Source organism: Flavobacterium sp. (genome assembly GCF_021151785.1).
Classification (GTDB): domain Bacteria; phylum Bacteroidota; class Bacteroidia; order Flavobacteriales; family Flavobacteriaceae; genus Flavobacterium.
Genome location: NZ_JAGKWP010000001.1, coordinates 1 through 57671, shown reverse-complemented (window position 1 = coordinate 57671; position 57671 = coordinate 1). Strand labels below are relative to the sequence as shown.

Genomic DNA, 57671 nt, shown 5'->3' with positions numbered 1-57671 from the left:
AATAACAATTAAAGCTCCTTCAATTAAGTTCTTCTCAACAGTACCTATGGCATTATTTACCATTTTGGTTCGATCTAAAAAGGGCTCAATAACCACGCCCTCTGGTAAGGTTTTTTGAATCTGCTCAATACGCTCTTTTACATTTTTAATTACTTCACTACTATTGGCGCCCTTTAACATCATTACAATTGCTCCTGTTACCTCTCCTTCATTATTATAACACATCGCACCATAACGGGTGGCAAATCCATTTTTAACTTCAGCAACATCTTTAATATATAAAGGTACACCTCCTTTTGTTGTGATTGGAGTGTTTTCAATCGCTTCCAGATTCTGAATCAAGCCTTCACTGCGAATGAATAAAACAGAAGCCTCTTTTTCAATGTAAGCCCCTCCAGTATTTTGGTTGTTTTTTTCTAAGGCATCAAATACATCGGTAATAGTAATCCCATTAGCATTTAATTTATTGGGCTGAATACTAATTTCAACCTGACGCAATTTTCCGCCAAAACTACTGACTTCAGCGACGCCTTTCACACCTGCTAATTGACGCTTAACAACCCAATCTTGTATTGTACGTAATGCAGTTTCATCATACTTTTGTTCATACCCTTTTTTAGCACGAACTACATATTGATAAATTTCACCTAGTCCAGTAGAAATTGGGCCCAATGCTGGCGTACCCATCCCTTGAGGTAATTGGCTTTGAACCTCTTGTAATCGCTCAGCCACCTGCTGACGAGCCCAGTACACATCTACTTGGTCTTCAAATACTATAGTTACTAAAGATAAACCAAAACGAGAAAAACTTCTTATCTCTTTTAAACCAGCAATATTAGCATTGGCTTGTTCGATAGGAAAAGTAACTAATCGCTCTATATCTGTGGCTCCAAACGAAGGCGCTACCGTAATAACTTGTACCTGATTATTGGTAATATCGGGCACAGCATCGATAGGTAATTTTTGCACATTATATACCCCAAATCCTATTAAAACAAGGGTGAACAAGGCTACAAGGAGTTTATTCTTTACAGAAAACTCTATAATTTTATTTAACATGAATAAGGAACTTTAATTAATGAATACAGAAAGTCATTCATCCTTGAAAAGGACGAAAATAAAAACATTAATTAAGCTATTTTAGGCGGTTGCCAAATTGAAGTCAAAAAATTGGAAATAAATATTTGATGCTCATTAAAATTAAGCACCATAACATCTTGAGGAAATACATACGGAGGGATAAATTCTACCGATTCTGGTAAAGCTAAAACAACATTAGGATGATTGTCTTGAAAATTTTTAAAGGGCAACTGCATGTCTTTATCATGATCTGAATCAAGATGTTGACCATTCAAATAATGCATTTCAAAAAAACTCAACAAAGACAATTGTTTGTTTTCTTGTTTGTGTTCTAAGTAATGCTCAACCAATAAAGGCATCTTCAATAACTGATGAACTTCAGTCATTGAAAACAAATACACACATAAAAAGGCTAGCGTTATATACTTTTTCACTATACAAAGGTAACAAGAAAATATTTTCTATATATTAATTTTTTCATAAATAAATTTAAGGTTAATTTTACCAAAAAAGAAGCTATGCAACACTATAATTACATATTCACAGGAGGCGGACTAGCTGCTCTGCTCACTCTTTACCATTTTCTTGAAGACCCGTTTTTTAAAGATTCCTCAATCCTTATCTTAGATCAAGAAATAAAAAACTCCAACGACCGCACCTGGTGTTTTTGGGACTCTTCTTCTTTATTTGACAAACAATCAGAGAAGATTTGGCTAAAAGCATGGTTTAAAGACAATACACATACACAACAAATGTTGCTTCATCCTTACCGTTATAAAAAACTGAGAAGCAGCACTTTTTACCAATTCATCTACAATCTAGCTAAACAACATCCAAACGTTCACTTTGCCCATCAAAAAGTAATTGATGTGACAGAACTTGGTACCCATTGCACGGTAAAAACTAATATACAACTCTACACTTGTAATCGCGTTTTTAATAGCATCTACAACCCCGATTGGGTAGCTTCACAAACTAAATTCCCCTTAGTTCAACAACATTTTATAGGATGGGTAGTGCAAACGAAAGAAGCGGTATTCACAGAAAATTGTCCAACCTTTATGGATTTTTCTATTAAGCAAAAAGGTAATACCCGATTCATGTATGTTTTACCTAACACCAAAAATGAAGCACTTATTGAATATACCTTGTTTTCTAAAGACCTTCTGCCTAAAGAGGAATATGAGCAAGCCATTACACATTACCTAAATGACTTAGGTGTACAACATTTCGAAATACTTGAGAAAGAACAAGGCAATATCCCAATGACTTGTTATCCTTTTTGGAAACACAACACAGCAAATATCATTCATATTGGCTCAGCAGGAGGATGGACTAAAGCAAGCACGGGTTACACCTTTAAAAATGCCTATAAAAAAGCAAAAAAGCTTAGCACATTTAGCAAAAGCAATAGCGATTTTAGACAGTTTCATACCAAAAATAAATTCTGGTTCTATGATTTATTACTTATTGATATTTTACACCAAAACAATAAAGTTGGAAACCAAATTTTTAGCGCCTTGTTTCATGACGGAAAAGTAGCACTCATTTTCAAATTTCTTGATGAAGAAACTTCTCTTTGGGAAGACCTACAAGTTATTAATAAATGCCCAAAAGGTATTTTCATTAAAGCCTTGTGGAATAGAATTTTTAAAAGTTTTTAGGTTATGAAAACAAAACGTCCAGAGTAGCCTTAATTATAGCAAACTACCTTGTAATGCAAAAAGCAGGACAAAAAATCTTTGAAAAATAATGTATGCTCCTAGAATTTATTCAATACGTCTAAACAATTCTATTTGAGTAGAGAAATTAGTCTTTTTGGTGAATGTTACACCTTCTTTATTGTATCTGTTAAAAACAAAATCACGCAATTTTTCTTCAATTGACAAAGAAACTAAAGCCATTTTCTTTTTAACTATTGCAAAAGTCATAGCTACTTTCTCGCGCTGGTAAATCCAACTTGAAGTAAAGGTGTGATACTTTCCTACACTCTGATCACTAGTGTAATAAAACGGATATGGTGCTTGAACTTCGTATGATAGAGAAAGTAAATTGTAATTTCTATCTACTACAAATTGACCTTTATAAAAATTAGCAGATTGAAATGAAATTAGTAAATCTTCATCATTAATCCATTCGACTTTATAGGCATAACCTCTAGTGGTTCGAATAAAATCTAAGTCTGTTATCGTAATATTTTTTCGGACAGGAAAACCAGAAATCCAACCTATTGGAGACTCTTTTGCCGAATAATCTTTAAACGTTTCTTTAATCTTAGTGAACCAATTGTCTTTGTTTTCAATCTCATTTTTTTTAGAAAATTGACCAGCAAAATCAGTAAACTTCAAAAGTTGTTTTTCATTTCTAGAAATAATGGTATCTGTGTTTTCAAAATTGAGTTGATTTAATTGATAAACATAAGTTGTAGTATCGACATTTTTCAACAATTGTTTATTTAACCGTTTTAAAACAGTAGCTATTTTAGGGGCTTTTTTTACCACAACAACCTCTATTTCTTTTTCATTTTGTGCTTGAACTAAAAAAGTAAAAAATAAAAAAAACAACCAATTTTTCATATGTATATTTTTAGCAAAGATATTAGGTTCTTTTGGCAATAAGAAGTTTCTATAAAAACAATAACAAATCTTTATGATTTTGTATTGGGTCTACACTAAAATTCTTTGTAAATTTGTACATCATTAATGTTGAAATCAAATTAGTATGTATCCAGAAGAATTAGTAAAACCAATGCGTGCTGAATTATCAGAAGCAGGTTTCCAAGAATTATATAATGCACAAGAAGTTGAACAAGCGTTAGCTAAAGAAGGCACTACTCTAGTGGTGGTTAATTCCGTTTGTGGATGTGCCGCAAGAAACGCGCGCCCAGGCGCAAAAATGAGTTTAGACAATACTAAAGTACCTACACAATTAGTAACTGTTTTTGCAGGAGTAGACAAAGAAGCGGTAGATAAAGCGAGAGAACATATGTTCCCTTTCCCTCCTTCTTCTCCTTGTATGGCTTTATTCAAAAACGGTGAATTAGTTCACATGCTTGAAAGACATCACATCGAAGGTAGACCAGCCGACTTAATTGCGGAAAACTTAAAAGATGCTTATAACGAATTTTGCTAATAAATGAGCAATTGAACAATAAAAACCATCCTTTTTGATGGTTTTTATTGTTTTAAGGAATATCTTTGACAAAAAAATACCATGCAAAAAATACTTTCTTATCCTTTATCGGTTATTTTTTATTTTGTTTTTGGCCTTTGTTTAGTGATTTTTCATCCGATTCAATGGATTTGTTTCAATCTTTTTGGTTACAATGCTCACCGAATTAGTGTAGCCGTGCTCAACTGGTTTTTAGTTCGTTCTACACATATTTTAGGTACCACATATAGAATAACTGGATTTGAAAATGTTCCTAACAATGTTCCAGTAATTATAGTTTCTAACCATCAAAGTTTGTATGACATTCCGCCTTTTATTTGGTTTTTAAGAAAATTGCATCCTAAATTCATCAGCAAAAAAGAATTAGGAAAAGGCATACCTAGTGTTTCTTATAATTTACGCCATGGCGGTTCTGCACTAATTGACAGAAAAGACCCAAAACAAGCCTTGCCTGCTATTAAAAAAGTGGCCGAATACATCAACGAAAATAATTATTCAGTAGTTATTTTTCCTGAAGGTACAAGAAGTAAAAATGGCAAACCAAAAGAATTTTCAGTCAATGGTTTAAAAATGTTATATAAATTTGCCCCTGATGCTTATTTTCTTCCAGTCACTATAAATAATTCTTGGAAAATGACACGATATGGACAATTTCCATTAGGTCTAGGTAATCGTTTAGAGTTTATGATTCATCCAGCTTTGAAAGGAGCCGACTATAGTTTTGAGGAACTAATTGAAAAAACAGAAAAAATAATAACCCAAAATATAAAATAATAAAACATGTCATTAAAAAATGTAAGGTTGGAAGTTATGCAACTGCTAGAAAAAAAGATCGATTCTTTCATGAACGATTTTTTAATTCCAGTGGAAAAAATTTGGCAACCAACCGATTTGTTACCTCACTCTGAAAGCGAAACTTTTTTAGACGATGTAACAGAATTAAGAGAAATTGCAAAAGATTTACCTTATGATTTTTGGGTAGTCCTTGTAGGAGATACTATTACTGAAGAGGCACTACCAACTTATGAATCATGGTTAATGGAAGTAGAAGGCGTAGACAATGAAAGCCGTAACGGATGGAGCAAATGGGTTCGTCACTGGACCGGAGAAGAAAACCGCCACGGAGACGTATTAAACAAGTACTTGTATCTTTCAGGTAGAGTAAACATGAAAGAGGTTGAACAAACAACACACCACTTGATTAACGATGGTTTTGATATTGGTACTGGTAAAGATCCTTATAAAAATTTTGTTTATACAAGTTTTCAAGAATTAGCTACTTACATCTCACATAATCGTGTAGCACAAATTGCTAAAAAATTTGGAGATAAAAAATTACACAAAATGTGTAATTTAATTGCTGGAGATGAAATGCGCCATCACTTAGCCTATAGTGAATTTGTAAATCAAATTTTTAAAGTAGATCCAAGTGAAATGATGCTGGCTTTCCAACACATGATGAAGTTAAAAATCACCATGCCAGCCCACTTCTTAAGGGAGTCAGGGGAAAAAATAAGTACCGCTTTTGAGCAGTTCTCTACTTCAGCTCAAAAACTAGGAGTATATACCGCTATGGATTATGTTGAAATCATGCAAAAACTTATTGATAAATGGGAGATTGATAAAATCAACGGTCTTACAGATGAAGCAGAAAAAGCCAGAGATTTCATTATGAGATTACCAGACAGAATGAAAAAAATTTCAGAGCGACTAGTACTTCCAGATCAAACTCATATTTTCAAATGGGTACAACCCGCTTTAATTAAATAACAAATAACAATCCTTTCAAAAACGAAAGGATTTTTTTTCCTATGAGTAGCATTGATAACACAATAGTATTTGTAAAAAATAAATTAAAAGAGGCTGAAGGCGGTCATGACTGGTTTCACATTGAACGTGTGTATAAAAATGCGCTTCTAATTGCACAAACCGAAATCTGCAACCTCACCGTTATTAAATTAGGGGCGCTCTTACACGATATTGCGGATAGCAAATTTCATGATGGAAATGAACAGATTGGACCAAAAATAGCCAGACAATTTCTAGAGCAAGAACAACTTGATAAAACCACAATTGATCATGTGATAGCTATCATCGAAAATCTATCATTTAAAGGAGGAAACTTCAAGTCAAAATTTCACTCTAAAGAATTAGAAATTGTTCAAGATGCTGATCGTCTAGATGCCATCGGTGCGATAGGTATAGCTCGTACGTTTAACTATGGTGGTTTTAAAAATAGAAGTCTCTACGATCCTTCAATCTCTCCTAAAATGAATATGACTAAAGAGGAATACAAAAATTCAACTGCGCCTACCATAAATCATTTTTACGAAAAATTATTATTACTCAAAGACAAAATGAATACAGAAACCGCAAAAAAAATAGCGGCTAATAGGCATGCTTTCATGGAACGCTTTTTAGCACAATTCTATGCAGAATGGGAAGGCGAAGCTTAATAACAAGAAACAAAAAAAGCAGTTTTCCATGGAAAACTGCTTTACTTTTATATAACAATTTGTAATTATACTACCCCTTGTCCTAACATGGCATCAGCTACTTTTACGAAACCAGCTACGTTAGCACCCTTCACATAATCAACAAAACCATTTGCATCTTTACCGTACGTTACACAAGATTCGTGAATATCACTCATAATTCTATGTAATCTTTGATCTACTTCTTCTCTAGTCCAAGATAAACGTAACGAGTTTTGAGACATTTCTAATCCAGAAGTAGCTACTCCACCAGCATTAGAAGCTTTTCCTGGTGCAAATAAAATTTTAGCTTCTAAGAATGCTTCAACAGCTTCTGGAGTTGAAGGCATGTTAGCTCCTTCAGAAACGCAAATACATCCATTAGCAATTAATACTTTTGCTTCCTCACCATTTAATTCGTTTTGTGTTGCACATGGCAAAGCAATATCACATTTAACTTCCCATGGACGTTTACCTTCAACAAATTGAGCATTTGGATATTTAGCTACATACTCATTGATTCTTCCATATCTTACATTTTTAATTTCCATGATGTAAGCTAATTTCTCAGCATCAATACCATCAGCATCATAAATATAACCAGATGAATCAGAAGCTGTAACTACTTTACCTCCTAATTGAGTAGCCTTTTCGATAGCATATTGTGCTACGTTTCCTGAACCAGAAACCACAACTGTTTTACCTTCAAAACTTTCTCCTTTAGTAGCTAGCATATTTTGTGCAAAATATACATTCCCGTAACCCGTAGCTTCAGGACGAATTAAGGAACCTCCAAAAGTAATTCCTTTTCCAGTTAATACCCCTGTAAATTCATTTCTTAATTTTTTATATTGGCCAAACATATAACCTACTTCTCTTCCTCCTACACCAATATCTCCAGCAGGTACATCAGTATCAGCACCAATATGTCTTTGTAATTCTGTCATGAATGCTTGACAAAAACGCATAATTTCATTGTCAGATTTTCCTTTTGGATCAAAATCAGAACCTCCTTTTCCACCACCCATTGGTAATGTTGTCAATGAGTTTTTGAATACTTGTTCAAAAGCTAAGAATTTTAAAATACTTAAGTTTACTGAAGGATGGAAACGAATTCCTCCTTTGTAAGGTCCGATAGCAGAATTCATCTGTATTCTGTATCCTCTGTTTACTTGTGTATTACCTGCATCATCAATCCAAGCAATTCTAAACATGATTACTCTTTCTGGCTCTACCATTCGTTCCAATAACATTTTCCCTTGGTATTTAGGATTTTGCTCAATGAAAGGAATTACAGTTTCTGCAACTTCTTTTACCGCTTGCATAAACTCAGGCTCGTTTGCATTTCTCTTAGCAACTGCTTCTAAAAATGCATTAACACTTTGACTCATAATATATTTTAATTTATAAAATTATCTAGTGGCAAATATACATTTTAAAACACAACTCACGAAGAATATAACAAAATTTTAAACCTTAATTTGCCAATCATTGATAATTCAAAGTTCATGTTGTTTAATTTTTAAGAAATTAGCAATTTTGGAACAAAAGATATGTTTCATTATTTTAAAAAAAAGAATCTTGACAAGTTGTCATTTTTTCTAAATTGGCTCAAAAATTGCTATAGCTTTTGAAATCAAAAATTAGAAAAATATGTTTGGATATTATATCTTAATAGCGGGAATTGCTTTAGTAAGTTGGCTGGTTAGTAACCGTTTACAAAGTAAGTTTGATTATTATTCTAAAGTTCATTTAAGAAATGGTATGAGTGGAGCTGAAATTGCAGAACAAATGCTTCACGATCATGGGATTTATGATGTTAAGGTTATTTCAAAACCCGGACGTTTAACTGACCATTACAACCCAGTAGACAAAACGGTTAATTTATCTGAAGCGGTATACAATCAAAGAAATGCTGCTGCTGCTGCTGTAGCTGCACACGAATGTGGTCATGCGGTTCAACATGCTACAGCTTACAGTTGGCTAACAATGCGTTCTCAAATGGTGCCAATAGTTAACGTTTCTTCTTCTTTATCACAATGGTTAATTGTAGGGGGATTAATCTTAGGAATCGCTTCTAAAGGTTTGTCGATTGGATACATTGTTGCGATTGTTGGATTGATATTAATGGGAATTGCAACTGCATTTTCATTAATTACCTTACCTGTTGAATATGATGCTAGTAATCGAGCATTAGCTTGGTTGAAAAATAAAAACATGGTTTCTCAACAAGAATATGCTGGTGCTGAAGATTCCTTAAAATGGGCCGCTCGTACTTATTTAGTAGCTGCAATTGGAGCCGTAGCATCTATGTTATATTGGGCTTTACAAGTTTTTGGCAGAAGAGAATAATTTCTCATTTTTAAAAACATTCAACAATCCAAATATTTAAAAGTATTTGGATTGTTTTTCTTTAAATCTAATGTTTTTAGAGCTGAATTTGTCTTTCTATTTGCTGTTCTAATGAAATAAATGTTTCTGTCCTTGAGACACCTTTTATTATTTGAATTTTTTTATTCAATAAATTCATCAAATGCTCATTATCTTGACAAATAATTTTAGTTAGAATGCTCCAATTACCCGTAGTATAATGTGCTTCCAATACTTCAGGGATTTTTTTTAATTCTTTTACAACTTCAGGATTACTTGAAGCTTTTTCTAAATAAATCCCAACAAAAGCCATAGTTTTATATCCTAATACTTTGCTGTCTACCACATACTTAGACCCAGAAATTACACCTGCTTGCTCTAATTTTTTTAGCCTTTGATGAATAGCTGCTCCTGAAATACCTATCTTATTTGCAATTTGTAAAATAGGCTTCCTAGCATCTTCCATCAAATCTCGCAGAATTTCTTTATCTATTCCGTCAATTTCAATTTGTAAATGATTTAACTTCATGTTAACAATTTTTAATTAAAGATATAAAATTAGTTACAATTAGAAGCAAAAAAATCCTTTTCAATTGTTTTAGAAAAGGATTCAAGAGCAAAAGCTTTATCTTAATTAGTAATGTTTAGATGGTTGTAACCTAAATAAGGCACCTCTATTTCTTTAAAAATAACACCATAGTCTTCTAATTCTTTCAAAATAGGTTCATAAACTTCTTTTGAAATTGGAAGTTGAACTCCTGGAGTTGTTATTTCACCTTTTAATATTTTTAATGCAGCAATAGCAACAGGTAGACCTACAGTTTTAGCCATTGCTGTATAGGTTTGATCATCTCCAATACAAACCATGGTTGAATCTATTTGTTTTTTCTCTCCATTCAGAATATAACCGAACTTATGATACATTACAATCATATCTTTATCTTGGGGTTGCAAAGCCCATTTTTCTGCTAATATTTTTTCTAAAATTTGAGCAGGAGTAGCCTCTTTTAAACCTACTTTTTTTGTTCCATCAAACAAATCCAATTCCACTAATTTATCCCAAATAACATCATCTTGATCTATTTTTTGCGCATGTCTTAATTTAATTTCAACCGTGTCTGTTGGATGATAAGGCAAAAAAGAATTGGTAAATTCTCTGTAAGTCATGTTTTCAGAATTTTCCATTATATAAGTATCATCAGTCATTCCCAACTGCACTAAAATATCCCAAGCTCTTGAATAACCCACTCTTCTAATGGTTCCTCGATAACATGTTAAAGCATCGTCAAGACCATATATACTCCTGTATTTTAACGAATCTCTATTGGCATAGGCTTCAAATCTACCATAACCCTCTACTTCCAAAAACTCGGTTCTTCTAAATAATTTGTTATATGGAATGTATTTGTATTTTCCTTCTTGAATAAATTTAGCAGCACCTCCTTGACCAGCTAAAACCACATTTCTTGGATTCCATGAAAATTTATAATTCCATAAATTAGTATCGCTTTCTGGTGCTACTAAACCACCACAAAAAGATTCAAATAAAATAATTTGTCCTCCTTTTGCTCTAATCTCATCCATTACTTTCATAGCACTCATATGATCAATACCAGGATCTAAGCCGATTTCATTCATCAAAATCAGATTATTTGCTTTGGCCACTTCATCTAATTCTTGCATTGCTGGACTAATGTAAGAAGCTGTAACCATGTGCTTTTTATAAGCGATACAATCTTTAGCAACTTCAATATGTAAATGAGCAGGCAACATGGAAATTACTAAATCTGCTTGCTGAATTTCTTCTTTTCTTTGCACTTCATTGAATACGTCGAAAGCTATAGGTCGGGCATTTAAATGATTATTGGTCTTTTTTCTAGCTAATTCTTCTGATAAATCTCCAATTGTTATGTGTAAATTTTCGGAAGTTGATTTTTCAATTAAGTATTTTATCAAGGACGATGCCGAACGACCTGCACCAATAATTAGTATTTTTTTCATTCTGTTGTTTTGGTTTGTTTAATAGAATTATAACACGAAGGTAATAAAATGTTATATTTTTAAAAAGTTAAAATGCATTTTATTGATAAAGTTTTAGTATACTTTCATATATTTGTCCGAAATTTAGAAAGAAATGGAAAAAAAGATCTTGGTAGTTGCTGCCGTTTTTGGTTTTTTTGCTATCATTTTAGGTGCTTTTGGTGCCCATGCTTTAAAAAAGGTATTAACCCTTGACCAACTTACTTCTTTTGAGACAGGAGTAAAATACCAAATGTATCATGCCTTATTCTTATTATTTGTTGGCACAACCAGCTTACTAACTATGAAAGACAAAGAGTTCATCTTTTATTTCACTTTAATTGGTGTTTTATTTTTTTCTGGATCTATTTATTTATTGACAACTTCTAGTATTACTGGCATTAAGTCTAAAATTTTAGGTCCCATAACCCCTATTGGTGGGCTATTTTTAATAGCTGATTGGGGAATGCTTATATATAAACTTCTAACAAAAAAATAGCTAATATCACCTTATATCTAAAATTTAATTTTTATTTTCGCATTTTAATATAAAGCAACATAACTTATTATTTATGAATACACATGCTCAATTTACGAAAACGATTTCGTTAGAAAAATATGGTATTAAAGACGTTCAGGAAATCATTTATAACCCTTCATATGACTTACTATATAATGAAGAATTAAATGATCATTTACAAGGTTTTGAAAGAGGGCAATTAACAGAACTTGGCGCTGTTAATGTAATGACAGGTGAATTTACAGGGCGTTCCCCAAAAGACAAATACATTGTTAAAGATAGTGTTACAGAAAACACCATTTGGTGGAACTCTGACAAAGCAGCAAATGACAACAAACCTATTTCAACAGAAACTTGGAATGCCTTAAAAGAAACTTCTGTTAATCAATTATCTGGAAAAAAATTATTTGTAGTAGATGCTTTTTGTGGTGCTAATGAGAATACACGATTAAAAGTTCGCTTCATCATGGAAGTGGCATGGCAAGCTCATTTTGTTACAAATATGTTCATTCGTCCTTCAGCTGAAGAATTAGCAAATTTTGGTGAGCCAGACTTTATTGTAATGAATGCGTCTAAAACTTCTTTTAAAGACTACAAAGCGCATGGATTAAATTCTGAAGTTTATGTAGCTTTCAATTTAACTGAGAAAATTCAATTAATAGGTGGAACTTGGTATGGTGGAGAAATGAAAAAAGGATTGTTCTCCATGATGAATTATTACTTACCTCTACAAGGAATTGCTTCCATGCATTGTTCTGCTAACAAAGGTAAAGATGGTGATGTTGCAGTTTTCTTTGGTTTATCTGGAACAGGAAAAACGACATTATCAACTGACCCAAAACGTGAGTTAATTGGTGATGACGAGCATGGTTGGGATAACGACGGGGTATTTAACTTCGAAGGTGGTTGTTATGCAAAAACAATCGATTTAAGTAAAGAAAACGAACCAGATATCTATGGAGCAATTAAAAAAGATGCATTGCTAGAAAACGTAACAGTTGATGCTAATGGAAAAATTGATTTCAAAGATGGTTCTGTTACACAAAACACGCGTGTTTCTTATCCAATTTATCATATTGAGAATATTGTTAAACCTGTTTCTAAAGCAGGTCATGCAACTAAAGTAATCTTCTTAACTGCAGATGCTTTTGGTGTAATGCCTCCTGTTTCAAAATTAACTCCAGAACAAACTAAATACTATTTCTTATCTGGATTTACAGCAAAATTAGCTGGTACAGAAAGAGGAGTTACACAACCTGAGCCTACTTTTTCGGCTTGTTTTGGAAAAGCATTTTTATCACTTCACCCTACAAAATATGGAGAAGAATTAGTGAAAAAAATGGAAAAACATAATGCAACCGCTTATATGGTAAATACAGGATGGAATGGAACAGGAAAACGTATTTCTATTAAAGATACTCGCGCTATTATTGACGCAATCTTAGATGGTTCTATTGAAAAAGCAGAAACCAAAGTAATTCCAGTTTTTAACTTTACGGTGCCAACTGCATTACCTAATGTAGACGCAAACATTTTAGATCCTAGAAACACTTATGCTGATGCTTCTGAATGGAGTACAAAAGCTGAAGACTTAGCAGGTAGATTTATTAAGAATTTCGTTCAATATACAGACAACGAAGAAGGGGCTACATTGGTAAAAGCTGGTCCACAATTAAGTTAATTTTACAAACTAACTACTACTATATTTAAAAAAGCATCAATTGTAATTGATGCTTTTTTTTGTAATATATTATATTATTAAATCTTCCAAAGATAAAAAAATACACTTTTTTTTAATTATGGCACAAAGATTGATTTATTTTTTTATATCTTTACAAAACAAATGGTTCGCATGAAGAAAAATTACATTTATTTTTTATTGTTATTCTTTTTTTCTTTCTCTGCTAGTGTAGTTGCACAAGACAGCAGAAGTTCTGTGAACAAAACTCAAGACCCCACTATTGAAGGGCTAAATGTATACCCCAACCCTAATAACACCGGAAAAGTTTTCATAACATCTAAATTGAACCTAGATAAAAAAGTTGAAATTTTTGATGTTCTTGGTAAAAAAGTGATTGATGTAACTCTTTACAGCAAAGAATTGAATATTACTAATTTGAATCCTGGTGTTTACATCATTAAAATCAAAGAAGGCGATGCTTCGTCAACTAGAAAACTTATTATCAACTAATTAAGCAGTTGTTAAAATTAGAAATTTAATCTAAATTTTACATAAAATACTAGTTGCTTAACTAGATTGTTTATATCTTTGTAGAAAATTTTAATATTTAGAAAATGAAAAAACTTTACTCAATTTTTATTGGTTTAATTTCATTTGCTTCATTTGGTCAGTTATTATCTGATGATTTCAATTATGCAGATGGAGCACTTTTAACAGCTAATGGATGGACCGCACATAGTGGGGCTGGTTCGCAGGCTATTGACGTAGGTACTTCTAATGGCTTAACCTATTCAGGCTATTCAGGTCTTACTGGATTTACTGCTGCTGCGGTTGGAAATGCAGTTCGTCTTGACAATAATGGAGAAGATATAAATAAAGCATTTGCAACCCCTTCTACATCTGGAGATTTATATGTTTCTTTTTTGATTAATGTAACAACAGCTGTTGACGGTTATTTCCTAAGTTTAGGAACAGGTACAACAACTTTTTTTGCTAGATTGTATGCCAAACCATCAACTACTGCAGGAAAAATTAATTTTGGTATCGGCAACTCAGCTGCTGTTTATTCTGCTACTGATTTTGATCCAAATACGACTTATTTAGCAGTTATAAAATATAACGTTTCGACTACTGGATCAACAAGTCTTTGGATTATTCCTTCAGGTATTCCTGCTACAGAAGCTGCTGCTGGAACACCAACTGCTACAGCTTCAGGATCAGGTACCGCAACTGTTGCTGGAGTGTATTTAAGACAATATAATACAGGTCAAAATATAACTATTGATGGCTTGAGAGTTTACACAACTTGGTTTAACACAACAAGTTGCGCATTAAACCTTGGAACCGAAACCACAGCATGTAATACAGTAACCTCAGCTATTGACACTTACAGCATAACTGTCCCTTTCACTGGCGGAAATACAGGTTCTTATACTTTATCAACTACAAGCGGAACTATTTCTGGAGATAACCCTTCTACTACAGCATCAGGAAATATTGTTATTAGTGGTATAAACGAGGGAACTAATGTGACTTTAACAATTAATGGCGCATGTACAATCTCTAAAAACATTTCAGCTCCAGAATGTAAACCAATCAATACAATACCATTCAACGAACCATTCCCTTACACTGTAGGCAATTCTTTAAATGGAGAACAAAAATGGTCAATAGTTAATACAGGGGACAATATATTGGTTACTGCTGGCAACTTAAATTATACAGGTATTAACTCTACGGGTAACTCAGTTTCTTTCAGTGGAACTGGAGCTGAATCTAGAACATTATTTACTAGTACTACTAGTGGTTCAATTTATGCTTCAATGCTTTTTAACTCCTCAGATTATTCAAATGTAACTACTGATCTAACAAGTGCATACTTTGCTTTATTTACTGACAATACAGGCGCAACTACAAATGCTAGAATTTGGATAAGAAAAAATGGAACGCAATATCAATTTGGTTTAGGCACTGGAGCAACAGCTACAGATTGGGATGCTAATTTATACAATGTTGGAACGACACAATACTTAGTTTTGGGTTATGACTTTACAGCTAACTCTCTAAGACTATTTGTTAATCCAACAATAGGAGGCACAGCATCTCCTACAGTTGCTGTAACACCAACTTCAGCTTTTGCTAATTTAGGCGGATTTATGCTAAGACAAGATACAGCAACAAATACTCCTACAATTATCATTGATGAAATAACTATTGATACTACACCTAACTTTACGTTATCATCAGCATCATTCTCTCAAATTAATGGTTTAAAAATGTATCCAAACCCTGTTAAAGAAGGAAACTTACACATTGAAACTGCTTTAAATGGAGACATTAATGTAGCTATTTTTGATTTAGTTGGAAAAGAAGTAGTAAATACTAAAGTGGTAAACAATACAATTAATGTAGCTAACCTTACTCGTGGTATTTATGTAGTTAAAATAACAGAAGAAGATAAAACTTCTACTCAAAAATTAGTTATTGATTAATTTCATACACTATTATATTAAAAAAGCACCAATATGAATTGGTGCTTTTTTTATGTCTTTATTAAATGTTATTTTTGCATAAAATTGTTGCACATTGATTTCAACCTCAGATATATTTTCGATAGCGTCTAAAAAGGAATTTGAAAAAATAACCTTGAAAGTGTTTAGACACCAATATGAACACAACGCTGTGTATCGTCAGTTTTGTACGTTATTGAAAAAGAACCCGTCAAACGTAAAACGAATAATAGACATCCCTTTTTTACCTATACAATTTTTTAAATCAAATCGTATTGTTTCTAATACAAACTCAGATGAAAAGATATTTACAAGTAGTGGAACAACAGGAATGATCACAAGTAAACATCACGTTACCGACTTAAAAGTATATGAAACGAGTTTTAGGCAAGCATTTTCCTTATTTTATGGCAACATGGAGGACTACTGTATATTAGCATTATTACCTTCCTATTTAGAACGCGAAGGCTCTTCATTAATCTACATGGCACAAGATTTAATAGAAGGTAGTCAACACCCTGATAGTGGTTTTTATTTAAATGAATACAAACAATTGATTAAAAAAATCATTGAATTAGATGAAGCTGGGCAAAATGTCTTATTACTAGGAGTTACTTATGCTTTATTAGACTTAATTGAAATGCATTCATTCAGCTTGAAAAACACTCTTATTATGGAAACAGGCGGCATGAAGGGCAAACGAAAAGAAATGATTCGAGAAGAATTGCATGCACTACTTTGTAAAGGATTTGGAGTAAAGGCAATACATTCTGAATATGGTATGACAGAATTATTATCACAAGCCTATTCTCTTGGAAATGGTATTTTTGAATGTCCCCCATGGATGGATATTTTGATTCGAGATACGGAAGACGCACTAAGCCCTATTGGTTATAATAGAACTGGTGGCATCAATGTTATTGATTTGGCTAATGTCAATTCTTGCTCCTTTATAGCGACACAAGATTTAGGCAAAAAATATGAAAACCAAACTTTTGAAGTCTTGGGTAGATTTGACAATAGTGACATAAGAGGTTGCAATTTAATGGTGCAATAAAAAACAAAAGTAATCAATAGACTCGATAAGAGCTAATCATCGAATGCTGCGGACAACGAGAAAAAATGTAAATTGAAAAACAATATATTTCCTCTAAAAATGATACTAACCGATACACACAGCCATTTATATGCTGAAGAATTTGATTTAGACAGAAAAGAAATGATACAGCGAGCCTTTGAAAAAAATACAACTCGGTTATTCGTTCCTTCAATTGACAGTAGTTATACACAAAAAATGTATGAATTAGAAAAAGAATATCCTAATCAAGTTTTTCTAATGATTGGTCTACACCCATGTTATGTAAAAGAGAATTATCTTGAAGAATTACAACATGTTGAAAATGAACTAAAAAAAAGAAAATTTGCCGCTATTGGTGAAATTGGACTAGATTTATATTGGGATAAAACCTATTTAAAAGAACAGCAAGAAGCTTTTATACATCAAATTAAGTTAGCCAAAAAATATGAATTACCAATAAATATTCATTGTAGAGACGCTTTTAATGAAATTTTCGAATTATTAGAACAAGAGAAAGAAAAAAAACTTTTTGGAATCTTCCATTGCTTTACAGGAGACTACCAACAAGCCTTACAAGCTATTGATTGTGGTTTAAAACTAGGTATTGGGGGCGTAGCTACTTTTAAAAATGGGAAAATAGATCAATTCTTAAAACAAATTCCACTGGAACACATTGTTTTAGAAACAGATGCCCCTTATTTAGCTCCTGTGCCCTATCGTGGTAAAAGAAACGAAAGTAGTTATGTATATCTAGTTGCTGAAAAATTAGCCCAAATATATGGTACTACAGTTGAAGAAATTGCACAAATTACCACTGATAATTCAAAAAATGTATTTGGATTTTAAGATGAATTTTAACTTTAATTCCCATTTTTTTTGTTTTTTTGTACCATAGAAATTAGCCATGTCAAAATTCGATAAAATTCGTCCTTATTATGACTCCGAAGTAAACCATGCTTTGAGAGAATTGGCACATCATCCCATGATGAAAGCGATGATGAATTTTGCGTATCCGAATGTGGAAGATTCTGTTTGGAAAGAACATTTATTACGCACATATTCAATTCGTGATTTCCAAATTAATTTTGCGTATCAAGCCATTAAGAAAATTTTAGAAAAAACATCTGACGGCTTAACCACTTCAGGTTTTGAAAAATTAGAACCTCACACGGCTTATTTCTTCATCTCCAATCATCGTGACATCATTTTAGACACATCGCTTTTAAATGTATGCTTGTTTGATCATGATTTAATTATGACCGCATCGGCAATTGGTGATAATTTAGTCAAAAAAGATTTTTTATTGAAGTTATCAAAATTAAATCGTAATTTTTTAGTACAACGTGGATTACCTCCTAGAGAATTGTTGCAAAGTTCTAAATTATTATCTGAATACATGTATCATTTGGTATCTAGAGAAAATAGATCTGTTTGGATAGCACAACGTGAAGGCAGAACGAAAGATGGTAATGATGCTACCCACCAAGGCGTATTAAAAATGATTGCCATGGCAAATGATGAAGCTGATGTAATGGACTTTTTTAAGAAAATTAAATTAGTTCCCGTATCAATATCCTATGAATATGACCCTACAGATGCTTTAAAAATGCCTCAATTAATGGCCGAAGCCAATGATGAAATTTACATAAAAGATAAGAATGAAGATTTTATAACACTTTTAAGTGGAATTATTGGCCAAAAAAAACGTATCCATATTCATGTAGGCGATGTTTTAAATCATGAAATAGACCAAATAAAAGCAACAAACGATAATAACAATAAACAAATACAGGCCTTAGCTCAAGCAATAGATGATTCTATTTTGCAATCTTACCAACTATGGCCGACCAATTTTATTGCCTACGATTTATTACACCAAACATCTACTTATAGTTGTAAGTATACAGAAAAAGAAAAACAACTTTTTGAACGAAGATTGGAATTACGCATCAATGCTGACGACATAAAACAAAAAGAAAGCTTTTTAGCCATGTATGCCAATCCCGTTATTAATAAATTAAAATACCAAACTATTGAAACCAATTAACAAACCGAACATCTTATTGATTTACACGGGTGGTACCATTGGTATGGTTAAAGATGCCGATACTGGAGCGTTGAAAGCTTTTAACTTTAAAAAATTAATAAAAGGAATTCCTGAATTAAAGCTCTTGGATTGCACCATTCAATCTATCTCTTTTGATCAACCTATAGATTCTTCAAATATGGAAGTTCAAAATTGGGTTCAAATGGCTAATATTATTGAACAACATTACCATAACTACGATGGTTTTGTAGTGCTTCATGGATCAGACACTATGTCATATAGTGCTTCAGCTCTAAGTTTTATGCTTGAAAACTTAACTAAACCAGTAATTTTTACAGGATCACAATTGCCTATTGGAGATTTGAGAACTGATGCAAAAGAAAATTTAATTACTGCAATTCAAATTGCTGCTTTACAGCAAAAAGGAAAACCAGTTGTACAAGAAGTCTGCTTATATTTTGAATATAAATTATACAGAGGAAATCGAACTACTAAAATTAGTGCTGAACATTTTAATGCTTTTATATCTCCCAATTTTCCAGAATTAGTAGAATCTGGTGTTCACTTAAATATAAACTATGATGCTTTATTTTCATCTCCAAAAAATAAAACATTAATTGTAAATAAAAATTTTGACACTAATGTTTTAGTTATTAAATTGTTCCCTGGTATTACAAGAGCGGTTTTAGCTTCATTATTAGCCATACCAAACTTAAAAGGAGTCGTTCTAGAAACTTATGGTGCTGGAAATGCTCCTATGCATAATTGGTTTATTGAAGAATTAGAACTCGCTACAAAAAAAGGTTTACATATTATTAATGTAACTCAATGCAGTGGTGGAAGTGTAATGATGGGGACCTATGAAACAAGTACTAAATTAAAAGAATTAGGTTTAATTTCAGGAAAAGATATTACCACAGAAGCGGCGATTACTAAACTAATGTATTTATTAGGACAAAATGTGGCCCCAACTGTATTTAAAACCATATTTGAAACGTCCTTAAGGGGTGAAATGAATGAATAAAAAGAGAGGTGGCCGAGTGGTCGAAGGCGCACGCCTGGAAAGTGTGTATGCCCCAAAAGGGCATCGAGGGTTCGAATCCCTTCCTCTCTGCTAAAAAAAATTATATGTATAGAATTGTTTTTCTTTTGCTAACACCCTTTTTTTTGTGGTCGCAAAACTCTATAGAAGAACCTAGACAAGAAATCGACTCATTATATAGAGAAGATCAATTCTACTTTTCATTAAGTTATAACTTAGTCCAAAATCGACCTACAGGTTTCAAACAATTCTCTTTCTCACCAGGGATTAGTGTTGGCTTCTTACGTGATATGCCATTCACTAAAAATAGACATTGGGCTATTGCCTCAGGTATGGGTTACTCATATAATAACATTAAACAATTTATTAATTCTGAGGAGTTATTAGGTGTAGGAGCCATTACACCTTCTGAAAATATCAGAACTACCATCATTGCCCATGGATTAGAATTTCCATTAGAAATTAGATGGCGCAATTCAACACCTTTGAGCCACAAGTTTTGGAGAATTTATACCGGCTTCAAAGCAACTTATATTCTTGATGCTCGATTAAATTTAGAAACTTCTTTTGGAAAAGATAAACAATCTATAACAAATGAAGTCAATCGTTGGCAATTTGGAGCCTATATTACTGCAGGATTCAACACTTGGAATCCCTATATTTACTATGGAATAAATCCTATCTTTAAAGACGGTTCTAAAATAAGCAACCTCAACATTGGGTTTCAATTTTATATTTTATAAATCCAAACCAAATACTGAGGAATTACACCAATTAATAAACCCACAACCAATTCTACAGGCGTGTGTGCTTTCATAAATAAACGCGAAGAAGCCACGAAACCCATACATAGTAATAAAGTAACTAGAGTATTGATAGCTGGTATGTGTAAATAGCTAATTAATAAAAGTGTAAAAACAAATAAAGACGTTACTCCAATCATGTGCAAACTAGCTTTGAACCCAAATGATACAGAAATAAGTACAATAAATGAACTAATAAAACCTCCTTCAAAAAAATGACTTAATGCTGGATCAGACTCTTGTAGACCACCATACCTCAACAAAACATACATGAGTGCCATCTGAATGAAAATGGGTATTTTACGCTCTTCTAAAGTAGCTTCTGTAAAAGAGGAAACCAAATTTAAAATACGCAGTAACAAATAAAAGCATAAAGGTAAGACAACTGTTAAAAGAAGTATCTGAAAAAAAGTAAAATACGTATGAATATCAGAAATGACATTCCCTTCAAAAGTAAAATACAATAGAGTTCCATATAAAGAAACAAAAATAGGATGAAATATATAAGAAAAGGGAACTAATAAATATTTGGTCTGCATCAGATTTTCTTTCTTAATCGGGCTACTGGTATATCTAACTGTTCTCTATACTTGGCCACAGTTCTACGGGCAATAGGATAGCCCCGTTCTTTCAAAATAACAGCCAAATCTTCATCAGGCAAAGGCTTGCTCTTGTCTTCCTCGGCAATTACTTGTTCCAAAATCTTTTTAATCTCAATCGTAGACACATCCTCACCTTCCGTGTTCTTCATCGCTTCACTGAAAAATTCTTTAATCAGCTTGGTCCCATAAGGAGTATCAACATACTTACTGTTAGCTACTCGTGAAACAGTAGAAATATCTAAGCCTACCATATCCGCAATATCTTTTAGAATCATAGGCTTTAATTTTGTCTCTTCTCCCTCTAAAAAATATTCGTATTGAAAATGCATAATGGCATTCATAGTAACCAATAAAGTTTCTTGTCGTTGCTTAATTGCATCAATAAACCACTTGGCCGAATCCAATTTTTGTTTGATGAACTGAACAGCATCTTTCTGAGCTGCAGATTTCTCACTTGAAACTTTATACGTTTGCAACATCTCTTGATAGTCCTTTGAAACATGCAACTCTGGTGCATTTCTAGAATTCAAGGTCAATTCAAGTTCTCCATCCACCACCCGAATGGTAAAATCAGGCACAACATGTTCTATCACACGACTACTACTGTCATAACTCCCTCCTGGTTTTGGATTTAATTTCTCAATTTCATCTATCGCTTTTTTCAATTGCTCCTTAGTTACATCAAACTTTTGAAGTAATTTATCATAATGTTTTTTAGTAAAAGCTTCAAACTGCTTATCTATGATATCTATCGCTAAATTTACCGATTCCGTAGGTGTTTTATGTTTTAATTGAATAAGCAAACATTCTTGCAAATCACGAGCCCCCACACCTGAAGGTTCTAGTTGTTGAACAACAGTCAACACTCGCTCAACAGTCTTCTCATCTGTATAAATCCCCTGAGTAAAGGCCATATCATCCACGATATCTTGAATTGTCCTTCTTATATAACCAGAATCCTCAATACTACCCACTAAAAACTCGGCAATTTCACGGTCTTCATCTGACAAAATAAAAGTGTTCAACTGATTAATTAAATCTTGATGAAAACTCATTTGGGCAGCAATAGGCAACGATTTATCTTCGTCATCATCACTATAATTATTCGTTTGATACTTATAATCCGGTGTTTCATCATTACTTAAATATTCGTCGATATTCAAATCACCAGTATCAATATGCTCGTTATCGTAATCGTCATAATCGTCATTTGAATTATCAAATGAATCTTCATAAGAATCTAAAGAAGCGTCCACATCACCTTCTAAAGCTGGATTTTCAACCATTTCTTCTTGCAAACGCTGTTCAAAAGCTTGCGTAGGCAATTGAATCAGTTTCATCAACTGAATTTGCTGAGGCGAAAGTTTCTGTGAAAGTTTTAAATGTAGATTCTGTTTAAGCATATTTTCAAGTCAAAAATTAAAAGTCAAAAGTTTCAAACTAAACAATAGCATGAAACTTTAAACTTGAAACAACTGTTTTTTAAAATTCTGCGTTTTGTGGTGTTCTTGGGAAAGGAATAACGTCTCTAATGTTTGTCATACCTGTAACGAATAATACCAAACGCTCAAATCCTAACCCGAAACCAGAGTGTACGGCTGATCCAAATCGTCTCGTATCTAAATACCACCACAACTCTTCTTCATCGATTCCTAACGCTTGCATTTTTTCTACCAATACCTCATAACGTTCTTCTCGTTGAGAACCTCCTACAATTTCGCCGATACCAGGGAATAAAATATCCATGGCTCTTACCGTTTTTCCATCTTCATTTAAACGCATGTAAAACGCTTTAATTTTTGCTGGATAATCAAATAAAATAACCGGACATTTGAAGTGTTTTTCAACTAAGAAACGTTCGTGTTCCGATTGTAAATCTGCGCCCCATTCTTCAATTAAATATTGGAATTTCTTTTTCTTGTTAGGTGTAGAATCTTTCAGAATATCAATTGCCTCTGTATACGAAACACGCTTAAAATTATTTTCTAAAACAAAATTTAATTTTTCTAACAAAGTCATTTCGCTGCGATCTGCCTGCGGTTTTTGTTTTTCTTCTTGAGCAAAACGTTCATCTAAGAACTTTAAATCATCTGCACAATGATCCACAGCATATTTTATTACATATTTAATAAAATCTTCGGCCAAATCCATATTGTCTGCTAAATCATTGAATGCCACTTCAGGTTCAATCATCCAAAATTCAGCTAAGTGACGTGATGTATTTGAATTTTCTGCACGGAATGTAGGTCCGAAAGTATAAATCTGACCTAAAGCCATAGCAAATGTTTCTCCTTCTAACTGACCAGAAACGGTTAAGTTTGTTTGTTTTCCGAAGAAATCCTCTTTATAATTAATACTTCCATCTTCATTTCTCGGTGCCGAACCATCTAAAGGTAACGCGGTTACTTGAAACATTTCGCCTGCACCTTCTGCATCCGATCCTGTAATAATGGGTGTATTTACATATACGAATCCTTTTTGTTGGAAGTATTGATGCACTGCAAACGACAAAGCTGAACGCACACGCATAATGGCACCAAAAACATTAGTTCTTACACGTAAATGGGCATTTTCACGTAAAAATTCAAGCGAATGGCGTTTGGGTTGCATTGGAAATTTTTCCGCATCCGAATCACCTAAAATTTCTAATGAAGCTACTTGAATTTCAACATTTTGACCAGCACCTTGACTTTCAACCAACGTACCTTTTACACAAATGGCAGCACCAGTAGTAATTCTTTTTAATGTTTCTTCAGGGGTGTTTTCAAAATCAACAACACACTGAATATTATGAATAGTTGAACCGTCGTTCAACGCAATAAATTGGTTATTTCTAAATGTACGTACCCATCCTTTAGCGGTTACTTCTTGTAACGTTTTGGTGTTGTTTAATAAATCAACAATCTTAGTATGTTTCATTTCCTATCTTTTCATTAAAAGTGCAAATATAGTGCGAAAAAATGAGTTAATAAAATGTTGATACGCACATTCAAAGCATTTTATAAAACGACATTAAACCGCTTTTTTATTGCTTGATTAGGGCATTTTCCCTATTTTTACCTCATGATTTTAATTACAGGCGCTACCGGTTTAGTTGGGTTTCATTTGATGCAATTGTTGTCGAAAGAAGCTACACCTATTCGCGCACTGTACCGATTGGAAGCAAAAAAAGACCATATTAAAAACTTATTTAAGGCGCAAAATCAACTTCATATTTTTAAACAAATTGATTGGTTTCAAGCTGATTTACTAGACATCCCCTCACTTGAATTAGCTTTTCAAGACATAACACAGGTCTACCATTGTGCTGCTTTGGTTTCTTTTGAACCCAAAGATCATATAGCTCTTTACAAAAACAATATTGTTGGCACGGCTAATGTAGTTAATCTATGTTTGGCTTTTGGAGTAGAAAAGCTGTGTCATGTGAGTTCAATTGCAGCTTTAGGTAACGGAACCGAGCACCAACTTTGCATTACTGAAGAAACTGAACGAAACAATGAACTCCATTATAGCGATTATTCCATTTCTAAATACGGAGCCGAGTTAGAAGTTTGGCGAGGATATCAAGAAGGATTACCAATTGTAATTGTCAATCCAGGTGTAATTTTTGGCTCTGGATTCAAAAATTCAGGCAGTAGTTTATTCTTTACTAAAATCAAAAAGGGTTTACCTTTTTACACCAAAGGCAAAATAGGAATAGTGGCTGTAGAAGATGTTGTTCAAACTATGTACTTGCTTATGAATAGCCCTATATCTGGAGAGCGTTTTATTCTTGTAGCAGAAAACCCAACTTACCATCAATTGTTCTGCATTTTAGCTAAAGCTTTCAACGTTCATCCTCCAAAATGGCATGCTTCAAAAGTATTAACCGCTGTTATTTGGCGTTTGGATTGGATTTTTTCGACCTTATTTTTTACTCGAAGAAAATTAACAAAAGCAGCAGCACAATCCTTACACAACGAAGAATTCTATAGTTCACAAAAAATAAAAAGTACTATACCGTTTGAATTTTCCCCTATGGAATCCTATCTAACAAAATTAGCCCAAGACTTTAAATAAAAAATCACGCATAAAGCGTGATTTTTTATTTATTTATGATTTTGAATACGCTCTAGTACGCGTTTATACATAAACTTATAGTTTCTAACATCAGCTGCATAATACCTATTGTTCTGATGAAAAGTAGCACTATCAATCTTGTACTTTTTGTATATGTATTCTTTAGAATTGATGTTATTTTGAATTAATTGTTCAGGGGCACTTGCTGTCGCACCTTGTAAAATCACCACATCATACATAATGTTTTCCATGGTTTCTTCATCAAGCAAACGATCGGGCTTTGGAACTGGATTTCTTGAACAAGAAACAACTAAAACTAAACCTATAAAAAATACTGTTTTTTTCATACGTAAAATTACTCTCGATCAAAAGTTAAACGCTGACCTGCTAATACTTCTTTTACCTTTCCGTTTTGATATACCAATTTACCATTTACAAAAGTATGTGTTACTCTAGATTTTAAGTTCATCCCTTCTATCGGAGACCAACCACATTTATACAATAGATTTTCCTTCTTAACATTCCATGGTAAATGTGGATTTACAATAACTAGATCTGCAAAGTATCCTTCCCTAACAAACCCTCTTTTCTCTATTTTAAAAATCCTAGCCGGATTGTGACACATTTTTTCCACAATTTTCTCCACAGAAATTTTCCCTTTCGCATAAGCCTCCATCATTAAAACTAATGAGTGTTGTACTAAAGGTCCTCCAGAAGGCGAACTCGTGTAAGGATTGTTTTTCTCTTCTAATGTATGTGGAGCGTGATCAGTAGCAATAACATCTATTCGATCATCTAAAAGGGCTTTCCATAAAGCATCTTGATCATCTTGAGTTTTTACGGCAGGATTCCACTTAATCAGCGAACCTTTGGTTTCATAATCTTTATCTGTAAACCACAAATGATGTACACAAACCTCAGCGGTAATTTGCTTTTCTTCTAATGGAATTTTATTCGTAAACAACTCCATTTCCTTTGCTGTAGACAAATGGAAAACATGCAATCTTGCTCCTGTCTTTTTTGCTAATTCAATAGCTCTAGAAGAAGATAAATAACAAGCATCCGTGCTACGAATTAAATGATGGAACTTTACAGGAATATTTTCACCATACTCCGCTTTGTACTGTTCTAAATTAGCTTTGATTGTACCTTCGTCTTCACAATGTACTGCAATTAACATTTTAGTAGACGAAAAAATTTTCTCTAATGCCTCTTGGTCATCCACTAACATGTTCCCCGTTGATGAACCCAAAAACAATTTAATTCCAGCTACATTTTTTGGATTGGTTTTAAGCAACTCATCTAAATTTGTATTAGTACCACCCATCATAAAAGAATAATTTGCATAAGAAGACTGACGCGCAATCTCATATTTCTGCTCTAATAATTCTTGTGTAATGGCATTTGGAACAGTATTAGGCTGCTCAATAAAAGATGTAGTTCCACCAGCTACTGCCGCCTTACTTTCGGTTGCTATTGTTCCTTTGTGAGTTAATCCTGGTTCTCTAAAATGTACTTGATCATCAATTACACCTGGTAATAAGAAAGACCCCTCCGCATCTACAATAGTATAATTTGGTTTAGCGCTTATACTTTCTCCTATTTGGCTAATTATTTCATTTTCAATTAACACATCCCCTTCAAAAAGAGAGCCTTCATTTACAATCTTAGCATTTTTAATTAAAAATGTACTCATTTTTTTATATTAAAGTCTATTAAATATTTTTCTGATTCGAAGCATGATTACACCAAAAACGGCTTCTCTTATAATTGCTCCACTCATTTTTGATTCACCTAAAGTACGATCTGTAAAAATGATAGGCACTTCTTCTATTTTAAATTTTTTCACGAAAGCTCGATACTTCATTTCAATTTGAAACGCATAACCTACAAATTTTATTTTATCAAGATTAATCGTTTCGAGCACATTGCGTCTGTAACAAATAAAACCAGCCGTGGCGTCATGAATTTTCATACCCGTAATCATCTTTACATAAACAGAAGCAAAATAAGACATCAAAACTCGGTTTAAGGGCCAATTCACCACATTAACCCCTTTTGAATATCTAGACCCAATGGCTAAATCAGCCCCATTTTTACAAGCTTCATACAATTTTTCTAAATCATTAGGATTGTGAGAAAAATCAGCATCCATTTCATAAATGTATTCATAATTATGACTTAGCGCCCATTTGAAACCGTGAACATAAGCTGTTCCTAATCCAGATTTTTTTTGTCGAACCTCAAGAAAAAGACGGTCATTATACTTGATTTGTAATTCTTTAACTTTAGCTGCTGTCCCATCGGGTGAATTATCATCAACAATTAACAAATGAAAGGAAGAGGGCAACTGAAAAACCGCATGAATAATTCTTTCAATATTTTCTATTTCGTTATAAGTGGGAATGATAACTATACCAGCAGACATATCAATTTATTTACTTTGCAAAATTATGCTTTTTTTACATTCTAAATCTTAATAATTTTATAATTATTGATAGCAAATATTTTTGTTACTTTTGCACCATGAATATATTACTTATTGAACGTATACTGGTAAATAAAGATTGGGCTACTATTCTGTTTGTTTTAGCCGCCATAATTATTGCTACCAATAAAACTGTTTTTGAGGTTCGTTTTAATGAATTTCTTAAATTAGGAATTTCAGATAAGTACAACAAAATTTATAAAGACACGAGTAATTTAATGAACTGGTTTACTATTTCTATGTTCATCATCCAATTGATTTCTTTTTCTTTTTTCATTTTATTGCTTTTAAGTTATTTTAATTATACAAAAACAGATAATTACATTTCCTTCATTCAGATATTTACTTTTCTCTTTGTTTTTATTTTATCTAAATTTTTGATTGAAAAGATTGTTGGAACTACTTTAAATGTTGAAAGTTTCGTAGAACAATTTAATTTAGTTAAAGTTAATTATCGTGCTTTTTTAGGTTTAGTATTATTGCCTATAAATATTTTTTTATATTATAATCAAACGCCAATTCAGTTAGTATTTTATATAATTCTCGGTGTTTTTGTGCTTTACAACGTGCTTACTTATTACTTTTTGATAAAGACTTATCAAAAAATAATCATAGGTAAAATATTTTATTTTATTTTGTATCTTTGCACCCTTGAAATAGCACCGTATTATTTCATGTATTATTGGATAACAAAAAATTAGTATTTGTTAGATATGTCAAATTTGAAAGTGAAAACTATTTTGGTTTCACAACCAGAGCCAAAGGTGGAAAACTCCCCTTATTTCGACCTGCAAAATAAATGGAAGGTTAAAGTTGATTTTAGACCATTTATTCATGTGGAAGGCGTTCCTGCGAAAGAAATTAGAGCACAAAAAATCGATTTAAAAAATTATACTGCCATTATTTTTACTAGCAAAAATTCTGTAGACCACTTTTTTAGAGTAGCAGAGGAAATGCGTTATAAAGTTCCGGAAGATTTAAAATATTTTTGTCAAGCAGAGGCTATTGCCTTTTATTTACAAAAATATGTAGTATATAGAAAAAGAAAGATTTATGTAGGTCAAAAAGAATTTGCTGATTTAGCCCCATTAATCAAAAAGTATAAAGATGAAAAATTCTTGTTACCTAATACAGATCAATTAAATGCTGATGTGCCTCAAACATTAGAAAGTTTAAAAGTAGATTGGAAGCAAGGTATTTTCTACAAAACAGTAATGAGCGATTTATCAGATTTGAAAGATGTTTATTATGACGTTTTAGCTTTCTTTAGCCCAACAGGGATTAAATCATTGTTTAAGAACTTTCCTGATTTTCAACAAAACAATACTAGAATAGCTGTTTTTGGAGAAACCACAAAAAAAGAAGCTTTAGAACACGGACTTCGTATTGATATAATGGCTCCTGCTCCTGGAACACCATCAATGACTGGAGCTTTGGAAAAATATGTTGCCGAAGTTAATAAAACCAAATAATATTCTAAAAAAAGCGTTTAAAATTTAAACGCTTTTTTTATTTTACTAATTTAAACATTTCTTTATTGTTTTTCTCATGTCTTTAAACATGTTTTGCATAAAAAAGTCATTAACAAAAACTACTTTTCCTGCTTGATCTAGTATAAAATTAGTGGGATAAAAACCAACTAAAAACTGATTAATTGAATTCTTATCTTCAGGAATTATTGTAAAATCAATGGGGTGTTTTTTTACAAATTCATTAATCAAATCTTTATTATCATAGGTTATCGCAAAATAAAGCACCTGATCTGTACCAAACTCTTTTTTCAATGCATTTAAATCGGGTATTTCCCTAATGCACGGGACGCATTTTGTAAACCAAAAATTCACAACAACTACTTTTCCTTTTAATTCTTCTGAAGTGTAAACTGCACCATCCATGTCTTTAAAAACAAGATTTTGCATAGATTTCCCCAGCATCATTTTTTTATTTTTTTTATCTCCTTCAACTTTTGCATTTAGCTCCTCATTTCTTTTCTTAATTTCGTCATCACTCATTTTTCTTAATACAATAGTAAAAGTATTCTCAATAGTATCTCTAAAAAAATGCTGTTTATACTTCCCAAAAGTTTTAGTTTTTACAATCGAGTCGATAAACACTTTGTTATATTTTTTACCGTTTTCTAAAAAACTTTCTATGACCCATAGTGAATCTTTAGATTTATACGCTTGAAATTCAGTTAGTGTTAATTCTTTTGCATTTTTACTTAAAAATTGAAATTGTTGTGCTTGTAATACACCAGCATAAATTAAAAATAAAAATAAATATTTTCTCATGATTAAATGTTTTTTACTATAACTCAAAACTAACTCTTTTATTATTTTAATTAAAAATAATATTACAATCTATTCACAATCCCTATTTAGTAATATTTTATTTCTTAGCTAATATCCTAAACAAGACTATTCAAAACTATTTTTTAATGCACGTTCCTAGCACAATAATTCAACATAAATTAAGGCCAAACACTATCTCACATTTAGCTCATATAAAAGTCTTATAATAAAAATAACCTTTTGAAAAACAAGTATATATACAATTTAAAGTTTATGATTTTTTATAAATAGTCCAATAGATAAATTGGTTAGTTAATACACTTCTTCTAGTTTTGAATGAAATAAATACAAACTAACTTATAACCTGTAAACACAATGAAAAAAATTAATCTACTATTTCTACTATTAGGATTTACTATTTCTCAAGCTCAAACTTCAAAAAACAACAATATTGATATCCATTACAAAACATCAGATTTAATTGATTTTGATTTAAGTAGTAAAGGAATAAATGTAATAACAAAAGCCCCAAAGGGAGCTAAAATTATTCAGGACGGAAACAACATTGTAGTTTATGGTGGCAAATATTTTAAAATTACATTCATCAAAGAAGATTTTTCTAATCCTTTTAATGAAGATGAAAAATACAATAGCATTGCAGAAAAAATAGCTGACCTTAAAATATTAGCTAGTGACTCTGAGTTAAGTCCAGGATTTAAAAAATTCGAATCAGATGAGCAAAATGGTTTTCTGAAAAGAAGTGAATCAGGACTAAGTTTCTTTTATGGTGTAAAATCAGGAGATAAAGCAATCACAATTACAGAAGGAATGTCTTATGACAAATCCCCTGATAAGTTTACAAAATATAGTGACGAAGACATCAAAGTAATGTATGAAGCAGCTAAAGCTACTGTGTCAAAATAACTTGTCTTTCTACAAAAAAATAGGAGTAAATAAATCACCATACTAAAAAAATAAAATGGATACACTATCAATCATCGGAATGATATTAATGCTTATAGGATTTGCTAATGCTGCTTGGGTAGCCATTCTCTATGTACTATCACTTAGTGCTGTTGCAGGTACTAAAATTTCTAAAAAAGTAGGAACATCAAATGACAATACAGATGAGTATTTAGAAAGAGGAAAGTTATATTCTCATCAACTATTGAAGAAATTAATTTGGAGATTGGCGATTGGTTGTTTAGGTTGGATACTTTTCTACATTGCAACCGGTCGCTTTTAATTAACATAACGTACTAACCCTTATGGAAACATTAGAAATCATATTAGTAAAAAGAAAATTAAAATTTATCTTATGCATTATAGCTGCTCTTTTTTGTGGTTTTGGAATCATAAGTTTTGGTGGTTTTCTTTTTAAAGACGGATTCTCATGGTGGATACTAATCATAGGTTTATTGCTAGTGAGTGGCGAAATTCTTTTCCTCTCAAAACTATACACATATGTAACAAATAAAGAAATTATGCTTGTTGTAGAAAGTGATGGAAATACAATAAATTTCTACAATAAAACAACTACTGGAAAAATTTTTCACAAATCAGAAACCATTGATTTAAATAAAATGGAAAGATTCTACATTGTAAAAAGAAGAACGCGATACTTAATGAACAATTATGCTTTCGCTTTTGAAGAAAAAGGTTCATTGACAAGCATGTTTAATACAGAAATTAATGTTTTCCCCTCCTTATTTAAAGCCGAAGAAGCCGACCGTAACAAAATATTAAACTTTGTAAAATTTGTTCACCCAGCTATTCTTTTAGGATATGAAACGGCATGGAAAAAAGCCAAAAAATAACAGATTATCTTTAGAACAATCAATTAAATAAAAAAGACTGCCTAAAAAATCCTCATATTGTCATTGCAAATTTATATAAACTCCGCTTGACAAAATTAGACTTTTAAGGCAGTCTCTCTAATTTTTCAAAATAGATCAATAACTATCCCACCAAATTAATAATCTTTCCTGGAACGATAATCACTTTATTTGGTGTTCTACCTTGTAACTGGTTTTGTGTACGCTCATCGGCCATAACGATTTCTTCAATTTGTGCTGCGGTTAAATCTAACGGCAACTTAATAGTGAAACGCATTTTTCCGTTGAATGAAACCGGATATTCTTTTTCACTTTCTACTAAATATTTTTCTTCAAATTTAGGGAAAGCTACTGTGGCAATAGAACCTTCGTGACCTAATGCACACCACAATTCTTCCGCGATATGTGGCGCATAAGGCGAAACTAAAACCGCTAAAGGTTCTAAGATGGCTCTATGATGACATTTTTGTTGCGATAATTCATTTACACAAATCATGAATTGCGAAACCGACGTATTAAACGAGAAATTCTCGATGTCTTCGGTTACTTTTTTAATGGTTTTGTGTAGCGATTTGTACATATCTGCCGTTGGTTCGTCATTGGTGATGTTCAACCCATTATCGTCGAAATACAAACGCCATAATTTTTTCAAGAAACCATAAACGCCTGTAATACCAGCCGTGTTCCAAGGTTTCGCTTGTTCTAACGGACCCAAGAACATTTCGTATAAACGCAACGTATCCGCACCATATTCGTTACAAATATCATCAGGATTGACTACGTTGTATTTCGATTTCGACATTTTTTCTACTTCGCGACCTACAATGTATTTACCATCTTCCAAAATAAATTCCGCGTTAGCATAATCCAAATATAAAGGATGCGCCTTGAATTTTTCAATGTCTAATTCGTTAGTGATATCATTGATACAAAATAAATCAACGTGGATTGGAGTAAAGTTATTCCAATTTGCTTCAGACTGTTTAATTCTACCATATGTTTTTACCAAACTTTCTAAAACATCTTTTGATTGTTGATTAGAATCTGTTATAAATGCTTTTTCTTTAACCGCTTTATCAATTATGTTTTTACTAAAAAAAATAACTTTTTTCTTTTTATCCTCAGAATTTACTATATATTCCCATCTATATATAAAAGCACTCATTCCCAAAATCATTCCTTGATTAATCAACTTTTTGAATGGTTCTTCGGTTGGTGCAAAACCTCTATCTTTTAAGAATTTGTTCCAAAAACGAGCGTACAATAAATGTCCGGTAGCATGCTCGCTTCCTCCAATGTATAAATCTACATTTTCCCAATATTTTAGTGCTTCTTCACTAGCAAATTCGTTTTCATTTTGGGCATCCATGTATCGCATCCAGTACCAAGACGAACCTGCCCAACCCGGCATGGTGTTTAACTCTAATGGAAATACAGTTACATTATCAATCAAATCATTGCTTACTACTGTATTTTTCTCGGTATCCCAAGCCCAAACGGTTGCATTTCCTAATGGTGGTTGCCCATCTTCCGTTGGTAAGTATTTTTCAACTTCTGGAAGTACTATTGGTAAGTGTTTTTTATCAATCATTTGTGGTAAACCATTCACATAATATACTGGGAATGGTTCGCCCCAATATCTTTGGCGAGAGAAAACCGCATCACGTAAACGGTAATTTACTTTTGCTTTTCCAGTACCAATTTTTTCTAATTCCTCAATAACTTTCTTAGTTCCCGATTTATAATCTAGTCCGTTTAAGAAATCGGAATCTACTAATTCAAAACCACCTTTTTCACCGTAAGCGGCTTCTGAAATATCTTGATTGAAAATATTTTTAATTTCGGGCATGCCGTGTGTTCCTTTGAAGAAATTTGCGAAAGCATAATCACGCTCATCACCACATGGAACCGCCATAACCGCACCCGTTCCGTAACCGGCTAATACATAATCGCCAATCCAAACTGGAATGGGTTCTTTGGTAAACGGATGTTCTGCATACGCGCCAGTGAAAACACCTGAAATCGTTTTAACATCTGCCATTCTTTCCCTTTCCGAACGTTTTGCAGTAGCTTCAACATAAGCGTCTACCGCTGCTTTTTGTTCAGGAGTTGTGATTTTCGCAACCAATTCGTGTTCTGGTGCTAGCGTCATAAACGTTACTCCAAAAATCGTATCAGGTCTTGTTGTAAATACATCAATTTTAGCATCGTGATTATTTACATTAAACGAAACCATTGCTCCAACTGATTTTCCAATCCAATTACGTTGTGATTCTTTCAATGATTCAGTCCAGTCAATCGTTTCTAAACCTTGTAACAAACGTTCTGCATACGCCGAAATACGCATCGACCATTGCGTCATTTTTTTACGAATTACCGGATGCCCGCCACGTTCCGAAACGCCGTTTACGATTTCGTCATTAGCTAGAACCGTTCCTAAAGCCGGACACCAGTTTACTTCGGTTTCCGCCAAATAGGTTAATCTGTATTGTAATAGAATTTTTTGTTGTTGTTCTGAAGAAAAAGAATTCCATTCAGCTGCCGTAAAAGAAACGATATTCTCATCACAAACCGCATTAACATTAACATTTCCTTCTTTTTCAAATTTTCCGATTAACGTTGCAATCGCTTCTGCCTGGTTCGTATCGTTATTGTACCAAGACTCGAATAACTGAATGAAAATCCATTGTGTATGTTTATAATAATCCGGATTAGAAGTACGTACTTCACGACTCCAATCAAACGAAAAACCAATTTTATCTAATTGTTCACGGTAGCGCGCAATGTTTTCACGAGTTGTTTTTTCTGGATGTTGACCAGTCTGAATTGCATACTGTTCAGCTGGCAAACCAAATGAATCGTACCCTTGTGGGTGTAACACATTAAAACCTTGATGTCTTTTAAATCGTGCCACAATATCAGAAGCAATATAACCCAGCGGATGTCCTACATGTAACCCAGCTCCAGATGGATAAGGAAACATATCTAATACATAATATTTAGGTTTATCACTATTATTTGATGCTTTAAAAGTACCGTTTTCGGCCCAATATTGTTGCCATTTGGCTTCGATTTCGTTGTGGAAGTATTTCATATTTCAATTTTCAATCTCCGTTTTTGTATCAATTTGAACAACTGATAACTGCAACTGCGACTAATTACTATTTTTCCCTGCAAAAATACATTTTATTACACTAAACTTAAAACTTTGTAGTTATATTCTATGTAAACAAAAATTCTTTAGTATTTTTACAGCATAATTCTATATATATATGGCAGTATCATTTGAACAATATCAACGTAGAAGATTGATTTCCTCATACTTTTCGGTTGTTTTTAGTATTTTTTTAGTGTTATTCTTGTTAGGTGCTTTAGGCCTTTTTGTGATCAATTCTGAAAAAATTTCAAATGATTTCAAGGAAAATATTCCGATGAACGTTTATTTTAAAGATGAAGCCAATGATACGCTTTTAAAAGCCTTTGACACCGAGTTAAAAAATGCAAAGTACGTTCGTAGTTATAAATTTGTTGACAAAGAGCAAGCAGCAAAAAACAATGAAGACATTGTTGGCAAAGATTTTAAAGAGTTTTTAGGATTCAATCCGTTACAAAATTCATTTGATATCCATTTAAAAGCCGACTATGTTACGAGTGCTGAAATTCGTAAAATTGAAATGGAAATTAAACGAAACCCGTTAATTTCAGATGTAATTTATCCAAAAGAATTGGTAGATTTAGTAAATGAAAATGTTACTAAAATTAGTTTTTGGATTTTGATTATAAGTGGAATTTTGGCAGTTATTGCCATGTTATTAATTAATAGTTCTATTCGAATTTCGATTTACTCTCAACGATTTACAATCAAAACCATGCAGATGGTGGGAGCTACAAAGTCTTTTATTAGAAAACCATTCATTATTAGAAGCATCATTTTAGGACTAATTGGTTCCTTATTAGCAATTATTGGATTGGTTTTTGTTTGGTTATACGTAGATGGATTATTCCCAACATTAGGAATTGCAAAAGATGTTACTTCTTTTGTTATGGTAGCAGCAGGTGTATTGATTGTAGGAACGATTATCACTTGGATTAGCACTTATTTTGCGACTACTCGATTCTTGAATTTAAGAACTGACGATCTTTATTAACATTTGGTTCTCCGAAGATTAAAAAATATACAAAATGGAAAATAATAACAAACCAGAATTTCTTTTTGAAAAAGTCAATTATAAAATACTATTGATTGGATTAGCTGTAATTGCCCTAGGATTTATTTTAATGAGTGGTGGAGCTAATGAAAATCCTAATGAATTTAATGAAGCGGTTTTCAGTTTCAGACGTATTCGTTTGGCTCCCACTTTAGTTTTAATTGGTTTTGGAATAACAATATATTCGATTTTAAAAAATCCGAAGAAATAATCTTTTATGAATACACTAGAAGCTATTATACTAGCGATAATTGAGGGAATCACGGAATTTTTACCCGTTTCTTCAACTGGACATATGATTATTGTCTCTTCCTTTTTTGGAATTGCACAAGATGATTTCACTAAACTTTTTACCATAGTCATTCAATTAGGTACCATTTTATCTGTAGTGGTATTGTATTTTAAACGCTTTTTTCAAAGTATTGACTTTTATCTCAAATTGTTTGTTGGTTTTATTCCAGCTGTCATTTTTGGTTTGTTGTTTAGCGATGCTATTGACAGTTTATTGGAAAATCCGATAACTGTGGCCGTATCTTTAATTGTTGGAGGGGTACTGTTATTAAAAGTAGACGAGTGGTTTAGCCATTCCGAAGAAACTAAAATTTCTTATTTAACCGCTTTTAAAATTGGTTTATTCCAATGTTTAGCCATGATTCCTGGTGTTTCTCGAAGTGGCGCAAGTATTGTTGGTGGAATGACTCAAAAATTATCTCGAACAACAGCAGCAGAATTTTCTTTTTTTCTTGCTATTCCTACTATGCTAGGAGCTACTGTAAAAAAATCATATGATTATTATAAAGCTGGATTTGAACTTTCTCAAGACCAAATCAACTTATTAATCATTGGAAATGTTGTCGGTTTTATTGTTGCTCTAATCGCTATAAAATCGTTTATTGGTTTCTTGCAAAAAAATGGATTTAGAATCTTTGGTTATTATAGAATTATAGCTGGAATTGCTATATTACTTATTCATTTCTTTGTTCAAAAATTAACCATTATCTAATGAAGGCAGAAGATGTTTTAAACGGAAAAATCTTGTTGATTGACAAACCTTTAACATGGTCTTCATTTCAAGCCGTAAACAAACTCAAATATAGTTTAAAAAGAAAGTTCAACTTGCCCAAAAAATTTAAAATTGGGCATGCAGGCACATTAGATCCACTAGCTACAGGTTTACTAATCGTTTGTACGGGTAAATTCACTAAAAAAATTACTGAATTAATGGGTATGGAAAAGGAATATACTGGTACCATAACTGTAGGGGCTACCACACCTTCCTATGATTTAGAAACTGAAATCGACGCTACCTTCTCAACAGCACACATTACAGACCAATTAATTTTAGAAACTGCAAAACAATTTTTAGGTGAAATTGAACAGTTCCCCCCTGTTTTCTCAGCAATAAAAAAAGACGGAAAACGATTATATGAACATGCCCGAGCTGGAGAAGCAGTAGAAATTAGCGCAAGAAAAGTAAGTATTCATGAATTTGAAATTACAAAAATTGCACTACCTGAAATAAACTTTAGAGTGGTTTGTAGCAAAGGAACTTATATCCGATCTTTGGCTTATGATTTTGGTAAAGCTTTGCAATCTGGCGGACATCTAACAGCATTAAGACGAACAAAAATTGGAAAATATGACGTGGATAATGGAGTTACTCCTGAAGAATTTGAAAAACAATTGGAGGCTTAAATACTTTATTTTTATTGTTGTTATAAGCTCTTTGACTCAAGCTCAAAATGTATCACTTAAAACGGGAGATTTAATTTTTCAATCTATGGATTGCGGTCCATTATGTGAAGCCATCAATGAAGTAACTGAAGGTTACCAAGGAAAAGATTTTAGCCATATAGGTTTGGTGTATATTAAAAACGACAGCACCTTTGTGATTGAGGCCTCTGGTAATGCTGTTCGGCTAACTCCTCTACAAACTTTTCAAACATATACTAAAGCACCCATGTATATTGGTCGACTAAAAAGAAAATATAGAAAATATATTCCAAAAGCAATTTCTTTTTCTTTGACACAAATTGGAATGCCATATGATGATGCTTACTTGTATGACAATGGAAAATATTATTGTTCCGAGCTTTTATATGATGCTTTCTTAAACGCCTATGGAAAACCTTTTTTTGAATTATTACCAATGACGTTTAAATCTCCTAAAACCAAAGTCTTTTTTCAAGTTTGGGTTGATTATTACTCTAATTTAAAAATGGAAATCCCTGAAGGAAAGTTGGGATGCAATCCTGGAGGAATTTCCACTTCAGATAAATTAAAAATAATTGGGATTATAAAATAGCTTTATATTCGTGTAAATTCACAACTTCATTTTGAACAGCTACTCCTTTATTTTGCACATACCATTTCTGAAGGGCAATTTTAGCTGGTTCATCCACCACGCCGTGAGAAGCTTTATAGTCTAAAATTAATTGTTTGGCTTCATTAGGCCTAGGTCCCCAGTCACTCAAAACCTCATGTGTTTCGGCATCCAAAATAATTAATTTAGGAATAGCTTTACCCCCATTCGTTAAAAAATGTTGCATCAATGCATCATGATCATCTCGCAAAACAATTTTTAATTCAATGTGTGCACTTATCTCTGCCATTTTATTTAATACTGGAACTATATTGGCAGCATCGCCACACCATCCTTCAGACAATACTAACCAAATATATTTTTTTGGTAATTTATTCAATGCCGTGGCTATTTCTGGTAAAACTTCAATCGTTTTATCTAATCGATGCATTCTAGCTTCATTTAATTCTGAGTAATGTCTCATGTCTTCATTCTGTATCATACCGGTAGATTTACCCTCGGCCAATAAATCAGAAATTAGCTTCCTGTAAGCAACATAAGACAAACTGTCTTTTAAACTTTGTTCAATAATTTCTCTCATAACAATTTATTTACAAAAAAGATGTTTTTTTGAATTTGGTATCAAATTTACATTTAACTTTGATAATTAATTGTAATATTTGTTACGCATGATAAATTTACCCTCTAAATCACTTGGTATTGTACTTTCTGGAGGAGGTTCCAAGGGGATTGCTCATGCTGGAGCTTTACAATTTTTATCTGAACAAAACCTCATTCCAAGCGAAATGGCAGGTACAAGTGCTGGTGCTATAGTCGCAGCTTTATACTGTTTTGGTAAAAAGCCTGAAGAAATACTTGAGTTTTTTAAATCTATTTATTTTTTTCATTGGAAACATTTCACTTTAAAAAAACCAGGAATTATTGACTCTGACTCCTTTAAAACTTATTTCAAAGCTATTTTTGGAACTACTAAAATTGGTGATTTACCTATTAATTTACATATAACTGCTACTGATTTAGTCAAAGGTAAATTAAAAGTTTTTCCACCAGAAACCTTATTAATTGATGCTGTTTTAGCTTCTTCTTCTTTTCCTGGCGTCTTGTCTCCTTATGAGATTAATGGTAAATTATATAGTGATGGTGGCATTTTAAATCATTTCCCAACAGATATATTACAAGGAAAATGCGATACCATCATTGGCATTTATGTTAGTCCAATTCAAAACATAGTAAAAGAAGATTTAAAGACAATAAAATCAGTAACTTCAAGAGCATTCGATTTGTTATATGCTCATGGTAACTATCAAAAATTTAGTTTGTGTAATTGGATTATTGAACCTAAGGAATTAGCCAATTTTAGCACTTTTGAAACAAATAAAAACAAAATGGATCTTATTTTTCATTTAGGCTATGAGGAAGCAAAAAAATCTTATACATCTCAGAAAGGATAATATGAAACTACATTTTTTTTGAAATAGAATATATTTATATTTGCAACATAAAATTCAACACAACCATAGCATATAATGTGCTCAAAAACAAACCTTAATTTATTATGAAGTATAAAAGAATTCTTTTAAAATTGAGCGGAGAAGCTCTAATGGGGGAAAGACAATATGGTATTGACCCAAAGCGTTTAGCTGAATATGCAGCAGAAATTAAACAAATTCATGATAAAGGGGTTGAAATTGCTATCGTTATAGGTGGAGGAAATATTTTTAGAGGTGTAGCTGGAGCGAGTAATGGTATGGATCGTGTTCAAGGAGATTACATGGGCATGTTAGCAACCGTAATCAACGGCATGGCTTTACAGGGTGCTCTAGAAAATGCGGGTATGCAAACTCGTTTACAAACTGCGTTGAAAATTGAAGCTATTGCTGAGCCTTATATCAAAAGAAGAGCAACACGTCATTTAGAAAAAGGAAGAATTGTAATTTTCGGAGCAGGAACTGGAAATCCTTATTTTACAACAGATACCGCAGCTGTTCTAAGAGGAATTGAAGTTAATGCAGATGTAATTTTAAAAGGAACACGTGTAGATGGCGTTTACACGGCTGATCCAGAAAAAGACGTTAATGCCATTAAATTTGATCAAATTTCTTTTGAAGATGTATTAGCAAAAGGACTAAATGTAATGGATACAACAGCTTTCACCTTAAGTCAAGAAAATAAATTACCCATTATCGTATTTGATATGAATAAATCTGGTAACTTATTAAAAGTTTGTGAAGGAGAAACCGTTGGTACAACAGTAACTATCTAAATATAAAATATTCGATTAAAAAATAACATGATGACCGAAGAAATTAACTTTATCATTGATAGTGCTAAAGAATCTATGAATGGTTCTATTGCACACTTAGAAAAAGAATTCTTAAACATTAGAGCGGGAAAAGCCTCTCCTCAAATGTTAGGAGGTGTTTTTGTAGATTATTATGGTTCTCAAACACCAATTTCTCAAGTGGCTAATATTAATGCTGCAGACGCAAGAACATTAACCGTTACACCTTGGGAAAAAAACATGTTACAACCTATTGAAAAAGCAATTATGATTGCAAATCTAGGATTGAACCCAATGAATAATGGAGAAAACATTATTATTAACATTCCACCTTTAACAGAGGAACGCCGTCGTGACCTAGTAAAACAAGCAAAATCAGAGGCAGAAGACGCAAAAATTGGGATAAGAAATGCTAGAAAAGATGCCAATACAGATATTAAAAAAGAAGAAAAAAATGGAACTTCTGAAGATGTTTGTAAAAAAGCAGAAGAAGATATTCAAAAATTAACAGATAGTTATATCAAAAAGATTGATGAATTATTAGCTGTTAAAGAAGCAGAAATCATGAAAGTATAATGCTTTAATAAAGAAAATAGCAAAGCCTCTTAAATTAAGAGGCTTTTTATTTATCCAAAACAAACAAAATTAATTTATAATTTAGTAAAATATTTTGATTCAAAAGTAAAATAAAAGTTGAAAAGTTATAACCTTGAAGAAATTCGAAGTAAAATGGAATACTATTGTAGCTACCAAGATCGTTGCTATAAAGAAGTAGAAGTAAAATTAAAAAGTTTCCATTTAATTCCTGAAGCTAAAGAACAAATCATGATTTTCTTAATTGAGAATAATTATATCAATGAAGAACGTTTTGCAAAAAGTTTTGTTCGGGGAAAACACAATTATAAAAAGTGGGGCAAAAAAAGAATTAATATCGAGCTGAAAGCCAGAGAAATTTCAAGTAAAAACATTGAACTTGCTTTACAAGAAATCCCCGAAGAATTGTATATTCAAAATTTTAATGAACTAGCAGAAAAACATTGGAATAGTATTACAGAAAAAAACAGCACCAAAAAAAACAAAAAGTGGGTAGACTTCCTTTTAAGAAAAGGCTATGAATCCCATTTAATTTATGATAAATTAACTGAATTAACCCAATAAAAAAGGCTGGAAAACCCAACCTTCTTATTACAGTCTTGTCTAAAGACATCGATCTTATCTCCGTTAATCGTTCTTTCACAAGTGCTGTATAAGTACTAACAAAAAACACAACTTAATCGCCAATACTACTATAACAAAAAAACTACTACTATTAATCTAACTATAAAACATTTTTATTCTATCTTATTTTACATGGCAAATCTAAAATCACTATGTTAAATGAAACTAGTATTGGCATTATTTAAATGTTAACTTCCGCGCCAAAATATTAAGAAAACAATCCCTTTTAGATGGCTTCAAAAAGCCTTATCTTTGCGCAAACTTGAAACATTATGTTAGAAGATAAAAATCAAAAAAGAACGAGTATTGCTTCTTTAGGCGAATTTGGTTTGATAGAACACTTAACCAAGCACTTCAAAATTAACCAAGAAAGCACTTTAAAAAGCATAGGTGATGATGCAGCAGTTCTAGATTTTAAAGATAAAAAAGCCGTTATTTCAACCGATTTATTGGTAGAAGGTGTTCACTTTGATTTGAGTTATATGCCCTTAAAACACTTGGGGTATAAAGCGGTTGTAGCTAATGTATCTGACATATGTGCGATGAATGCCATTCCTACACAAATTACGGTTTCTTTAGCCGTTTCTAATCGTTTCCCATTAGAAGCCTTAGAAGAATTAATGGCTGGTATTACACTTGCATCTGAAATTTATAACGTAGATGTTATAGGAGGTGACACAACTTCTTCTCAAAAAGGTTTAATCATAAGTATTACGGCTATTGGAGAAGCACTGTTAGAAGACCTAACTTATAGAAATGGCGCAAATGTTGGAGATTTATTGGTGGTTTCTGGAGATTTAGGAGCAGCTTATATGGGCTTACAAGTACTAGAACGCGAAAAGCAAGTATTCCAAGTAAATCCAAACAATCAACCAATATTAGACGATTACACCTATTTAATTGAACGTCAATTAAAACCTGAAGTACGTAAGGACATAAAAGGTATTTTAGAAAAATTAGAAATAAAACCCACAGCTATGATTGATATTTCAGACGGATTATCCTCTGAAATCCTACATTTATGTAAACAATCAAACGTGGGATGTAATTTATTTGAAGAAAAAATTCCTGTAGATCCTCAATTAATCAATGTTTGCGAAGAATTCAATTTAGACATTACAACCATTGCTTTAAATGGTGGAGAAGATTATGAATTATTGTTTACTATTAAAATGGAAGATTACAATAAAATTAAACACAACCCAAATTTTACTGTAATAGGTCATATGGTTGCCGAAAATGAAGGCGCACACCTTATTACTCGGGCCAATACCAAAATTGGTTTAAAGGCAAGAGGTTGGAATGCTTTAGAGGAAAACAATGACACAATTTAAATCAATTCGTCCCATTCTTTGGACTAATAGTCTAGAAGAAAGCATTACTTTTTATTGTACTGTTTTAGGATTCAAATTAGATGAAAAAAATGTAGATTGGGGCTGGGCTTCTTTAACAAAAGAGGAAGTCAACCTCATGCTAGCACTACCTAATGAACATACATCTATTGAGAAAATTGGTTTTTCAGGCAGTTTATACTTTGAAGTAACTGAGGTGGATAAGCTTTGGGAGGAAATTAAAGATAAAGCAAAAATTTGTTATCCTCCAGAAGTTTTTGAATGGGGCATGAAAGAATTTGCTTTGTATGATAACAATGGATATTTATTACAGTTTGGTACAGCACAATAAAAAATCCCGAAACTTGATTGTTTCGGGATTTCTATTAAACTTATATTTTTACTTCATTTTCATCAGCCAATTGCGCATAGACACTTCATTTGCAATAATACCTCTTAAATCGGCAATCGCTACACGTGCTTGCTCCATAGAATCTCTATGACGAATAGTAACCGTTTTATCTTCTAAAGTTTGATGGTCAACGGTAATACAGAAAGGCGTTCCTAATGCATCTTGACGACGATAACGACGGCCTACAGCATCTTTTTCGTCATAAGCTACATTGAAATCCCATTTTAATTCCTCCACAATTTCTTTAGCTACTTCTGGTAAACCATCTTTTTTAACTAAAGGCAAGACTGCTGCTTTTGTAGGTGCCAACACACTTGGTAAACGTAATACTGTTCTTGTTGAACCATCCTCTAATGTTTCTTCTTGTAACGCTTTTGAGAAAACCGCTAAGAACATACGATCTAAACCAACCGACGTTTCAACTACATATGGAACATAATTTCTATTTTCTTCGGTATCAAAATATTGTAATTTCTTACCTGAATATTGTTCATGTGCTTTTAAGTCAAAATCTGTACGTGAATGAATGCCTTCTAGTTCTTTAAAACCGAAAGGGAAATTGAATTCAATATCAGCGGCAGCGTTAGCATAATGGGCTAATTTCTCATGATCATGAAAACGGTAATTTTCCTTACCTAATCCAAGAGATAAATGCCATTTTAAACGTGTTTCTTTCCAGTACTCGTAGTATTTCATTTCCTCACCTGGCTTCACAAAGAATTGCATTTCCATTTGTTCAAACTCACGCATACGGAAAATAAATTGTCGAGCTACAATTTCATTACGGAAAGCTTTACCTGTTTGAGCAATTCCGAAAGGAATCTTCATACGGCCAGTTTTTTGAACGTTCAAGAAATTAACAAAAATTCCTTGTGCCGTTTCTGGACGAAGGTATAAATCCATAGCAGAATCTGCAGAAGCCCCTAACTTTGTACCAAACATTAAGTTAAACTGACGCACTTCTGTCCAGTTACGTGAACCTGATTCTGGACAAGCTATTTCCAATTCTTCAATTAACGCTTTTACATCTGCTAAATCACCTGATTCTAGACCTTTAGCCATACGATGCAAAATGCTGTTTTTTTGGTCTAAATACCCTTTTACTCTTTCATTAGTCGCTACAAATTGTGCTTCATCAAAGGCATCACCAAAACGACCTCTAGCTTTTTCGATTTCTTTTTGTGCTTTTTGATTTAATTTTTCGGCATAATCCTCAATTAAAACATCGGCGCGGTATCTTTTTTTAGAATCTTTATTATCGATTAATGGGTCATTAAATGCATCTACGTGACCAGAAGCTTTCCAAGTAGTAGGATGCATAAATATCGCCGCATCAATACCAACAATATTTTCGTGCATTTGCACCATTGATTTCCACCAGTAATCACGGATGTTTTTCTTTAATTCTACCCCGTTTTGAGCATAATCATAAACTGCGCTCAAACCATCATAAATTTCGCTTGACGGAAAAATAAATCCGTACTCTTTTGCATGCGAAACTACATTCTTAAATAAGTCTTCTTGTTTTGCCATAGTGCAAAAGTAAAAATAGGAACGGAATAAAGAAAAGTTTTTTTGTAAATTAATTATAGCTGAAGATTGTAGAACCTATTTTCTTTGTGCCTGAATATAAATTTACTAAGTAGCGTCCTTTATAAATTTTATTTTTTTCTAAATCAACATACGTACAAACATCCGTAATTTGCTTGTTGTACAAGAAATCTACTTTTTTACTATAGCGTAATGTTGTGTTATTTTGTTCAAATACTAAATTATCTTTAGAAACAATTTCATTTTTTGGATTGACAATTTGTACAAACAACTCTTTGTTTCCATAATCCACTATTTGATTTCCTTCAAATGAAAAACAAACTCTGATCTGTTCGATTTCTTTCTTTTGTGCGTTTGTTGAATTATCTTTTATAAATTTAACCCCTCTTGCTTGTAAGTTAGAAACAATAAGTTTGCTTGCAGATGAAATTTTCTCAATACTCTCTTGATTTTTTCTTTCTCTTTGAGTTAATCTACTTTCTGTTTGTAAACGTCTAAGTCTATTTTTCAATCTAAAGATAGAATCTTTAACTGCGGTTATTTGTTCATCAATAGAAGAAAACGATTTTCCAGATAAATTATTAAAATCAACATTATTTTGATTTCTATTTGCTCCTGCACTGTATTTGTTACTATTTAATTTAATTAACACAGAATCATACTTCTCAATCATTTCTGATAATTGAGATTGTGCTATGTAATTTTCTTCTTTCAAACTATTTTGAATTTTGTTAGAAGAAATAGTATCTTTATAATCTTTAAAAAACAATACCACTATTAATAGTGATAAAAAGAATATGATTAATCGATTCGAATTGTCGTTTTTGCGAGACATTAAATTAAATTTTGCTTTAAAAATAAAATTAATAAAATCAAATGCTTCATTTATTCGATAAAATACACAAAAATCTGTTAAAAATAATTTACCCCACGTATTGCTTGGGTTGTCAACAATTATTACTCAAAAACGAAGACGTTTTATGTTCAAATTGCTTACACAATCTTCCATTAACATTACATCAAGAATTAAGTGTAAATGAAATCAACCGAAATTTTTATGGTATTCTACCATTAGAATTTGCTTATTCTTTTCTTTATTTTCACAAAAACGGAATTACTCAAAACTTAATTCACCATTTAAAATATAAAAAGAGACAAGACATTGGTGTTTTTTTAGGCGAGTTGTTTTCTTATCATTTACAATCCAACGAGAAAATAAGGAAAGTAGATTTCATAATACCTGTTCCACTTCATGAGAAAAGGTTGTTTGAACGAGGATATAATCAAGTAGATACATTTTGTCAAACACTTTCAAGAGAATTAAACATTACTTATGATAATTCTATATTAAAGAGAATATCATATTCAAAATCTCAAACTAAAAAAAACAAGAAAGAACGAAGTGAAATGAGTACAACTCCATTTGAAGTTGTTTTCGATGCTTCCCTTCATGGAAAACATTTTCTAATAGTTGATGATGTTATTACTACAGGAGCAACATTGGAAGCTTGCGCAAAGGAACTTCTGTCCATTCCAAATAGCAAAGTAAGCCTATTAACCATTGCTTATTCTCAATCTTAATTTTTGATTAAATAGTTATGAAGGAAAAGAATATAGTTGTTACTTTGCCAAATAAATAGAAATAAATGCATTTATCTATTTCTAAAAAATTGAACGTTTTTATGAAAAATCTAAACTTTTTTCTAACTCTATTACTAGGTTTTATTATAACAAGTTGTGCTAAACGCGGAACAATCACAGGCGGTCCAAAAGACACAATCGCTCCTGTTTTAGTAAAAAGCGTTCCAAAAAATTATGAAACTAATTTCAATGGAAATGAAATTAGAATTGACTTTAGTGAATACATCAAAATCAAGGATGTAAACAAGCAATTAATTATTTCTCCTCCCATGGACAAAAAACCAACGGTTTCTCCTCAAGGAAGTGCCAGCAAATTTATTTCTATTAAACTGAATGAAGAATTAAAACCTAATACCACTTATAGTTTTAATTTTGGGCAAAGTATTGTAGACTATAACGAAGGAAATCCTTATAACCAATTTAAATATGTATTTTCTACAGGTAGTTTTGTTGACTCTTTGAAAGTTTCAGGTAAATTTATGGATGCCTTTGAAAACAAAGCTGACGACTATGTAAATATTCAATTATACGATGCTACCACATTTAAAGATTCAACAATTTATAAAGAAGTTCCTCGATATGTTACAAACACACTTGACAAAAATACTTCTTTTACCATTGAAAATATTAAAGCAGGTGAATATTACTTGATTGCCCTAAAAGACAAAAACAACGACTATAAATTTCAGCCTAAAACAGAGAAAATAGCCTTTAGAAAGGAGAAAATAAAAATACCTACTGATTCAACTTACCTACTCAAACTATTTAAAGAAAAAACAAAAGCAAAATTTTTTAAACCAACTCAAGAATCTAATAACAAATTATTTTTAGGATTTGAAGGGGAAAAAAGACAAATAAAAGTTGTAGGGAAAAAAGACAACAAAGAAATCCCTCTTTTTGTAACCAATTATTCTAAAGAAGAAAAAAAAGACACTTTACAAATATTTTTACCTGAAAACATTAAAGATTCTCTTCAGCTAAAAGTTATAGCAGAAAACTATGAAAAAGAGTTCTCTGTAAAGCTGAAAAAAATGAAAATATCAGACTCACTCTCCATTAAATTAAATGAAAATCAAAATTTAACCTTTAGAGATTTAGTCAAATTAAAAACGAGTACACCTGTAGCAAAAATCAATAAAGACAAAATTCAGCTTAAAAAAAGGGATAGTATATCAATTCCTTTTGAAACTTTATCTGATATTTATAATGAAAGCATCATTTTTGATTTTACCAAAGAAGAAAATGAAAGCTACAACATAAAATTACTTCCCGGAGCTATTGAAGACATTTATGGCAATAAAAATGATAGTTTAGCTTTTACCTATAAAACAGCGAAAATTAGTGATTTTGGTAATTTAAAACTTCGGTTGAAAAATGTGAAACGTTTTCCTCTTGTAGTTGAAATACTGGCTAATGAGAATACTATTGTTGATCATTTTTACAGTGAAAAAGAAACCGAAATTAACTTTGAAGGAATTAAACCAAGTTTATATACGATTAGAATTTACTACGATGATAACAAAAACAGAAGTTGGGACACTGGTAACTATTTACAAAAAAAGCAACCTGAAGAATTAATTTATTTTTCAGAAAAAATTGATGTAAGGGCTAACTGGGATGTAGATCAAGTGTTAGAATTGAATAAATAAGCCCAAACTGAAAGACATGCCTCAAAAATTTGAAGCTTTTTGGGGCATTTTTATTAGAAAAGTGAAAATTCATCTTTATCCTTTAAAAAATTTAATTTAGTCCTTGTTTCTAACATTGTATTTTTATCTAACAAGGCATATTGAATTGCTTCTTCCTCAAAAGGGGGTAGTACAAAATGGCCTAATTCATCAATTATTTGAGAATGTCCAATATATTCTAATCCGTTCCCATCAAAACCTACACGGTTTACACCAACAACATAAGATAAATTTTCAACAGCCCTTGCTCTTAACAAAATATCCCAAGCTTGCATTCTTTGTTTTGGCCAATTCGCTACATAAAGAAGCAAATCATAATCCTCAACATTTCGGCTATAAACGGGAAAACGAAGATCATAACATATCAATGGGCAAATTTTCCAACCCTTGTATTGAATTATAACCTTCTCTTTTTTGTTAGAGGTATATACTTTTTCTTCTCCTGCCAAAGTAAACAAATGCCTCTTATCATAAAATTGAACTTCACCATCAGGGAAAACAAAAAACAAGCGGTTATAATAATTTTCTGCCTCCTTGATTACCAAACTACCTGTCATAGCTACATTTAAAAGAGCCGCTTTACTTTTTAACCATTTTAATGTAAAACCCGCTTTTGATTCAGCCACATTTTGAGGAGACATAGTAAAACCACTAGTAAACATTTCTGGAAAAACAACCAAATCCACATCTTCTTCCATTGTTGTAAACCATTGTTCATAGTGCTGTAAATTTGCCTCCTTATCCTCCCATTTGATATGAGTTTGTATTAAAGCTACTTTCATGTTACATCCTTATACTAACAAATTTAATAAATAAAAAACGCATATTGATTTCAATATGCGTTTTCAAAAATATAAAAACAGATTGTTTTATTTTAATGATGCTTTTAAATATTCTCTATTCATTCTAGCAATATTCTCAAGAGAGATGCCTTTAGGACATTCCACTTCACAAGCACCAGTATTGGTACAATTTCCGAAACCTTCTTCATCCATTTGACGTACCATGTTTAATACACGTTGAGTTGCCTCCACTTTACCTTGAGGTAGTAAAGCATACTGAGAAACTTTTGCTCCAACAAATAACATCGCTGAACCATTTTTACATGTAGCCACACAAGCACCACATCCAATACATGCTGCTGCTTCAAAAGCTTTGTCTGCATCTGATTTAGGAACAGGAATAGCATTGGCGTCAATAGTATTTCCTGAAGTATTAACAGACACAAAACCACCTGCTTGTTGAATTCTATCAAATGAACTTCTATCAACAACTAAGTCTTTGATTACTGGAAAAGCTTTACTTCTCCATGGTTCTACATAAATAGTTTCCCCATCTTTGAAAGAACGCATGTGTAATTGACAAGTTGTAATTCCAGTATCTGGTCCGTGTGCTCTACCGTTAATAAACATCGAACACATTCCACAAATACCTTCACGACAATCGTGGTCAAAGGCTACGGGTTCTTTTCTTTCGTTAACCAATTGTTCGTTCAATTGGTCCATCATTTCTAAAAACGAACTGTCAGTAGAAACGTTATTTAAGGTATAATCTTCTAATTTACCTTGCGTTTGACCGCTTTTTTGACGCCAAACTTTTAATTTAATATTGATACTTTTTGATGCCATAATTTTATTTTTTTAAGTGATTAGTGATAAGTAACAAGTGATTAGTTTTTCTAAAATGGACTAATTACTATTCACTACATACTAATGACTATTTATAATTTCTAGCTGCAATTTTAATGAATTCGTATTTCAATTCTTCTTTATGAAGTACTGATTTTCCTGCATCACTTCCTTGATATTCCCAAGCTGCTACATAAGAGAAGTTGTCATCATCACGTAATGTTTCTCCTTCTGCATCTTGATATTCTTCGCGGAAATGTCCACCACAAGATTCTTTTCTTAATAAAGCATCTTTAGCCATCAATTGTCCTAACTCTAAGAAATCAGCAACACGTAATGCTTTCTCCAACTCAGGATTTAATTCGTTGGCAGAACCAGGAACAAATACATCTTTGTAGAATTCCTCTCTTAATTCAGCAATTTCATTAATTGCTTGTGTTAAACCTTGTTCATTACGAGCCATACCCACTTTATTCCACATGATGTGACCTAAACGTTTGTGGAAATGATCTACGGATTTCGTTCCATTATTATTTAAGAAACGATCAATTGATTGACGAACTTCATTTTCAGCATCAACGAACTCTGGTAAATCTGTAGATATTTTACCTGTTCTAATCTCATCTGCTAAATAATTTGAAATGGTATAAGGTAATACAAAATAACCATCTGCTAAACCTTGCATTAATGCAGAAGCTCCTAAACGGTTAGCTCCGTGATCAGAGAAATTAGCCTCTCCTGCTACGAAACAACCTGGAATAGTTGACATTAAGTTGTAATCAACCCATACACCACCCATCGTATAGTGAACCGCTGGGTAAATCTTCATTGGAGTTTCATATGGATTTTCCGCTGTAATTTTTTCATACATTTGGAATAAGTTACCATATTTTTCTTCTACCCATTTTTTTCCTAATGCGATGATTTCAGCTTCAGAAGGATTGTGATTTCCTTGTGCGTAAGCAGTTTGTTTTCCTTTATTTTTAATTTCTGTAGAGAAATCTAAATATACACCTTCGTTAGTATCATTAGCTTCAATTCCGAAACCAGCATCACAACGCTCTTTTGCTGCACGAGAAGCAACGTCACGTGGAACTAAGTTACCAAAAGCAGGATATCTTCTTTCTAAGAAATAATCTCTTTCTTCTTCCGCAATTTGAGTTGGTTTTAATTTACCAGCTCTGATTGCTTCTGCATCTTCTTTTTTCTTTGGAACCCAAATACGTCCTGAATTACGTAAAGATTCAGACATCAATGTTAATTTAGACTGATTTGTTCCGTGAACAGGAATACAAGTTGGGTGAATTTGCACAAAACAAGGGTTAGCAAAATAAGCTCCTTTTTTGTGGATTTTCCATGCTGCAGTAACATTACTTCCCATTGCATTTGTTGATAAGAAATAAACATTTCCATATCCTCCAGAAGCAATAATTACAGCGTGAGCAGAATGTCTTTCTAATTCACCAGTAATCAAGTTACGAGCAATAATACCACGAGCTTTACCATCTACTTTAACGATGTCTAACATTTCGTGACGGTTGTACATTTTTACACGTCCTAAACCAATTTGTCTAGACAAAGCTGAGTAAGCTCCTAACAACAACTGTTGTCCTGTTTGACCAGCAGCATAAAAAGTACGCTGTACCTGAGTTCCTCCAAATGAACGGTTGTCTAACAAACCTCCATATTCACGAGCGAATGGAACACCTTGCGCTACACATTGATCAATGATGTTACCTGAAACTTCTGCTAAACGGTGAACGTTTGCTTCACGTGCGCGGTAGTCACCACCTTTAATTGTATCGTAGAATAATCTATATATACTGTCTCCATCATTTTGATAGTTCTTTGCTGCGTTAATACCCCCTTGAGCTGCAATAGAGTGTGCTCTACGAGGAGAATCTTGAAAACAAAACGCTTTTACGTTATACCCCATCTCTCCAAGAGATGCAGCAGCTGAAGCACCAGCCAAACCTGTACCTACAACGATTACGTCGATTTTTGGTCTATTATTTGGAGCAACCAACTTTAAATGATTCTTGTGGTTGGTCCATTTTTCAGAAATATGACCTTGAGGTATTTTAGAATCTAATGCCATATGTTTTTATTTTAATATAAAGTGAATGTAAACTGGAATAATTGCAAATAAAAGAGGAACAAGCACAGAGAAAGCTTTACCAAACAATTGAATGGCTGGAGTAAATCTGTTATTTATTCCTAAAGATTGGAAAGCACTTTGGAAACCATGCCATAAATGGAATCCTAAAACGGCCATTGAAAACACATAAAAAATAGTGAATAATAAGCCCTCATTAGGAATAGCTCCAAATAATTTACCTTGACTTTTGAAAAATTCAATAGTGATTTTGTGTAAATCTTTGTACCCTTCCGCAATTTTAATTTTCTCTTTTTTCACTTTGTTGCCATCATTAACATCTTTAAACTCTCTGTTTAAATAAATCGAATTTCCTTCAACAAAATAGTATTTCCCATCAACCGCAGAAGCTGGTATAAACTTACCTAAAAAGGGATCATTTCCAGCTAAACCATTGTTAGTTGAAATGTAAAAATCAATTTTTTGCCCCATGTTTTCAGCAGTAATGGTTTGCAAAGGCATCTTTTTATCAAAGTGCATTTTTGCCCAGAAATTAACCATGTGAGTAGCGATGAATACTAAAACTAAAGTACCTAAAACAGCCATATTTCTTGAAGAAAACGAACTGCTCACGCTATCATTTTTGTAAGCATAATTTACTGGTCTAGCTTTTTTGTTTTGAATTGCTAAAGCGATACCATCAATAGCATGGAAAAGAATTGAAATGTAAGTTAAATAAGAAAGGACCTTAACTGCAGGATTTGAGGTCATAAACAAAGCATACTTATTAAATTGTAGTGCAGCTTCAGTAGTTCTTCCTGCTAACAATTGTAAGTTTCCTAATAAGTGACCAACCAAAAACAAGCACAAGAACAATCCTGTCAATGCCATCCAATATTTTTTTGCGATAGATGACTTTAAAAATGCTGATTTTGCCATAATTATAGTTATTGTTAATTTGAAATATATAAATTCAAGCAAAAATAAAGGTTATATGTAGAACATACAACCTTTGAAACTTAATTTATAATGATTTTAAATGAATTTAACCTTTGTTCTTGGTGCTCCACGCTACTACCCGAACAAAATTAAACATAGACGTCCTTATTGAGCGCATTTATTTTGGGAAAAAACAGACTGTTTTGGTTAAAACACTTTGAAGCAAATTACTTAAACAACTAAAAAACAAACCTCTTTTAAATTGCTTTAAAAGAGGTTGAAATTTATACTTTTTGTGGCTTGTTTTTAAAATATGATGGTTGTGCAACAGCTACTGCTGTTAGCTGTAGTACTTTTTATTCTATTTCGTCTGCTTTCCAATCAATTTCTTTCTTTATTTCTTCAAACGAATAATTTCCAAGTTTTAAAATTTCTCCTTTTTCATTTATATATCCGAAATTTTCGCAAATAATAGAGTAATGTTGGCAATCTTCTTCTTTTGCGTGTTCTTTCCAAGGAACTTTTTTACACTTTTCTCCTATTATTGCTTTTCCATTATGAAATGAAGTCACAAATTCAAATTGAGGTTTTATAACTATTTGACCTTTTTCGTTTGCAAATCCAATTTTATTTTCGTCATCAATTATTCTAATTTTGTTTTCAATTAAATAATCTGGACTTGGTTCACCAATACTTGTATTGTAGACTTGAAATAATATATTTTCTTTTGCATCAATTGCAGTCCAACCAGGATTTCCTTTTTTTCCAAATACTGCAAAATATCCATAATTATCAAAGTTGAATGTTATGTAATATTTTGATGAATCTAACACTTTTATTAAATTATTTTTTTCATCAATAAGTAAATACACACTTCTCCAAGTTTCAGTTTCTTTCTGTTCAACTTTGAATTTAGTTTGTGCACTCAGTTTTGCTAAAAATAAAAAAGATATTATTATAAGTTTTGTTTTCATTTTAAGTCGTTTTTTGTAGTATTACAGCTGACTTGTTTATATGCGCTACATTATATCGCTAATCTACCCAATTTTGGGTGGATATGCGCTATAAAGTAGCGTTTATCAAATATAGTATTTTTTTTATTCCTACAAATCATCAAATGGGCTTTTTGTTTTTCTGAGCTATTGGTATTAACTTGTGTATAAATCAAAGTTGTTGGGGCTATTAAGCCACAAAGAGTCTTTTAGCAAATGCCTGCAACAATCATAAAACAAGGCTTTTCAGCCTTCAAAAACGCGATGGTAAGCCATTCAAAATTTAGAATTATAAACCACAACTAAAAAATAAACCTCTCTTAAATTACTTTAAAAGAGGTTGAAATTTATACTTTTTATAGTTTATTTTTAAAAAATGATAGTTGTGCAACAGTTACCACTGTTACCAGCAGTTTTTTTATTTGAATGTTATTGTGATTAAAAAATAGTGTGGAATTTTAAAGTGTTCGCCCAATTTTTCCGGTGCTATTTCTGATTGTGCAACTTCACAATAAGAACCTGAACCGTCCTCGTGAATTGTCGGTGTTATTATCGCAAATACAGCATTTTTTTTCTTTAGGTCAATATTCAATTCTTTTTTACTTCCAAAAAAATCTTTAAGTGCGTATTTATCTGAATCGCTATTTAATTTGAAATACGATTTTTTACTTCCGAATTTTTTTCCTCTGATATATGTTTTCAATTTTCCGTCGCTCAATTTGAAAAAGAATTTAAGTGATTCTTTGTCAGAGTCAATTTTAAAATATTCAGTTTCTGAACCGTCAAAAAGAGTATAAGTTTTTATTTGTTTTCCATTTTTATATTCTTCGAGATTTATTTGGTAATATCTACCTCTTAGATTTTCACTTTCAAAATTTAGTTGCTCAATATAAATATTTTCAAAATCTATTAAGTCTTGAATTTCTTTATTTTCACTTCCGTAGTTGTTTGTCATTTTAACATTTTGAGCAAATACAAAATTTGTCATTATTACGAAGGCGAATAAAATTCTGATTTTTAGTTTCATAGATGATTTTTGATTTAAAATTGCTGGTAACGTTCCCTTGCTACAAGAGGTTTGGGACTAAATTAAGCCTTATTTTCGGATTTGCCTAAACTTCCCAAATACAAGACCATTTTTAAATTAAGCCAAATGCCCAAATCTCTTATAGCAAGTGTTGTATGTAGTTGCTTATTTAAACGGATTTAATTTATCTTTAGTTTCGTCTTTCAAAATAGCTTTTTCTTTTTTTTCAGTTAAATACTTAACTAGTTTGGCTTTTAGTATTGGTATAAATTCGTCAACTTCATTTTTTATTGTTAAAAGATATTTTTCAATTATCTCTATATATTTCAACAATAGATTTTTCAAACCTTCAATTGCTTCATCGTTACCTGTTATCGTTGAGTAATTAGTAAGTTTAATATTCATATCGTGAATATTTAATTCAACATTTATTTCCATTGCATTAAATCCATTGGGAGCACACTTAAAAAAAACATTATTCCCCGAAGTAGGAATGTTATAATTAGCTATTTCAATTTCAATTAATTTTCCTGGTGTAAAATATGTACCTGACGGTAATTGACGACCATCAATTTTTTCCTTATTTATTGAAGTTGTTGTATCCTCTTTAATTAATCTGGGAACAAATAATTGTAACTCTTTGATAAGTTTTTCACTTTCTTTTTCAACATCGAGATTAATTAAAGTGAAATCATTATATCTGTCTATTTTATTTTTCAAAGTTATTTCAATATTGTTCAGATATTCAGAAAGTCTTTGTTCTTTAAATAAAGTTGTCATTTTTTTACTTTTAAGATACATTTTGTTTTTTTTAAGGTTAATTATTCTGGTTCTGCGGTGCAATTACATACAACTTGTTTATATGCGCTACATTATATCGCTAATCTACCCAATTTTGGATGTATATGCGCTATAAAGTAGCGTTTATCAAATATAGTATTTTTTTTATTCTTACAAATCATCAAGAGGCTTTTTTTGTTTTCTGAGCTATTGGTATTAACTTGTGTATAAATTAGAGTTGTTGGGGCTATTAAGCCACAAAGAGTCTTTTAGCAAATGCCTGCAACAATCATAAAACAAGCCTTTTCAGCCTTCAAAAACGCGATGGTAAGCTATTTAAATTTTTACATTTGAATTACAACTAAAAAATAAACCTCTTTTAAATTGCTTTAAAAGAGGTTGAAATATATACTTTTTGTGGCTTGTTTTTAAAAAATGATAGTTGTGCAACAGCTACCTGTGTTAGCAGCTGGCATTTTATGCTTTTTGTCTAATATTTTCAAGAATAAATTGCATTTCACCCCTTAATTTTAAACCTATACATAATTTATATGGTTTCTTTTTACAACAATAACATAATGAATCAATTGTTCCATTTGAATACATAAATTTTTCATGTTCTTTTTTCCATCTTTGCAAAATTTCGATAGCATTATTAATTTGTTTAGTAACCATTAATTCACCATTCAAATTACGCTTTCCTGTTTGGAATAACTTGGATATTGTTTCATTTAAAATAATGTAATCGTCAACAACACTATTCGTAGTTATATTTATTCTAATGTTATCTATATATTCGCCTGTGTAGTTCCAAGTATTATCGTTATCAGGAACAAATAAGATTTGGTTATAAGGTATTTTTTTAGGAGTTATGTCAATTAATTCATTATTTTCTGATTTCCATACAGTATGTCTTTCCGCTTCATATATATAAGGAAAAGTATGAATTGTCCAACCGTGAATTATTGAACCTCCATCTCTTTTTATTTTTTCCAAAACGTTAGGAAAGCAATTGTCTATAGTTGCTTGGGAATCAATTAATACAGGAACTTTTATTATATTACGATTAGCTCCAATTTTTAATAATAATTCATTTATAAAACGATTCTCAAGCATGATGTTTAAATATTTCAAACAGATAATTTAATTATTTGAAATGTCATTATAGACATCGTTTAGTTTTTCAAACTTTAGAACACTAAATTTAGCATTTGGTAACCATAAGTTTTCGTTGTTGTCATATAAGATTGAAAAATCTTCATTTCCGAGGTATTTTTTTAAGATACTTTTGGCTTTATTTCTATCTATTTTAACTGTCATTTTATATTTTTCAACATATTCTTTTGGGTTATCAAAATCAACTGGGATTGAAGTAATAGTAAGTTCATTTATGTTAGTTTGAGCGAATGTTTGAAATGCTACATAAACAATGTCTCTTTTGACAATTTCTTTTTTAATATCTTCTGTATCTCCTTTAAGTATAGGTT

At 32.0% G+C, this 57671-nt stretch carries 60 protein-coding genes and 1 tRNA gene (1 of these 61 running past the window's edge); 35 read left to right on the top strand and 26 right to left on the bottom strand.

The window, feature by feature from the left end:
• Positions 1 to 1059 carry the 5' end (the start) of a CusA/CzcA family heavy metal efflux RND transporter gene (locus QZ824_RS00305; protein ID WP_291274047.1) on the bottom strand. The gene continues 3273 nt to the left of window position 1, outside the view, so the window shows 1059 of its 4332 coding nt (coding positions 1-1059); its start codon is at positions 1057 to 1059; its stop codon lies beyond the left edge, outside the window.
• A gap of 71 nt (positions 1060 to 1130) precedes the next feature.
• Entirely contained in the window at positions 1131 to 1514 is a 384-nt protein-coding gene (locus QZ824_RS00300; protein ID WP_291274046.1) for a hypothetical protein, read from the bottom strand.
• A gap of 84 nt (positions 1515 to 1598) precedes the next feature.
• Here QZ824_RS00300 and QZ824_RS00295 point away from each other — a divergent pair, with 84 nt between their 5' ends.
• Positions 1599 to 2744, top strand: a complete 1146-nt coding sequence (locus tag QZ824_RS00295; protein ID WP_291274045.1) for a lycopene cyclase family protein — start codon at positions 1599 to 1601, stop codon at positions 2742 to 2744.
• A 105-nt stretch (positions 2745 to 2849) separates the two neighbouring features.
• On the opposite strand, the gene QZ824_RS00290 is transcribed toward QZ824_RS00295, so the two are convergent.
• Complete coding sequence (locus QZ824_RS00290; RefSeq protein WP_291274044.1) at positions 2850 to 3656, bottom strand: hypothetical protein; 807 nt, start codon at positions 3654 to 3656, stop codon at positions 2850 to 2852.
• 145 nt (positions 3657 to 3801) lie between these two features.
• On the opposite strand from QZ824_RS00290, the gene QZ824_RS00285 reads away from it, so the two are divergent.
• The 4 genes from QZ824_RS00285 (at position 3802) to QZ824_RS00270 (ending at position 6707) form a co-directional block, all read left to right on the top strand.
• On the top strand, positions 3802 to 4212 hold the full coding sequence (locus QZ824_RS00285; protein WP_291274043.1) for a BrxA/BrxB family bacilliredoxin: 411 nt from the start codon (positions 3802 to 3804) through the stop codon (positions 4210 to 4212).
• An 81-nt stretch (positions 4213 to 4293) separates the two neighbouring features.
• Positions 4294 to 5025, top strand: a complete 732-nt coding sequence (locus tag QZ824_RS00280; protein WP_291274042.1) for a lysophospholipid acyltransferase family protein — start codon at positions 4294 to 4296, stop codon at positions 5023 to 5025.
• A gap of 6 nt (positions 5026 to 5031) precedes the next feature.
• Positions 5032 to 6021, top strand: coding sequence for an acyl-ACP desaturase (locus QZ824_RS00275; RefSeq protein ID WP_291274041.1), 990 nt, complete (start codon positions 5032 to 5034; stop codon positions 6019 to 6021).
• 41 nt (positions 6022 to 6062) lie between these two features.
• Positions 6063 to 6707: an HD domain-containing protein gene (locus QZ824_RS00270; protein ID WP_291274040.1), complete on the top strand. Its 645-nt coding sequence runs from the start codon at positions 6063 to 6065 to the stop codon at positions 6705 to 6707.
• A gap of 65 nt (positions 6708 to 6772) precedes the next feature.
• On the opposite strand, the gene gdhA is transcribed toward QZ824_RS00270, so the two are convergent.
• Positions 6773 to 8116: an NADP-specific glutamate dehydrogenase gene (gdhA, locus tag QZ824_RS00265; RefSeq protein WP_291274039.1), complete on the bottom strand. Its 1344-nt coding sequence runs from the start codon at positions 8114 to 8116 to the stop codon at positions 6773 to 6775.
• Between the two features lie 262 nt (positions 8117 to 8378).
• Between gdhA and QZ824_RS00260 the strand changes: the two genes are divergently transcribed.
• Positions 8379 to 9077, top strand: a complete 699-nt coding sequence (locus QZ824_RS00260) for a zinc metallopeptidase (RefSeq protein WP_291274038.1) — start codon at positions 8379 to 8381, stop codon at positions 9075 to 9077.
• A gap of 76 nt (positions 9078 to 9153) precedes the next feature.
• Here the strand turns inward: QZ824_RS00260 and QZ824_RS00255 are convergent, their stop codons facing one another.
• Together QZ824_RS00255 and QZ824_RS00250 are read right to left on the bottom strand one after the other, a co-directional pair.
• Positions 9154 to 9624: an Lrp/AsnC ligand binding domain-containing protein gene (locus QZ824_RS00255; RefSeq protein WP_291274037.1), complete on the bottom strand. Its 471-nt coding sequence runs from the start codon at positions 9622 to 9624 to the stop codon at positions 9154 to 9156.
• Positions 9625 to 9725: 101 nt separating this feature from the next.
• Positions 9726 to 11096: a saccharopine dehydrogenase C-terminal domain-containing protein gene (locus QZ824_RS00250; protein WP_291274036.1), complete on the bottom strand. Its 1371-nt coding sequence runs from the start codon at positions 11094 to 11096 to the stop codon at positions 9726 to 9728.
• Positions 11097 to 11229: 133 nt separating this feature from the next.
• Here QZ824_RS00250 and QZ824_RS00245 point away from each other — a divergent pair, with 133 nt between their 5' ends.
• The 10 genes from QZ824_RS00245 to QZ824_RS00200 all read left to right on the top strand — a co-directional run bounded on the left by QZ824_RS00245 (position 11230) and on the right by QZ824_RS00200 (position 20735).
• Positions 11230 to 11613, top strand: coding sequence for a DUF423 domain-containing protein (locus QZ824_RS00245; protein WP_291274035.1), 384 nt, complete (start codon positions 11230 to 11232; stop codon positions 11611 to 11613).
• 73 nt (positions 11614 to 11686) lie between these two features.
• A complete protein-coding gene (gene pckA, locus QZ824_RS00240; RefSeq protein ID WP_291274034.1) occupies positions 11687 to 13315 on the top strand; it encodes a phosphoenolpyruvate carboxykinase (ATP) in 1629 nt (542 codons plus the stop codon).
• 171 nt (positions 13316 to 13486) lie between these two features.
• Positions 13487 to 13825, top strand: a complete 339-nt coding sequence (locus QZ824_RS00235; protein WP_291274033.1) for a T9SS type A sorting domain-containing protein — start codon at positions 13487 to 13489, stop codon at positions 13823 to 13825.
• Between the two features lie 104 nt (positions 13826 to 13929).
• Positions 13930 to 15807 carry a T9SS type A sorting domain-containing protein gene (locus QZ824_RS00230; protein WP_291274032.1) on the top strand — a complete coding sequence of 626 codons (1878 nt, stop codon included), beginning with the start codon at positions 13930 to 13932 and terminating at the stop codon, positions 15805 to 15807.
• A gap of 94 nt (positions 15808 to 15901) precedes the next feature.
• Positions 15902 to 16882: an acyl transferase gene (locus tag QZ824_RS00225; RefSeq protein WP_291274031.1), complete on the top strand. Its 981-nt coding sequence runs from the start codon at positions 15902 to 15904 to the stop codon at positions 16880 to 16882.
• A 99-nt stretch (positions 16883 to 16981) separates the two neighbouring features.
• Positions 16982 to 17749 carry a TatD family hydrolase gene (locus tag QZ824_RS00220; RefSeq protein ID WP_291274030.1) on the top strand — a complete coding sequence of 256 codons (768 nt, stop codon included), beginning with the start codon at positions 16982 to 16984 and terminating at the stop codon, positions 17747 to 17749.
• 58 nt (positions 17750 to 17807) lie between these two features.
• Positions 17808 to 18950, top strand: a complete 1143-nt coding sequence (locus QZ824_RS00215) for a 1-acyl-sn-glycerol-3-phosphate acyltransferase (protein ID WP_291274029.1) — start codon at positions 17808 to 17810, stop codon at positions 18948 to 18950.
• Positions 18937 to 19974, top strand: a complete 1038-nt coding sequence (locus QZ824_RS00210) for an asparaginase (RefSeq protein WP_291274028.1) — start codon at positions 18937 to 18939, stop codon at positions 19972 to 19974. Before QZ824_RS00215 ends, QZ824_RS00210 begins: the two co-directional genes overlap by 14 nt.
• Positions 19975 to 19976: 2 nt before the next feature.
• Positions 19977 to 20064 (top strand) — tRNA-Ser (locus QZ824_RS00205).
• A gap of 14 nt (positions 20065 to 20078) precedes the next feature.
• Entirely contained in the window at positions 20079 to 20735 is a 657-nt protein-coding gene (locus tag QZ824_RS00200; protein ID WP_291274027.1) for a porin family protein, read from the top strand.
• Here the strand turns inward: QZ824_RS00200 and QZ824_RS00195 are convergent.
• The 3 genes from QZ824_RS00195 to asnS all read right to left on the bottom strand — a co-directional run bounded on the left by QZ824_RS00195 (position 20723) and on the right by asnS (position 24316).
• Entirely contained in the window at positions 20723 to 21334 is a 612-nt protein-coding gene (locus QZ824_RS00195; RefSeq protein ID WP_291274026.1) for a hypothetical protein, read from the bottom strand. The genes QZ824_RS00200 and QZ824_RS00195 overlap by 13 nt on opposite strands.
• Entirely contained in the window at positions 21334 to 22800 is a 1467-nt protein-coding gene (gene rpoN, locus QZ824_RS00190; RefSeq protein ID WP_291274025.1) for an RNA polymerase factor sigma-54, read from the bottom strand. Before rpoN ends, QZ824_RS00195 begins: the two co-directional genes overlap by 1 nt.
• Before the next feature lie 79 nt (positions 22801 to 22879).
• Complete coding sequence (gene asnS / locus QZ824_RS00185) at positions 22880 to 24316, bottom strand: asparagine--tRNA ligase (RefSeq protein WP_291274024.1); 1437 nt, start codon at positions 24314 to 24316, stop codon at positions 22880 to 22882.
• Positions 24317 to 24460: 144 nt separating this feature from the next.
• Here asnS and QZ824_RS00180 point away from each other — a divergent pair, with 144 nt between their 5' ends.
• Positions 24461 to 25456, top strand: coding sequence for an NAD-dependent epimerase/dehydratase family protein (locus tag QZ824_RS00180; protein WP_291274023.1), 996 nt, complete (start codon positions 24461 to 24463; stop codon positions 25454 to 25456).
• Between the two features lie 29 nt (positions 25457 to 25485).
• On the opposite strand, the gene QZ824_RS00175 is transcribed toward QZ824_RS00180, so the two are convergent.
• From QZ824_RS00175 to QZ824_RS00165, 3 genes are read right to left on the bottom strand one after another with little or no spacing between them, the layout of a single operon-like run.
• A complete protein-coding gene (locus tag QZ824_RS00175; RefSeq protein WP_291274022.1) occupies positions 25486 to 25803 on the bottom strand; it encodes a DUF4296 domain-containing protein in 318 nt (105 codons plus the stop codon).
• An 8-nt stretch (positions 25804 to 25811) separates the two neighbouring features.
• Entirely contained in the window at positions 25812 to 27152 is a 1341-nt protein-coding gene (locus QZ824_RS00170) for a dihydroorotase (RefSeq protein WP_291274021.1), read from the bottom strand.
• Positions 27153 to 27161: 9 nt separating this feature from the next.
• A complete protein-coding gene (locus QZ824_RS00165) occupies positions 27162 to 27884 on the bottom strand; it encodes a polyprenol monophosphomannose synthase (RefSeq protein WP_291274020.1) in 723 nt (240 codons plus the stop codon).
• 98 nt (positions 27885 to 27982) lie between these two features.
• Here QZ824_RS00165 and QZ824_RS00160 point away from each other — a divergent pair, with 98 nt between their 5' ends.
• Both QZ824_RS00160 and QZ824_RS00155 read left to right on the top strand, forming a co-directional pair.
• Positions 27983 to 28645, top strand: a complete 663-nt coding sequence (locus QZ824_RS00160; RefSeq protein ID WP_291274019.1) for a DUF4271 domain-containing protein — start codon at positions 27983 to 27985, stop codon at positions 28643 to 28645.
• A gap of 21 nt (positions 28646 to 28666) precedes the next feature.
• Entirely contained in the window at positions 28667 to 29416 is a 750-nt protein-coding gene (locus QZ824_RS00155; RefSeq protein ID WP_291274058.1) for a uroporphyrinogen-III synthase, read from the top strand.
• Between the two features lie 45 nt (positions 29417 to 29461).
• Here the strand turns inward: QZ824_RS00155 and QZ824_RS00150 are convergent, their stop codons facing one another.
• On the bottom strand, positions 29462 to 30235 hold the full coding sequence (locus QZ824_RS00150) for a TlpA disulfide reductase family protein (RefSeq protein WP_291274018.1): 774 nt from the start codon (positions 30233 to 30235) through the stop codon (positions 29462 to 29464).
• A gap of 375 nt (positions 30236 to 30610) precedes the next feature.
• Here QZ824_RS00150 and QZ824_RS00145 point away from each other — a divergent pair, with 375 nt between their 5' ends.
• From QZ824_RS00145 to QZ824_RS00135, 3 genes are read left to right on the top strand one after another with little or no spacing between them, the layout of a single operon-like run.
• Positions 30611 to 31159, top strand: a complete 549-nt coding sequence (locus QZ824_RS00145; RefSeq protein WP_291274017.1) for a hypothetical protein — start codon at positions 30611 to 30613, stop codon at positions 31157 to 31159.
• A 55-nt stretch (positions 31160 to 31214) separates the two neighbouring features.
• Positions 31215 to 31481 carry a hypothetical protein gene (locus QZ824_RS00140; RefSeq protein WP_291274016.1) on the top strand — a complete coding sequence of 89 codons (267 nt, stop codon included), beginning with the start codon at positions 31215 to 31217 and terminating at the stop codon, positions 31479 to 31481.
• Between the two features lie 22 nt (positions 31482 to 31503).
• The gene (locus QZ824_RS00135; RefSeq protein ID WP_291274015.1) at positions 31504 to 32052 is read left to right on the top strand and encodes a hypothetical protein; all 549 of its coding nucleotides are present in this window, start codon (positions 31504 to 31506) and stop codon (positions 32050 to 32052) included.
• A gap of 142 nt (positions 32053 to 32194) precedes the next feature.
• Here the strand turns inward: QZ824_RS00135 and QZ824_RS00130 are convergent, their stop codons facing one another.
• Positions 32195 to 35164, bottom strand: coding sequence for a class I tRNA ligase family protein (locus tag QZ824_RS00130; protein WP_291274014.1), 2970 nt, complete (start codon positions 35162 to 35164; stop codon positions 32195 to 32197).
• A gap of 178 nt (positions 35165 to 35342) precedes the next feature.
• Here QZ824_RS00130 and QZ824_RS00125 point away from each other — a divergent pair, with 178 nt between their 5' ends.
• Genes QZ824_RS00125 through QZ824_RS00105 form a run of 5 tightly spaced genes read left to right on the top strand, consistent with a single transcriptional unit; the run spans position 35343 to position 38583 of the window.
• The gene (locus tag QZ824_RS00125) at positions 35343 to 36218 is read left to right on the top strand and encodes a permease-like cell division protein FtsX (RefSeq protein WP_291274013.1); all 876 of its coding nucleotides are present in this window, start codon (positions 35343 to 35345) and stop codon (positions 36216 to 36218) included.
• Positions 36219 to 36252: 34 nt separating this feature from the next.
• On the top strand, positions 36253 to 36489 hold the full coding sequence (locus QZ824_RS00120; RefSeq protein WP_291274012.1) for a DUF3098 domain-containing protein: 237 nt from the start codon (positions 36253 to 36255) through the stop codon (positions 36487 to 36489).
• 6 nt (positions 36490 to 36495) lie between these two features.
• Complete coding sequence (locus QZ824_RS00115) at positions 36496 to 37281, top strand: undecaprenyl-diphosphate phosphatase (protein WP_291274011.1); 786 nt, start codon at positions 36496 to 36498, stop codon at positions 37279 to 37281.
• Positions 37281 to 37973, top strand: a complete 693-nt coding sequence (gene truB / locus QZ824_RS00110) for a tRNA pseudouridine(55) synthase TruB (RefSeq protein ID WP_291274010.1) — start codon at positions 37281 to 37283, stop codon at positions 37971 to 37973. The genes QZ824_RS00115 and truB overlap by 1 nt, the downstream gene beginning before the upstream one ends.
• On the top strand, positions 37918 to 38583 hold the full coding sequence (locus QZ824_RS00105; protein WP_291274009.1) for a YiiX/YebB-like N1pC/P60 family cysteine hydrolase: 666 nt from the start codon (positions 37918 to 37920) through the stop codon (positions 38581 to 38583). The genes truB and QZ824_RS00105 overlap by 56 nt, the downstream gene beginning before the upstream one ends.
• Here the strand turns inward: QZ824_RS00105 and QZ824_RS00100 are convergent.
• The gene (locus QZ824_RS00100) at positions 38573 to 39181 is read right to left on the bottom strand and encodes a thioredoxin family protein (RefSeq protein ID WP_291274008.1); all 609 of its coding nucleotides are present in this window, start codon (positions 39179 to 39181) and stop codon (positions 38573 to 38575) included. The two genes, QZ824_RS00105 and QZ824_RS00100, sit on opposite strands and share 11 nt — an antisense overlap.
• 88 nt (positions 39182 to 39269) lie before the next feature.
• Here QZ824_RS00100 and QZ824_RS00095 point away from each other — a divergent pair, with 88 nt between their 5' ends.
• From QZ824_RS00095 to QZ824_RS00070, 6 genes are all read left to right on the top strand, one after another.
• A complete protein-coding gene (locus QZ824_RS00095; protein WP_291274007.1) occupies positions 39270 to 40052 on the top strand; it encodes a patatin-like phospholipase family protein in 783 nt (260 codons plus the stop codon).
• Between the two features lie 104 nt (positions 40053 to 40156).
• Positions 40157 to 40864: a UMP kinase gene (gene pyrH / locus QZ824_RS00090; protein WP_291274006.1), complete on the top strand. Its 708-nt coding sequence runs from the start codon at positions 40157 to 40159 to the stop codon at positions 40862 to 40864.
• A gap of 30 nt (positions 40865 to 40894) precedes the next feature.
• Positions 40895 to 41458 (top strand): ribosome recycling factor, encoded by a 564-nt coding sequence (frr, locus tag QZ824_RS00085; protein WP_291274057.1) that lies wholly within the window; start codon positions 40895 to 40897, stop codon positions 41456 to 41458.
• A 117-nt stretch (positions 41459 to 41575) separates the two neighbouring features.
• Positions 41576 to 42040, top strand: coding sequence for a regulatory protein RecX (locus QZ824_RS00080; protein ID WP_366844041.1), 465 nt, complete (start codon positions 41576 to 41578; stop codon positions 42038 to 42040).
• A 332-nt stretch (positions 42041 to 42372) separates the two neighbouring features.
• Positions 42373 to 43434, top strand: coding sequence for a thiamine-phosphate kinase (thiL, locus tag QZ824_RS00075; protein ID WP_291274005.1), 1062 nt, complete (start codon positions 42373 to 42375; stop codon positions 43432 to 43434).
• A complete protein-coding gene (locus QZ824_RS00070; RefSeq protein ID WP_291274004.1) occupies positions 43421 to 43783 on the top strand; it encodes a VOC family protein in 363 nt (120 codons plus the stop codon). The genes thiL and QZ824_RS00070 overlap by 14 nt, the downstream gene beginning before the upstream one ends.
• 48 nt (positions 43784 to 43831) lie before the next feature.
• Here the strand turns inward: QZ824_RS00070 and QZ824_RS00065 are convergent, their stop codons facing one another.
• Complete coding sequence (locus QZ824_RS00065) at positions 43832 to 45376, bottom strand: glycine--tRNA ligase (RefSeq protein ID WP_291274003.1); 1545 nt, start codon at positions 45374 to 45376, stop codon at positions 43832 to 43834.
• A 49-nt stretch (positions 45377 to 45425) separates the two neighbouring features.
• Entirely contained in the window at positions 45426 to 46229 is an 804-nt protein-coding gene (locus QZ824_RS00060) for a hypothetical protein (protein ID WP_291274002.1), read from the bottom strand.
• A 41-nt stretch (positions 46230 to 46270) separates the two neighbouring features.
• Between QZ824_RS00060 and QZ824_RS00055 the strand changes: the two genes are divergently transcribed.
• On the top strand, positions 46271 to 46975 hold the full coding sequence (locus QZ824_RS00055) for a ComF family protein (protein ID WP_291274001.1): 705 nt from the start codon (positions 46271 to 46273) through the stop codon (positions 46973 to 46975).
• Positions 46976 to 47076: 101 nt separating this feature from the next.
• Positions 47077 to 48684 (top strand): Ig-like domain-containing protein, encoded by a 1608-nt coding sequence (locus tag QZ824_RS00050; RefSeq protein ID WP_291274000.1) that lies wholly within the window; start codon positions 47077 to 47079, stop codon positions 48682 to 48684.
• Between the two features lie 53 nt (positions 48685 to 48737).
• On the opposite strand, the gene QZ824_RS00045 is transcribed toward QZ824_RS00050, so the two are convergent.
• The 9 genes from QZ824_RS00045 to QZ824_RS00005 all read right to left on the bottom strand — a co-directional run.
• The gene (locus tag QZ824_RS00045) at positions 48738 to 49505 is read right to left on the bottom strand and encodes an amidohydrolase (RefSeq protein ID WP_291273999.1); all 768 of its coding nucleotides are present in this window, start codon (positions 49503 to 49505) and stop codon (positions 48738 to 48740) included.
• Positions 49506 to 49592: 87 nt separating this feature from the next.
• Complete coding sequence (locus tag QZ824_RS00040) at positions 49593 to 50354, bottom strand: succinate dehydrogenase/fumarate reductase iron-sulfur subunit (protein ID WP_291274055.1); 762 nt, start codon at positions 50352 to 50354, stop codon at positions 49593 to 49595.
• A gap of 85 nt (positions 50355 to 50439) precedes the next feature.
• Positions 50440 to 52449: a fumarate reductase/succinate dehydrogenase flavoprotein subunit gene (locus QZ824_RS00035; protein WP_291273998.1), complete on the bottom strand. Its 2010-nt coding sequence runs from the start codon at positions 52447 to 52449 to the stop codon at positions 50440 to 50442.
• Between the two features lie 6 nt (positions 52450 to 52455).
• Entirely contained in the window at positions 52456 to 53385 is a 930-nt protein-coding gene (locus QZ824_RS00030; RefSeq protein ID WP_291273997.1) for a succinate dehydrogenase cytochrome b subunit, read from the bottom strand.
• A 356-nt stretch (positions 53386 to 53741) separates the two neighbouring features.
• On the bottom strand, positions 53742 to 54359 hold the full coding sequence (locus QZ824_RS00025) for a WG repeat-containing protein (RefSeq protein WP_291273996.1): 618 nt from the start codon (positions 54357 to 54359) through the stop codon (positions 53742 to 53744).
• Between the two features lie 436 nt (positions 54360 to 54795).
• Positions 54796 to 55365, bottom strand: a complete 570-nt coding sequence (locus QZ824_RS00020; protein ID WP_291273995.1) for a hypothetical protein — start codon at positions 55363 to 55365, stop codon at positions 54796 to 54798.
• A gap of 204 nt (positions 55366 to 55569) precedes the next feature.
• Positions 55570 to 56184: a hypothetical protein gene (locus tag QZ824_RS00015; protein WP_291273994.1), complete on the bottom strand. Its 615-nt coding sequence runs from the start codon at positions 56182 to 56184 to the stop codon at positions 55570 to 55572.
• A 477-nt stretch (positions 56185 to 56661) separates the two neighbouring features.
• The gene (locus QZ824_RS00010; RefSeq protein WP_291273993.1) at positions 56662 to 57300 is read right to left on the bottom strand and encodes a hypothetical protein; all 639 of its coding nucleotides are present in this window, start codon (positions 57298 to 57300) and stop codon (positions 56662 to 56664) included.
• A 27-nt stretch (positions 57301 to 57327) separates the two neighbouring features.
• The coding region (locus QZ824_RS00005) for a hypothetical protein (RefSeq protein WP_291273992.1) at positions 57328 to 57671 on the bottom strand (344 nt) is incomplete at its 5' end.

What these genes read in the sequence shown, in the direction of transcription:
- QZ824_RS00285 (WP_291274043.1), top strand. Translation starts at nt 3,802, where the DNA reads ATGTATCCAGAAGAATTAGTAAAACCAATGCGTGCTGAATTATCAGAA.
- thiL (WP_291274005.1), top strand. Translation starts at nt 42,373, where the DNA reads ATGTTAGAAGATAAAAATCAAAAAAGAACGAGTATTGCTTCTTTAGGC.
- QZ824_RS00245 (WP_291274035.1), top strand. Translation starts at nt 11,230, where the DNA reads ATGGAAAAAAAGATCTTGGTAGTTGCTGCCGTTTTTGGTTTTTTTGCT.
- QZ824_RS00270 (WP_291274040.1), top strand. Translation starts at nt 6,063, where the DNA reads ATGAGTAGCATTGATAACACAATAGTATTTGTAAAAAATAAATTAAAA.
- QZ824_RS00165 (WP_291274020.1), bottom strand. Translation starts at nt 27,884, where the DNA reads ATGTCTGCTGGTATAGTTATCATTCCCACTTATAACGAAATAGAAAAT.
- QZ824_RS00060 (WP_291274002.1), bottom strand. Translation starts at nt 46,229, where the DNA reads ATGTCTCGCAAAAACGACAATTCGAATCGATTAATCATATTCTTTTTA.
- QZ824_RS00180 (WP_291274023.1), top strand. Translation starts at nt 24,461, where the DNA reads ATGATTTTAATTACAGGCGCTACCGGTTTAGTTGGGTTTCATTTGATG.
- pyrH (WP_291274006.1), top strand. Translation starts at nt 40,157, where the DNA reads ATGAAGTATAAAAGAATTCTTTTAAAATTGAGCGGAGAAGCTCTAATG.
- QZ824_RS00215 (WP_291274029.1), top strand. Translation starts at nt 17,808, where the DNA reads ATGTCAAAATTCGATAAAATTCGTCCTTATTATGACTCCGAAGTAAAC.
- QZ824_RS00250 (WP_291274036.1), bottom strand. Translation starts at nt 11,096, where the DNA reads ATGAAAAAAATACTAATTATTGGTGCAGGTCGTTCGGCATCGTCCTTG.
- QZ824_RS00150 (WP_291274018.1), bottom strand. Translation starts at nt 30,235, where the DNA reads ATGAGAAAATATTTATTTTTATTTTTAATTTATGCTGGTGTATTACAA.
- QZ824_RS00255 (WP_291274037.1), bottom strand. Translation starts at nt 9,624, where the DNA reads ATGAAGTTAAATCATTTACAAATTGAAATTGACGGAATAGATAAAGAA.
- rpoN (WP_291274025.1), bottom strand. Translation starts at nt 22,800, where the DNA reads ATGCTTAAACAGAATCTACATTTAAAACTTTCACAGAAACTTTCGCCT.
- QZ824_RS00295 (WP_291274045.1), top strand. Translation starts at nt 1,599, where the DNA reads ATGCAACACTATAATTACATATTCACAGGAGGCGGACTAGCTGCTCTG.
- QZ824_RS00105 (WP_291274009.1), top strand. Translation starts at nt 37,918, where the DNA reads ATGACGTGGATAATGGAGTTACTCCTGAAGAATTTGAAAAACAATTGG.
- truB (WP_291274010.1), top strand. Translation starts at nt 37,281, where the DNA reads ATGAAGGCAGAAGATGTTTTAAACGGAAAAATCTTGTTGATTGACAAA.
- gdhA (WP_291274039.1), bottom strand. Translation starts at nt 8,116, where the DNA reads ATGAGTCAAAGTGTTAATGCATTTTTAGAAGCAGTTGCTAAGAGAAAT.
- pckA (WP_291274034.1), top strand. Translation starts at nt 11,687, where the DNA reads ATGAATACACATGCTCAATTTACGAAAACGATTTCGTTAGAAAAATAT.
- QZ824_RS00015 (WP_291273994.1), bottom strand. Translation starts at nt 56,184, where the DNA reads ATGACAACTTTATTTAAAGAACAAAGACTTTCTGAATATCTGAACAAT.
- QZ824_RS00275 (WP_291274041.1), top strand. Translation starts at nt 5,032, where the DNA reads ATGTCATTAAAAAATGTAAGGTTGGAAGTTATGCAACTGCTAGAAAAA.
- QZ824_RS00070 (WP_291274004.1), top strand. Translation starts at nt 43,421, where the DNA reads ATGACACAATTTAAATCAATTCGTCCCATTCTTTGGACTAATAGTCTA.
- QZ824_RS00195 (WP_291274026.1), bottom strand. Translation starts at nt 21,334, where the DNA reads ATGCAGACCAAATATTTATTAGTTCCCTTTTCTTATATATTTCATCCT.
- QZ824_RS00025 (WP_291273996.1), bottom strand. Translation starts at nt 54,359, where the DNA reads ATGAAAACAAAACTTATAATAATATCTTTTTTATTTTTAGCAAAACTG.
- QZ824_RS00030 (WP_291273997.1), bottom strand. Translation starts at nt 53,385, where the DNA reads ATGGCAAAATCAGCATTTTTAAAGTCATCTATCGCAAAAAAATATTGG.
- QZ824_RS00220 (WP_291274030.1), top strand. Translation starts at nt 16,982, where the DNA reads ATGATACTAACCGATACACACAGCCATTTATATGCTGAAGAATTTGAT.
- QZ824_RS00175 (WP_291274022.1), bottom strand. Translation starts at nt 25,803, where the DNA reads ATGAAAAAAACAGTATTTTTTATAGGTTTAGTTTTAGTTGTTTCTTGT.
- QZ824_RS00055 (WP_291274001.1), top strand. Translation starts at nt 46,271, where the DNA reads ATGCTTCATTTATTCGATAAAATACACAAAAATCTGTTAAAAATAATT.
- QZ824_RS00160 (WP_291274019.1), top strand. Translation starts at nt 27,983, where the DNA reads ATGAATATATTACTTATTGAACGTATACTGGTAAATAAAGATTGGGCT.
- QZ824_RS00095 (WP_291274007.1), top strand. Translation starts at nt 39,270, where the DNA reads ATGATAAATTTACCCTCTAAATCACTTGGTATTGTACTTTCTGGAGGA.
- QZ824_RS00145 (WP_291274017.1), top strand. Translation starts at nt 30,611, where the DNA reads ATGAAAAAAATTAATCTACTATTTCTACTATTAGGATTTACTATTTCT.
- asnS (WP_291274024.1), bottom strand. Translation starts at nt 24,316, where the DNA reads ATGAAACATACTAAGATTGTTGATTTATTAAACAACACCAAAACGTTA.
- QZ824_RS00200 (WP_291274027.1), top strand. Translation starts at nt 20,079, where the DNA reads ATGTATAGAATTGTTTTTCTTTTGCTAACACCCTTTTTTTTGTGGTCG.
- QZ824_RS00045 (WP_291273999.1), bottom strand. Translation starts at nt 49,505, where the DNA reads ATGAAAGTAGCTTTAATACAAACTCATATCAAATGGGAGGATAAGGAG.
- QZ824_RS00130 (WP_291274014.1), bottom strand. Translation starts at nt 35,164, where the DNA reads ATGAAATACTTCCACAACGAAATCGAAGCCAAATGGCAACAATATTGG.
- QZ824_RS00140 (WP_291274016.1), top strand. Translation starts at nt 31,215, where the DNA reads ATGGATACACTATCAATCATCGGAATGATATTAATGCTTATAGGATTT.
- QZ824_RS00280 (WP_291274042.1), top strand. Translation starts at nt 4,294, where the DNA reads ATGCAAAAAATACTTTCTTATCCTTTATCGGTTATTTTTTATTTTGTT.
- QZ824_RS00235 (WP_291274033.1), top strand. Translation starts at nt 13,487, where the DNA reads ATGAAGAAAAATTACATTTATTTTTTATTGTTATTCTTTTTTTCTTTC.
- QZ824_RS00135 (WP_291274015.1), top strand. Translation starts at nt 31,504, where the DNA reads ATGGAAACATTAGAAATCATATTAGTAAAAAGAAAATTAAAATTTATC.
- QZ824_RS00260 (WP_291274038.1), top strand. Translation starts at nt 8,379, where the DNA reads ATGTTTGGATATTATATCTTAATAGCGGGAATTGCTTTAGTAAGTTGG.
- QZ824_RS00120 (WP_291274012.1), top strand. Translation starts at nt 36,253, where the DNA reads ATGGAAAATAATAACAAACCAGAATTTCTTTTTGAAAAAGTCAATTAT.
- QZ824_RS00020 (WP_291273995.1), bottom strand. Translation starts at nt 55,365, where the DNA reads ATGACAAATTTTGTATTTGCTCAAAATGTTAAAATGACAAACAACTAC.
- QZ824_RS00170 (WP_291274021.1), bottom strand. Translation starts at nt 27,152, where the DNA reads ATGAGTACATTTTTAATTAAAAATGCTAAGATTGTAAATGAAGGCTCT.
- QZ824_RS00035 (WP_291273998.1), bottom strand. Translation starts at nt 52,449, where the DNA reads ATGGCATTAGATTCTAAAATACCTCAAGGTCATATTTCTGAAAAATGG.
- QZ824_RS00050 (WP_291274000.1), top strand. Translation starts at nt 47,077, where the DNA reads ATGAAAAATCTAAACTTTTTTCTAACTCTATTACTAGGTTTTATTATA.
- QZ824_RS00125 (WP_291274013.1), top strand. Translation starts at nt 35,343, where the DNA reads ATGGCAGTATCATTTGAACAATATCAACGTAGAAGATTGATTTCCTCA.
- frr (WP_291274057.1), top strand. Translation starts at nt 40,895, where the DNA reads ATGACCGAAGAAATTAACTTTATCATTGATAGTGCTAAAGAATCTATG.
- QZ824_RS00290 (WP_291274044.1), bottom strand. Translation starts at nt 3,656, where the DNA reads ATGAAAAATTGGTTGTTTTTTTTATTTTTTACTTTTTTAGTTCAAGCA.
- QZ824_RS00010 (WP_291273993.1), bottom strand. Translation starts at nt 57,300, where the DNA reads ATGCTTGAGAATCGTTTTATAAATGAATTATTATTAAAAATTGGAGCT.
- QZ824_RS00065 (WP_291274003.1), bottom strand. Translation starts at nt 45,376, where the DNA reads ATGGCAAAACAAGAAGACTTATTTAAGAATGTAGTTTCGCATGCAAAA.
- QZ824_RS00115 (WP_291274011.1), top strand. Translation starts at nt 36,496, where the DNA reads ATGAATACACTAGAAGCTATTATACTAGCGATAATTGAGGGAATCACG.
- QZ824_RS00230 (WP_291274032.1), top strand. Translation starts at nt 13,930, where the DNA reads ATGAAAAAACTTTACTCAATTTTTATTGGTTTAATTTCATTTGCTTCA.
- QZ824_RS00100 (WP_291274008.1), bottom strand. Translation starts at nt 39,181, where the DNA reads ATGAGAGAAATTATTGAACAAAGTTTAAAAGACAGTTTGTCTTATGTT.